The sequence below is a fragment of the Niveispirillum sp. FG156 genome (genome assembly GCF_057809555.1).
In genome coordinates this window covers 1-56355 of the sequence record NZ_JBMDKE010000030.1, presented here as the reverse complement: position 1 = coordinate 56355, position 56355 = coordinate 1, and the positions used below count along the sequence as shown (strand labels likewise).

General features: G+C 64.3%; 56 protein-coding genes, 1 pseudogene and 1 riboswitch (1 of these 58 only partly in view). Of the genes and pseudogenes, 25 read left to right on the top strand and 32 right to left on the bottom strand.

Translation table 11 applies throughout. The features are described 5' to 3' along the window. Positions 1-1569, top strand: the 3' portion of a protein-coding gene (locus ACODSP_RS19010; protein WP_488967125.1) for an HWE histidine kinase domain-containing protein. The gene continues 474 nt to the left of window position 1, outside the view; the window shows 1569 of its 2043 coding nt (coding positions 475-2043); its start codon lies off the left edge, out of view; the stop codon is at positions 1567-1569. A 151-nt stretch (positions 1570-1720) separates the two neighbouring features. On the opposite strand, the gene ACODSP_RS19005 is transcribed toward ACODSP_RS19010, so the two are convergent. Beyond that, entirely contained in the window at positions 1721-2521 is an 801-nt protein-coding gene (locus ACODSP_RS19005; protein WP_488967124.1) for a TrmH family RNA methyltransferase, read from the bottom strand. A 4-nt stretch (positions 2522-2525) separates the two neighbouring features. Next, positions 2526-3341, bottom strand: coding sequence for an undecaprenyl-diphosphate phosphatase (locus tag ACODSP_RS19000; RefSeq protein WP_488967123.1), 816 nt, complete (start codon positions 3339-3341; stop codon positions 2526-2528). 232 nt (positions 3342-3573) lie between these two features. Here ACODSP_RS19000 and clpS point away from each other — a divergent pair, with 232 nt between their 5' ends. Next, positions 3574-3900, top strand: coding sequence for an ATP-dependent Clp protease adapter ClpS (gene clpS / locus ACODSP_RS18995; protein ID WP_054165869.1), 327 nt, complete (start codon positions 3574-3576; stop codon positions 3898-3900). A gap of 6 nt (positions 3901-3906) precedes the next feature. Beyond that, on the top strand, positions 3907-6207 hold the full coding sequence (clpA, locus tag ACODSP_RS18990; protein WP_488967122.1) for an ATP-dependent Clp protease ATP-binding subunit ClpA: 2301 nt from the start codon (positions 3907-3909) through the stop codon (positions 6205-6207). Between the two features lie 168 nt (positions 6208-6375). Here the strand turns inward: clpA and ACODSP_RS18985 are convergent, their stop codons facing one another. Both ACODSP_RS18985 and ACODSP_RS18980 read right to left on the bottom strand, forming a co-directional pair. Continuing rightward, positions 6376-7587 carry a DUF418 domain-containing protein gene (locus tag ACODSP_RS18985; RefSeq protein WP_488967121.1) on the bottom strand — a complete coding sequence of 404 codons (1212 nt, stop codon included), beginning with the start codon at positions 7585-7587 and terminating at the stop codon, positions 6376-6378. Between the two features lie 132 nt (positions 7588-7719). Beyond that, positions 7720-8199 (bottom strand): DUF29 domain-containing protein, encoded by a 480-nt coding sequence (locus ACODSP_RS18980; RefSeq protein WP_488967120.1) that lies wholly within the window; start codon positions 8197-8199, stop codon positions 7720-7722. 139 nt (positions 8200-8338) lie between these two features. Between ACODSP_RS18980 and ACODSP_RS18975 the strand changes: the two genes are divergently transcribed. Beyond that, a complete protein-coding gene (locus tag ACODSP_RS18975) occupies positions 8339-8500 on the top strand; it encodes a hypothetical protein (RefSeq protein ID WP_488967119.1) in 162 nt (53 codons plus the stop codon). Positions 8501-8647: 147 nt separating this feature from the next. Here ACODSP_RS18975 and gatA read toward each other — a convergent pair whose 3' ends face one another. Both gatA and gatC read right to left on the bottom strand, forming a co-directional pair. Further along, a complete protein-coding gene (gene gatA / locus ACODSP_RS18970) occupies positions 8648-10129 on the bottom strand; it encodes an Asp-tRNA(Asn)/Glu-tRNA(Gln) amidotransferase subunit GatA (protein WP_488967118.1) in 1482 nt (493 codons plus the stop codon). After that, positions 10129-10431, bottom strand: a complete 303-nt coding sequence (gene gatC / locus ACODSP_RS18965) for an Asp-tRNA(Asn)/Glu-tRNA(Gln) amidotransferase subunit GatC (RefSeq protein WP_488967117.1) — start codon at positions 10429-10431, stop codon at positions 10129-10131. The genes gatA and gatC overlap by 1 nt, the downstream gene beginning before the upstream one ends. Before the next feature lie 97 nt (positions 10432-10528). On the opposite strand from gatC, the gene ruvX reads away from it, so the two are divergent. Continuing rightward, positions 10529-11041: a Holliday junction resolvase RuvX gene (gene ruvX, locus ACODSP_RS18960; protein WP_488967116.1), complete on the top strand. Its 513-nt coding sequence runs from the start codon at positions 10529-10531 to the stop codon at positions 11039-11041. A 180-nt stretch (positions 11042-11221) separates the two neighbouring features. Here ruvX and ACODSP_RS18955 read toward each other — a convergent pair whose 3' ends face one another. Continuing rightward, positions 11222-14827 (bottom strand): hydantoinase B/oxoprolinase family protein, encoded by a 3606-nt coding sequence (locus ACODSP_RS18955; protein WP_488967115.1) that lies wholly within the window; start codon positions 14825-14827, stop codon positions 11222-11224. A gap of 203 nt (positions 14828-15030) precedes the next feature. Here ACODSP_RS18955 and ACODSP_RS18950 point away from each other — a divergent pair, with 203 nt between their 5' ends. From ACODSP_RS18950 to ACODSP_RS18925, 6 genes are all read left to right on the top strand, one after another. Then, complete coding sequence (locus tag ACODSP_RS18950; protein WP_488967114.1) at positions 15031-15822, top strand: LytTR family DNA-binding domain-containing protein; 792 nt, start codon at positions 15031-15033, stop codon at positions 15820-15822. Positions 15823-15843: 21 nt separating this feature from the next. Beyond that, positions 15844-17271 (top strand): amidohydrolase family protein, encoded by a 1428-nt coding sequence (locus tag ACODSP_RS18945; protein ID WP_488967113.1) that lies wholly within the window; start codon positions 15844-15846, stop codon positions 17269-17271. Further along, positions 17264-18421 carry a dipeptidase gene (locus tag ACODSP_RS18940; RefSeq protein ID WP_488967112.1) on the top strand — a complete coding sequence of 386 codons (1158 nt, stop codon included), beginning with the start codon at positions 17264-17266 and terminating at the stop codon, positions 18419-18421. Before ACODSP_RS18945 ends, ACODSP_RS18940 begins: the two co-directional genes overlap by 8 nt. Before the next feature lie 12 nt (positions 18422-18433). Next, on the top strand, positions 18434-18868 hold the full coding sequence (locus tag ACODSP_RS18935) for a RidA family protein (RefSeq protein ID WP_488967111.1): 435 nt from the start codon (positions 18434-18436) through the stop codon (positions 18866-18868). Positions 18869-18936: 68 nt separating this feature from the next. Then, on the top strand, positions 18937-19209 hold the full coding sequence (locus ACODSP_RS18930) for a BrnT family toxin (RefSeq protein ID WP_488967110.1): 273 nt from the start codon (positions 18937-18939) through the stop codon (positions 19207-19209). Beyond that, positions 19190-19489 (top strand): BrnA antitoxin family protein, encoded by a 300-nt coding sequence (locus tag ACODSP_RS18925; RefSeq protein ID WP_488967109.1) that lies wholly within the window; start codon positions 19190-19192, stop codon positions 19487-19489. The genes ACODSP_RS18930 and ACODSP_RS18925 overlap by 20 nt, the downstream gene beginning before the upstream one ends. Here ACODSP_RS18925 and ACODSP_RS18920 read toward each other — a convergent pair whose 3' ends face one another. After that, positions 19490-19927 carry a flagellar FliJ family protein gene (locus ACODSP_RS18920; protein WP_488967108.1) on the bottom strand — a complete coding sequence of 146 codons (438 nt, stop codon included), beginning with the start codon at positions 19925-19927 and terminating at the stop codon, positions 19490-19492. It lies immediately after the preceding gene. Beyond that, the gene (gene fliI, locus ACODSP_RS18915) at positions 19924-21252 is read right to left on the bottom strand and encodes a flagellar protein export ATPase FliI (RefSeq protein WP_488967107.1); all 1329 of its coding nucleotides are present in this window, start codon (positions 21250-21252) and stop codon (positions 19924-19926) included. The genes ACODSP_RS18920 and fliI overlap by 4 nt, the downstream gene beginning before the upstream one ends. 169 nt (positions 21253-21421) lie before the next feature. Here fliI and ctrA point away from each other — a divergent pair, with 169 nt between their 5' ends. The 3 genes from ctrA (at position 21422) to ACODSP_RS18900 (ending at position 23837) form a co-directional block, all read left to right on the top strand. Further along, on the top strand, positions 21422-22132 hold the full coding sequence (gene ctrA, locus ACODSP_RS18910) for a response regulator transcription factor CtrA (RefSeq protein ID WP_488967106.1): 711 nt from the start codon (positions 21422-21424) through the stop codon (positions 22130-22132). Beyond that, positions 22129-23205: an NAD(P)/FAD-dependent oxidoreductase gene (locus tag ACODSP_RS18905; protein WP_488967105.1), complete on the top strand. Its 1077-nt coding sequence runs from the start codon at positions 22129-22131 to the stop codon at positions 23203-23205. The genes ctrA and ACODSP_RS18905 overlap by 4 nt, the downstream gene beginning before the upstream one ends. A 164-nt stretch (positions 23206-23369) precedes the next feature. Continuing rightward, positions 23370-23837: a DUF1203 domain-containing protein gene (locus ACODSP_RS18900; protein ID WP_488967104.1), complete on the top strand. Its 468-nt coding sequence runs from the start codon at positions 23370-23372 to the stop codon at positions 23835-23837. 156 nt (positions 23838-23993) lie between these two features. On the opposite strand, the gene amt is transcribed toward ACODSP_RS18900, so the two are convergent. Further along, entirely contained in the window at positions 23994-26126 is a 2133-nt protein-coding gene (gene amt, locus ACODSP_RS18895) for an ammonium transporter (RefSeq protein ID WP_488967103.1), read from the bottom strand. Between the two features lie 239 nt (positions 26127-26365). Here amt and ACODSP_RS18890 point away from each other — a divergent pair, with 239 nt between their 5' ends. Next, complete coding sequence (locus ACODSP_RS18890; protein WP_488967102.1) at positions 26366-26785, top strand: VOC family protein; 420 nt, start codon at positions 26366-26368, stop codon at positions 26783-26785. 169 nt (positions 26786-26954) lie between these two features. Here the strand turns inward: ACODSP_RS18890 and panC are convergent, their stop codons facing one another. From panC to ACODSP_RS18860, 6 genes are all read right to left on the bottom strand, one after another. Beyond that, positions 26955-27794, bottom strand: coding sequence for a pantoate--beta-alanine ligase (panC, locus tag ACODSP_RS18885; RefSeq protein WP_488967101.1), 840 nt, complete (start codon positions 27792-27794; stop codon positions 26955-26957). Between the two features lie 71 nt (positions 27795-27865). Next, a complete protein-coding gene (locus ACODSP_RS18880; RefSeq protein WP_488967100.1) occupies positions 27866-28315 on the bottom strand; it encodes a nuclear transport factor 2 family protein in 450 nt (149 codons plus the stop codon). A 45-nt stretch (positions 28316-28360) separates the two neighbouring features. Further along, positions 28361-29128, bottom strand: coding sequence for an SDR family NAD(P)-dependent oxidoreductase (locus ACODSP_RS18875; RefSeq protein WP_488967099.1), 768 nt, complete (start codon positions 29126-29128; stop codon positions 28361-28363). After that, positions 29125-30687: a cryptochrome/photolyase family protein gene (locus ACODSP_RS18870; protein WP_488967098.1), complete on the bottom strand. Its 1563-nt coding sequence runs from the start codon at positions 30685-30687 to the stop codon at positions 29125-29127. The genes ACODSP_RS18875 and ACODSP_RS18870 overlap by 4 nt, the downstream gene beginning before the upstream one ends. Continuing rightward, the gene (locus ACODSP_RS18865; RefSeq protein WP_488967097.1) at positions 30684-31409 is read right to left on the bottom strand and encodes a DUF6134 family protein; all 726 of its coding nucleotides are present in this window, start codon (positions 31407-31409) and stop codon (positions 30684-30686) included. Before ACODSP_RS18865 ends, ACODSP_RS18870 begins: the two co-directional genes overlap by 4 nt. A 9-nt stretch (positions 31410-31418) precedes the next feature. Further along, positions 31419-32147 (bottom strand): SDR family NAD(P)-dependent oxidoreductase, encoded by a 729-nt coding sequence (locus tag ACODSP_RS18860; protein WP_488967096.1) that lies wholly within the window; start codon positions 32145-32147, stop codon positions 31419-31421. A 156-nt stretch (positions 32148-32303) separates the two neighbouring features. Between ACODSP_RS18860 and ACODSP_RS18855 the strand changes: the two genes are divergently transcribed. Further along, on the top strand, positions 32304-32543 hold the full coding sequence (locus ACODSP_RS18855; RefSeq protein ID WP_488967095.1) for a hypothetical protein: 240 nt from the start codon (positions 32304-32306) through the stop codon (positions 32541-32543). Positions 32544-32643: 100 nt separating this feature from the next. On the opposite strand, the gene ACODSP_RS18850 is transcribed toward ACODSP_RS18855, so the two are convergent. Continuing rightward, on the bottom strand, positions 32644-33618 hold the full coding sequence (locus ACODSP_RS18850) for a DnaJ C-terminal domain-containing protein (RefSeq protein WP_488967094.1): 975 nt from the start codon (positions 33616-33618) through the stop codon (positions 32644-32646). Between the two features lie 167 nt (positions 33619-33785). After that, on the bottom strand, positions 33786-34256 hold the full coding sequence (locus ACODSP_RS18845) for an RT0821/Lpp0805 family surface protein (RefSeq protein ID WP_488967093.1): 471 nt from the start codon (positions 34254-34256) through the stop codon (positions 33786-33788). Positions 34257-34415: 159 nt separating this feature from the next. On the opposite strand from ACODSP_RS18845, the gene pdxH reads away from it, so the two are divergent. The 3 genes from pdxH (at position 34416) to ACODSP_RS18830 (ending at position 37113) form a co-directional block, all read left to right on the top strand. Beyond that, positions 34416-35009 (top strand): pyridoxamine 5'-phosphate oxidase, encoded by a 594-nt coding sequence (pdxH, locus tag ACODSP_RS18840; RefSeq protein WP_488967092.1) that lies wholly within the window; start codon positions 34416-34418, stop codon positions 35007-35009. 11 nt (positions 35010-35020) lie between these two features. Continuing rightward, entirely contained in the window at positions 35021-35938 is a 918-nt protein-coding gene (locus tag ACODSP_RS18835) for a cation diffusion facilitator family transporter (RefSeq protein ID WP_488967091.1), read from the top strand. A 314-nt stretch (positions 35939-36252) separates the two neighbouring features. Continuing rightward, entirely contained in the window at positions 36253-37113 is an 861-nt protein-coding gene (locus tag ACODSP_RS18830) for an MBL fold metallo-hydrolase (RefSeq protein ID WP_488967090.1), read from the top strand. 8 nt (positions 37114-37121) lie between these two features. Here the strand turns inward: ACODSP_RS18830 and ACODSP_RS18825 are convergent, their stop codons facing one another. Beyond that, a complete protein-coding gene (locus ACODSP_RS18825) occupies positions 37122-38039 on the bottom strand; it encodes an SRPBCC domain-containing protein (protein ID WP_488967089.1) in 918 nt (305 codons plus the stop codon). Then, a complete protein-coding gene (locus ACODSP_RS18820; protein ID WP_488967088.1) occupies positions 38017-38391 on the bottom strand; it encodes an ArsR/SmtB family transcription factor in 375 nt (124 codons plus the stop codon). The genes ACODSP_RS18825 and ACODSP_RS18820 overlap by 23 nt, the downstream gene beginning before the upstream one ends. Positions 38392-38535: 144 nt before the next feature. On the opposite strand from ACODSP_RS18820, the gene ACODSP_RS18815 reads away from it, so the two are divergent. Then, positions 38536-39765 carry an SLC13 family permease gene (locus ACODSP_RS18815; protein ID WP_488967087.1) on the top strand — a complete coding sequence of 410 codons (1230 nt, stop codon included), beginning with the start codon at positions 38536-38538 and terminating at the stop codon, positions 39763-39765. Positions 39766-39953: 188 nt separating this feature from the next. Here ACODSP_RS18815 and ACODSP_RS18810 read toward each other — a convergent pair whose 3' ends face one another. From ACODSP_RS18810 to ACODSP_RS18800, 3 genes are all read right to left on the bottom strand, one after another. Then, positions 39954-41192 carry a CobW family GTP-binding protein gene (locus ACODSP_RS18810; RefSeq protein ID WP_488967086.1) on the bottom strand — a complete coding sequence of 413 codons (1239 nt, stop codon included), beginning with the start codon at positions 41190-41192 and terminating at the stop codon, positions 39954-39956. Positions 41193-41261: 69 nt separating this feature from the next. After that, positions 41262-41753: a Fur family transcriptional regulator gene (locus ACODSP_RS18805; RefSeq protein WP_488967085.1), complete on the bottom strand. Its 492-nt coding sequence runs from the start codon at positions 41751-41753 to the stop codon at positions 41262-41264. A 66-nt stretch (positions 41754-41819) separates the two neighbouring features. Next, positions 41820-42449: a UbiX family flavin prenyltransferase gene (locus ACODSP_RS18800; protein WP_488967084.1), complete on the bottom strand. Its 630-nt coding sequence runs from the start codon at positions 42447-42449 to the stop codon at positions 41820-41822. Between the two features lie 215 nt (positions 42450-42664). Between ACODSP_RS18800 and ACODSP_RS18795 the strand changes: the two genes are divergently transcribed. Continuing rightward, positions 42665-42832, top strand: a complete 168-nt coding sequence (locus tag ACODSP_RS18795) for a YdcH family protein (RefSeq protein WP_082371911.1) — start codon at positions 42665-42667, stop codon at positions 42830-42832. A gap of 233 nt (positions 42833-43065) precedes the next feature. Here ACODSP_RS18795 and thiC read toward each other — a convergent pair whose 3' ends face one another. From thiC to hflK, 6 genes are all read right to left on the bottom strand, one after another. After that, positions 43066-44907 (bottom strand): phosphomethylpyrimidine synthase ThiC, encoded by a 1842-nt coding sequence (thiC, locus tag ACODSP_RS18790; RefSeq protein ID WP_488967083.1) that lies wholly within the window; start codon positions 44905-44907, stop codon positions 43066-43068. Between the two features lie 67 nt (positions 44908-44974). After that, positions 44975-45104, bottom strand: a riboswitch (TPP riboswitch). Between the two features lie 171 nt (positions 45105-45275). Continuing rightward, on the bottom strand, positions 45276-46820 hold the full coding sequence (locus ACODSP_RS18785; protein ID WP_488967082.1) for a DegQ family serine endoprotease: 1545 nt from the start codon (positions 46818-46820) through the stop codon (positions 45276-45278). Between the two features lie 321 nt (positions 46821-47141). Further along, on the bottom strand, positions 47142-47327 hold the full coding sequence (locus tag ACODSP_RS18780; protein WP_488967081.1) for a DUF2065 domain-containing protein: 186 nt from the start codon (positions 47325-47327) through the stop codon (positions 47142-47144). A 27-nt stretch (positions 47328-47354) separates the two neighbouring features. Then, complete coding sequence (locus ACODSP_RS18775) at positions 47355-48047, bottom strand: DUF3800 domain-containing protein (RefSeq protein WP_488967080.1); 693 nt, start codon at positions 48045-48047, stop codon at positions 47355-47357. Positions 48048-48248: 201 nt separating this feature from the next. Continuing rightward, positions 48249-49124 carry a protease modulator HflC gene (hflC, locus tag ACODSP_RS18770; protein ID WP_488967079.1) on the bottom strand — a complete coding sequence of 292 codons (876 nt, stop codon included), beginning with the start codon at positions 49122-49124 and terminating at the stop codon, positions 48249-48251. 12 nt (positions 49125-49136) lie between these two features. Continuing rightward, entirely contained in the window at positions 49137-50306 is a 1170-nt protein-coding gene (hflK, locus tag ACODSP_RS18765; protein ID WP_488967078.1) for an FtsH protease activity modulator HflK, read from the bottom strand. 175 nt (positions 50307-50481) lie between these two features. Between hflK and apbC the strand changes: the two genes are divergently transcribed. From apbC to ACODSP_RS18745, 4 genes are all read left to right on the top strand, one after another. Then, the gene (gene apbC, locus ACODSP_RS18760) at positions 50482-51651 is read left to right on the top strand and encodes an iron-sulfur cluster carrier protein ApbC (protein ID WP_488967077.1); all 1170 of its coding nucleotides are present in this window, start codon (positions 50482-50484) and stop codon (positions 51649-51651) included. 325 nt (positions 51652-51976) lie between these two features. Further along, positions 51977-52534 (top strand): hypothetical protein, encoded by a 558-nt coding sequence (locus ACODSP_RS18755; protein WP_488967076.1) that lies wholly within the window; start codon positions 51977-51979, stop codon positions 52532-52534. A 628-nt stretch (positions 52535-53162) separates the two neighbouring features. Continuing rightward, positions 53163-53420, top strand: coding sequence for an AbrB/MazE/SpoVT family DNA-binding domain-containing protein (locus tag ACODSP_RS18750; RefSeq protein WP_488967075.1), 258 nt, complete (start codon positions 53163-53165; stop codon positions 53418-53420). Next, positions 53420-53752, top strand: coding sequence for a type II toxin-antitoxin system PemK/MazF family toxin (locus ACODSP_RS18745; protein WP_488967074.1), 333 nt, complete (start codon positions 53420-53422; stop codon positions 53750-53752). The genes ACODSP_RS18750 and ACODSP_RS18745 overlap by 1 nt, the downstream gene beginning before the upstream one ends. A 3-nt stretch (positions 53753-53755) precedes the next feature. Here ACODSP_RS18745 and ACODSP_RS18740 read toward each other — a convergent pair. The 3 genes and pseudogenes from ACODSP_RS18740 to ACODSP_RS18730 form a co-directional block, all read right to left on the bottom strand. Continuing rightward, a pseudogene (locus tag ACODSP_RS18740) lies at positions 53756-54184 on the bottom strand (DUF29 domain-containing protein). Positions 54185-54270: 86 nt separating this feature from the next. Next, the gene (locus ACODSP_RS18735) at positions 54271-55434 is read right to left on the bottom strand and encodes a cystathionine gamma-synthase (RefSeq protein WP_488967073.1); all 1164 of its coding nucleotides are present in this window, start codon (positions 55432-55434) and stop codon (positions 54271-54273) included. Between the two features lie 37 nt (positions 55435-55471). Then, positions 55472-56095 carry a CatA-like O-acetyltransferase gene (locus tag ACODSP_RS18730; protein WP_488967072.1) on the bottom strand — a complete coding sequence of 208 codons (624 nt, stop codon included), beginning with the start codon at positions 56093-56095 and terminating at the stop codon, positions 55472-55474. Between the last annotated feature and the right edge of the window lie 260 nt (positions 56096-56355).

Sequence of the window (56355 nt, the reverse complement as noted above, 5' to 3'; positions counted from 1 at the left end):
GTCAGCACGCGCCTGGCAGGCCGTTTGAACCCGGAATTATTCTTCGCCCTGTCCCGCCGTGTGGAGGCGCATGACGGATCGTTCCTGGGCGTTGTCCAGGTATCGATGCGGCCTGCCTATTTCGAATCCTTCTATGCCAGCGTCGCGACCCGCCCGGATGTGGAGGTGATGCTGGTCCGCAATGACGGGGAGGTGCTGGTGCGCCACCCGGCCACGGCGGATGCGGGGCTGACGCTGGGCAATGTCGCCGATCTGGTGGCGCAGCGTGATCAGACCTCCGGCCTCGTCACCGCCCTGTCGCCCTTCGACGGGCAGGAGCGGCTCTATGCCGTGGCCGATGTCGACCGTGTGCCGGTGCGCGTGGTCTATGGCATCTCCACGGCGGGTCTGCGCTCCGACTGGGGCTGGTCGGCACTGGGCCATTTCAGCTTCGCCTTGCTGGCCACGCTGATGCTGTTGCCGCTGGCGGCCATCGCCCTGCGCCAGACGCGGCAGGCAGAGGTGGCGCAGGGCAAACTGCGCAGCTCCAACGTGGCGCTGGAGGCACGCGTACGCGAACGCACGGCCCATCTGGACATCGCGCTGGACGATCTGCGCCGCAGCGAGGAACGGTTGAGCCGGCTGGTCAGCACGGCCCCGGTCGCCATCATGGAGATCGGACCCGACGGGCGTTTCACTGATGTGAATGCCGCTGCCGAGCGTATTCTGGGTCTGTCACGACAGGCCATCATCGGCGTGCGCCATGACGCTGCCATCTGGCATGCGACGGCCCTGGATGGTCGCCCCATGGCCAGTGTGGATTTTCCTACTGCCCGCGCCCTGGCGGGGGAAGAGGTGCGTGACGGCGAATATGCCCTGCGCGACCCCAAGACGGGCGCGCGGCAGATCCTGTCCGTCAATGCCGTGCCCATCCGGGACGAGGATGGGCGCATCATCGGCTGTACCGCCACCGCCATGGATGTGACGGGCCGGTACGAGGCGGAAGACCGCCAGCGCCTGCTGATGCGCGAGGTCGATCACCGCGCCAAGAACGCACTGGCCGTGGCGCAGGCCGTGGTGAGGTTGAGCCGGGCCGACAGTATCGAGGCCTTCACCAGCGCCGTGGAAGGCCGCATCTCCTCCCTGGCGCGGTCGCACTCCCTGCTGGCCCAGGCCTCCTGGTCGGGTGCCGATCTGGAACGGTTGGTGGAGGATGAGGTGCAGGCCTTTGCGGCGGAACCGTCGCAACTGACCCTGCGCGGTCCGCGCGTCCGCCTGGGGGCGGACATGGTGCAATCGCTGGGCCTGGTGTTCCATGAACTGGCCACCAATGCGGCCAAGCATGGTGCGCTGTCCCGCCCCGACGGACAGGTGACAGTCGATTGGACGGTCCGCCGCAACGTTCTGGAACTGACCTGGACGGAAACCGGTGGCCCCGCGGTGACGGCACCGCCCACCCGCAAGGGCTTCGGCTCCACCCTGCTGGGTCAGGTGCTGCGCCATCAACTGGGCGGCAAGATCGACATGGATTGGGCCGCAACGGGGCTGAAATGCCACGTGACCTTGCCGCTGGGCACCGGCAACGGATGATTTCAGCCCAGCATTGGACGTAGCGCGGATTAGCGCCAGCGTAATCCGCGGGGCAACGGTGCCGGGGTTTCCGCGGATTACGGCTTTCGCCTAATCCGCGCTACACAAAGCCATTGCGAAGATCAGCGGTCACGATCTCACGCCGTGAGTATTAACCCTTCGTCATCAGGAATACCAGGATGGCCGTGGTCGCAGACACGTTCAGCGACTGCACCCAGCCGCTGCCGGCGATGGTGACAAGGTCGGTGCAGGCGGCCTGACTGTCGGGCGGCATGCCATGTTCCTCATTCCCCATGACCACGGCCACGGGCTTTCCGCCCGGTTGCCGCGACAGGTCGGACAGGGCCGGGAACGGTCCCAGGGCGGTACCGATAGTGCGATATAGGCCGCCCAGCGCCTTCAAGGTGGCGGCAAAGCCGGTGGCACGGTGCAGGTTCACATATTCGAACCCGCCTTCCGCCACGCGATAGGCCGCCTCCGACGGCAGGGCCTGTCCCGGATGATCGGAAATGAGGATACGGTCGACGCCAAAGAAGGCGGCGGTGCGCACGATGGCGCCCAGATTATGCGGGTTCGACACCCCATCCAGAATCAGCAGCGGCTGCCCCGCCACCGCCCAGCCCTGGGCCAGTTCCAGGGTGAAGGGCAGAACCGGCCGGGGTGATGCCTCCACCACGATGCCGCCATGCATGGCCGAACCGGCAATCTTTTCCAGCTCTTCGGATGGGACCAGCCGGAAGGGTTTGCGGGCCGCCGCCATGCGGGTGCAAAAGGGGGCCGCCGCATGTTTCAGCCGCTCGTCGAAAAACAGCTTCTCCGCCCGGTCGGGATCGCGGTCGAACAGGGCCGATACCGCCGGCAGGCCGCCGATGCGAAACGGCTTGCGCCGCGCCTTCACGGGGGCTTGGGGTGCGGGCTTCGGTTTCAGCGACAGGGTCGGGCGGTCAACCATGGGATCAGCCTGCGAAGAAGGTCAGCCAGGCCAGCATGATGCTGCCGATGATGATGCGGTACCAGGCGAACGGCGCGAAACCGTGCCTTCCCACAAAGGCCACCAGCCAGCGCACCACCAGCAGGGCCGACAGGAAAGCCACGATGAAGCCCACGGCAATCATGCCGACGCTGTCGATGGCCAGAACCTCCCGGTTCTTGTACAGGTCATAGGTGGCAGCCCCCAGCATGGTGGGAATGGCCACGAAGAAGCTGAACTCCGCGGCCGCCTTGCGTTCCACCCCCATCAGCAGCGCGCCGATGATGGTGGCGCCCGACCGCGACACGCCGGGGATCATGGCCAGACATTGGGCAAAGCCGATGGACAGCGACAGTTTGGGCGGGAACGCCTCCACCGCGAAATGTTGCGGCTTTGGCACCAGCCGTTCGGCCAGAAGGATGGCGATGCCGCCGGTAATCAGGGCGATCGACACCACGGTCGGGTTGAACAGCACGCTCTTGATATAGGAATGCGCGAAGACGCCGATCACGGCGGCGGGCAGGAAGGCCAACAGGATGGCGGCGGTGAACCGGTAGCTCTCGCCATTGCCCTGCGCCAGCCCGCGCACCACGCCCCAGAGCTTCTGGAAATAGACCAGCAGAATGGCAAGGATGGCGCCCAGCTGGATCACCACCTTGAACAGATCCTCCGCCTGGCCTTTGAAGCCCAGCATCTCTCCCAGCAGGATCAGATGCCCGGTGGAGGAGACGGGAATGAACTCCGTCAACCCTTCCAGCAGGCCCAGAAGGACGGCGTCGAGATATTGGGCGAGGTCGGTCAATTAGGGGGGCATCCCGGCTGGCATAGGTCCGCGCCTTATAGCAGCCGGTACCGGGGGCGGCGAGGGGCATGATTGTGGCCCGATGCCGCGCCGCACTGGCATCGCCCCCTTCCCTTTTCAAGTATCCGTCAAAACCTTTCGGGCAATGCAGATACGCCCTTCCAACCGGGCCCAATCATTTCATATGATCAGAGGGCGCAAGAGGGGACCCATCAATTGATCGTTAACTGCCATGGCTGAGGATGACAAGCACGGGAATGGGGGGACGTCGACAGGCGTGGTCGTGAAGGCCAAGCCCAAGACGAAGAAGCCCGCCATGTACAAGGTGCTGATGCTGAATGACGACTACACCCCCATGGAGTTCGTCGTGCATGTCCTTGAACGCTTCTTCAACAAGAACCGTGATGAAGCGACGCGGATCATGTTGCATGTCCATCGGCGTGGCGTCGGCGTCTGCGGCGTGTTCACCTATGAAGTGGCGGAAACGAAGGTGACCCAGGTCATGGACTTCGCCCGTCAGCACCAGCACCCGTTACAGTGCACCCTGGAAAAGGATTAGCGCATCATGCTGTCGCGGAATCTCGAACAGACCCTCCACCGGGCCCTGGCCAACGCCAACGAACGGCGTCACGAGTATGCGACGCTGGAACATCTGCTGCTGGCGCTGACGGAGGACCAGGACGCGCTGGCCGTGCTGCGGGCCTGCGGCGTGGATGTGGCGAAGCTGAAGGCAGAGCTGGTCGAATATCTGGACGGGGAACTGTCCAATCTGGTCACGACCCGCCAGGACGATGCCAAGCCCACCGCCGGGTTCCAGCGCGTGCTGCAACGCGCCGCCATCCATGTGCAAAGCTCCGGTCGGGAGGAAGTGACGGGCGCCAACGTCCTGGTCGCCTTGTTCTCTGAACGTGAAAGCCACGCCGTCTATTTCCTGCAGGAGCAGGAGATGACCCGTTTCGACGCCGTCAACTACATCTCCCACGGCATTGCCAAGGCGCCCGGTCGGGCAGAGCCGAAGCGCGTGTCGGGTGCCGATGAAGAGGCGCATGCCGAGAAGGTGGTGAAAAAGGGGACGGAGGCGCTGGAAGCCTATTGCGTCAACCTGAACAAGAAGGCCCTGTCCGGCAAGATCGACGCCCTGATCGGGCGTGAGCAGGAGGTGGAGCGCACTATCCAGATCCTGTGCCGCCGGTCGAAGAACAACCCACTCTATGTGGGCGATCCCGGCGTGGGCAAGACCGCCATCGCCGAGGGGCTGGCGCGCCGCATCGTGCAGGGTGAGGTGCCGGAGATTCTGCGCAAGGCCACCATCTACTCGCTCGACATGGGCTCGCTGCTAGCCGGCACACGTTACCGGGGTGATTTCGAGGAGCGGTTGAAGGCCGTGGTGTCGGAGCTGGAGGCGATGGAAGGCTCCATCCTGTTCATCGACGAGATCCACACCGTCATCGGCGCCGGCGCCACCAGCGGCGGGGCCATGGATGCGTCCAACCTGCTGAAGCCGGCCCTGGCGTCGGGTGCCCTGCGCTGCATCGGCAGCACGACCTATAAGGAATACCGGTCCTATTTTGAGAAGGATCGCGCCCTGGTGCGCCGGTTCCAGAAGATCGACGTCAATGAGCCGTCGATCGAGGATGCGATCAAGATCCTGGACGGCATCAAGGTCTATTACGAGACGCACCACAAGGTGCGCTACACCAAGGACGCCATCCGGTCGGCGGTGGAACTGTCGGCGCGCTATATCGGCGACCGCAAGCTGCCCGACAAGGCCATCGACGTGATCGATGAGGTCGGGGCGGCACAGACCATGCTGCCCGAAAATAAGCGCAAGAAGACCATCACCCAGAAGGATGTGGAGGCCGTGGTCGCCAAGATCGCGCGCATCCCGCCCAAGTCGGTCAGCCGCGACGACAAGGAAGTGCTGCTGAACCTGGAGCGCGACCTGAAGACCATGGTCTTCGGCCAGAACCCGGCCATCGAGGCGCTGGTGTCGGCCATCAAGCTGGCGCGCGCAGGTCTGCGCGAACCGGAAAAGCCCATTGGCAATTACCTGTTCTCCGGCCCCACCGGCGTCGGCAAGACGGAGGTGGCCAAGCAGCTTTCCCGCACGCTGGGGATCGAGCTGATCCGATTCGACATGTCCGAATATATGGAGCGCCACACGATCAGCCGCCTGATCGGCGCACCGCCGGGCTATGTCGGGTTCGACCAGGGCGGCATGCTGACCGATGCCATCGACCAGCATCCGCATTGCGTGCTGCTGCTGGACGAGATCGAGAAGGCGCATCCCGACATCTACAACATCCTGTTGCAGGTGATGGACCATGGCAAGCTGACGGACCATAACGGCAAGATCGTCGATTTCCGCAACGTCATCCTGATCCTGACCACCAATGCCGGCGCGTCCGACATGGCCAAGCATGCCATCGGTTTCGGCAGCGGTGTGCGCACCGGCGACGATCAGGAAGCCATCAACAAGACCTTCACGCCGGAATTCCGCAACCGTCTGGATGCCATCATCCCGTTCGGCAATCTGGGTCCCGATGTGGTGGCCCGTGTGGTGGACAAGTTCGTAATGGAGCTGGAGGCCCAGCTGACCGACCGGGGTGTGACCATCGAACTGACCGACGGGGCGCGTGCATGGCTGGCCAAGAAGGGCTACGACCCTGTCATGGGCGCCCGCCCGCTGGCCCGCACGATCCAGGAATATGTGAAGAAGCCGCTGGCCGAGGAGCTGCTGTTCGGCAAACTGTCGAAGGGCGGGGCCGTGCGCGTCATCCTGAACAAGGAAGGCGACGGCCTGGATTTCGACTATGCCGAGCCGAAAGGCCAAAAACGCGAGGAAAAGGTCGAAGAGTTGGCGTAAGGCCTCCCGCCGTAGGTCGCGGGTGAGCGTATGCGAACCCCGACATCTGGTCGCACCGTCGATTGTCGGGGTTCGCATACGCTCACCCGCGACCTGCGATTATCGAACGGGTGTCGGGTCCGTAAAGTTGTAAGGCGCCCGGCGGTCCCCACCGCCGGGCTTTTTCATTCAGGCCGGGGCCATCCGCCGGAACGGCACATCGAACCGGCGCAAGGTGGCGCAGCGCCAGAGCCATTCCACCGGGCCATAGGCATGGTGGCGCAGCCACCAGTCGGCAAAGCGCATCTGTGCCGCCATGAACAGCACGCCCACGCCCACCGACAGGGCAATGCCCCAATGCTGATAGAAGCCCAGCCCATAGCCATGGAAGAAGGGCACGAAGATGATGGAATGCATCAGGTAACAGGTCAGGCTCATCCGCCCGAATGCGGCCAACCGGCCTGTGAAGCCAAAGCCCGCGATACGGCGATAGATCAGGGCGAAACCTGAGGCCCAGAGAAGCATCTGCATCAGGTTGGCCCAGCCGCCCGTCATCATGCCCAGATGGTATTTCAGCAGGCCCTGCAGGGGCAGCCCCTGAACCCATAGCGACAGCGGGAACAGAAGGGCGAACCCGGCCAGGGCCAGCTGGAATGTCCGCGTCCAGATGCGGCGATTGTCGGGACTGTCCAGGTAAAGCTGTCGCCGACCGGCCATCATGCCCAGGATCAGCAGTCCCGCCATCTGCTGCCATCGCCCCGATTCGGCAAAGAACCAGAACCGCGCCGTCTGGCCCGTCGTCAGGTTGTTCACGAACACCGCCGACCAGCTATCCTGGGTGAACAGCGTGAAAATGCGGCCATAAAGGGCCCAATGCGACGGGTTGGACGGCGTGGTCTCCGGCGTGATCCACAGGCTGGCCACGGTCCACAGCGACACGGCCTGCCCCAGCAGCAGCACGACCAGCGGCCACAGAAGCCGATCGGGCACACGGTAAAGCAGGACCAGCGGCAGGCCGAACACCGCCAGGACCAGCAATATGTCGCCGATATAAAGCAGAGCATGGACATAGCCCATGGCCCCCAGCAACAGCAGCCGCCACAGGAACCGCAGCCTCGCCGTCGCGTCGCCCTCCTTCCTCGCCCAGCTTTGCAGGATCAGGGTGAAGCTGATCCCGAACATCATGGCGAAGATGGCGTAGGCCTTGCCCGCGAACAGGCCGAAGGTCAGCTGATGCACCCACTGGTTCAGGCTGTTCAGCCAGTCCGGCGCGTTGACCGGATAGCGCAGCAGTTCGAAATGTTCATCCATATGGACCAGGAACAGCCCGATCAGGGCCGTTCCGCGCAGCGCATCCACCATGTCGATGCGGCTGCCGTCCCGTGACACGACATTGCCCATTATCTACTCCCCTGCCCTGCCAGAACTCTCCTGGCGGGCCGCCCCGGTCTTGCCGCCGGTGGTCATTGGTCGGGCACCCCACTTCCGGGGCCGAAGGTGACATGGTGGGCGGGGATGGGCAAGCCGCAGGTATCAGCGGCGCATGTGATCGGGCAGGAATTCCTCTGGGAAATTCACTTCCATCACCTGCTCAAAGGTGAAGGGCGGTTCCGTGGGGAAGCGGTCTGGCGCGCATTCCGCCTCCGCCGCCGCATCGTCCCGCGCCTCGGCGTAAACGACCAGAAACTCTGATGTCAGCAAGGGCCGCAAGCTTGGACTTCTCTTCAGCCGCTTGGGGATCATCTTGCGCTGTTCACGGATGGTCAGCCACCATTGCCTTGCGTTGCGTTCGCGCAGTTCAGGACAATAGATCAGCTTCAACAGGTGGGTCAGCAGCAGGCCGAGACGGTTTTCGATCTCGTCCCACTTCACATCCCCCATATCCTCGATCTCCTCGGCCACCCGCTCCCAATCAATCGCGCTGTTATGACCGTGCTGGCCAGCCTCGCGCAGACGCATGGCCTGCTCGCGCGTCCAGGCGTAATAATCGCGGTCGTAAAGACTGTCGGGCATGGGCGTCCCCCATCGACGGATACCAAACGGATTGTGGGGTATTAGTATGGCTGCGACAAGGGGTTGGCTGGCGTCTGGTCGGCAACTGTTCTAGGGTCACCGCCATGTGCCCCTGCATGTGACACGCCGGAGGGCGGAAATGTTCAAGAATATACGGCTGATGCTGGTCCTGGCCGGTGCCCTGGCCCTGTCGGGCTGTGGTGTTGCCTCCACGGTGGGCACCGTGGTCGGAACCACAGTCGACGTCGCCACGACGGCTGTTTCTACCACGGTGGATGTGGTGACGGCACCGCTGCCGTGAGGTGGGGAACGCGGATTAGGCGCAAGCCGTAATCTGCGGGCTGGCGGCACCGGGGTTTTCGCGGATTACGGCTACGCCCAATCCGCGCTACGGAACGCAAAAGGCCCCGTCACCGCAGGGTGACGGGGCCTTTCGTTTCAGCCGTGATCAGCGGCAGTAGGGCGGCAGCGGCTGCGGGCCGGCGGCCTTTTCGATGATGTCGGCGACGCGCAGCAGCGTCTCCTCATCGAACGGACGGCCGATCAGCTGCAGACCCAGCGGCAGACCATCGGACGCCAGACCCGCCGGCACCGACATGCCCGGCAGACCGGCCAGGCTGGCCGGCACCGTGAACACGTCGTTCAGGTACATAGCGATCGGGTCGTCCTGCTTTTCCCCAATGGCAAACGCCGTGCTGGGGGCGGTCGGGGTCAGCAGGATGTCGCAACTCTCGAACGCCTTGGCAAAATCCTCGGCGATGCGGGCGCGCACCTTCTGGGCCTTCAGGTAGTAGGCATCGTAGTAGCCAGCCGACAGCACATAGGTGCCGATCAGGATACGGCGGCGCACTTCCTTGCCGAAGCCTTCACCGCGCGTATTCTCATACATCTCCGCCAGATCCTTGCCCTCAACCCGCAGGCCGAAGCGCACGCCGTCATAGCGGGCAAGGTTGGAGGAGCATTCGGCGGGCGCGACCACGTAATAGGTGGCCAGCGCGTACTTGGTGTGTGGCAGGCTGACCTCCACCGGGGTGGCTCCTGCGGCCTTCAGCCATTCGATACCCTGCTGCCAGACACGCTCAATCTCCGCCGGCATGCCATCGACGCGGTATTCCTTGGGAATACCGACGCGCAGGCCGCGGATATCGCCGGTCAGGGAGGCCAGCAGATCCGGCACCTTCATATCGACGGACGTGCTGTCCTTCGGGTCGAAGCCGGCCATGCTCTGTAGCATCAGGGCGGCGTCGCGCACGGTGCGGGTCATCGGGCCGGCCTGATCCAGCGAGCTGGCGAAGGCGATGGTGCCCCAGCGGGAGCAGCGGCCATAGGTGGGCTTGAGACCCACGATGCCGGTGAAGCTGGCCGGCTGGCGGATCGAACCGCCCGTGTCGGTGCCCGTGGCGGCAATGGCAAAACGACCGGACACGGAGGCCGCCGAACCGCCGGACGAGCCACCGGGCACCAGCTTGCGATCCGCACCCGCCGGGTTCTCACCCGTCCAGGGGTTCAGCACGGGGCCGTAATAGGAGGTGATGTTGGCCGAACCCATGGCGAATTCGTCCAGGTTCAGCTTGCCCAGCATGACCGCACCGTCACGGAACAGGTTTTCCGTGATCGTGCTTTCATATTCCGGCTTGAACCCGTCCAGGATATGGCTGGCGGCGGTGGTCAGCACGCCCTTGGTGCAGAACAGGTCCTTGATGCCCAGCGGCATGCCGTCCAGAGGCAGGTTCGTGCCGGCAGCATAGCGCGCGTCGGACGCCTTGGCCTGTTCGCGCGCAATCTCCGGCGTCTCCGTGATGAAGGCGTTCAGCGGGCGTGCCGCCTCAACAGCGGCGATATAGGCGTTGGTCAGTTCCAGCGCCGTGAAATCCTTGGCCTTCAGCCCGGCCAGGGCGTCGGACATGGAGAGGTGGGTCAGGTTGGTCATTATTCGACGACCTTGGGCACGGAGAAGAAATGTTCGGCGGCGTCGGTGGCATTCGACACAACCTTGTCGGGATAGCCACCATCGGTGACGGCATCCGCGCGGCGGCGCAGGGTCTGGGCCGCGACGGACGTCATCGGCTCCACCCCGTCAGTATCGACTTCGCCCAATTGCTCGACCCAGTCGAGAAGCTTGTTCAGCTCGCCCGCCAGATGCTCCTGCTCCTCGGCGGGAACCTTGATGCGGGCAAGATGGGCGATCTTCGCCACGGTCTTGGCGTCCAGGGTGGCCTTGTCCTGCGACATGGTGCTAAATCTCATCATTGCTGTGGGCTTGTCGTCCCAGCCGTCCGCCGAATGGAAGACGCGGGCGTTAAAGCGGTCAGGAAGCTAGCATCCCATCATGTCCATCCGCAACCTTGTGGAACTGAAAGCGGTCATGCCGCGCCACGCACGCCTTATCGGGCTCGATATTGGCGAAAAAACCATCGGCATGGCGGTCTGCGACCCCGGCTTTACCGTCGCCTCGCCCATCGGCACCATCCGGCGCACAAAGTTTACGCAGGATGCGCAGGAACTGGCCCGCGCCATGAAGGACCGCGACGTGCGCGGCCTGGTCATCGGCCTGCCCGTCAACATGGACGGGACGGAGGGCCCGCGCTGTGAGTCGGTGCGCGAATTCGCCCGCAACCTGCTGCTCCGGCCCGAGCTGTTTGGCAAGGTGGAACCGGAGATCGCGTTTTGGGACGAACGGCTTTCCACCAGCGCGGTCGATCGCATGATGATCGAATGGGACATGACCCGCAAACGCCGGGACGAGGTGGTGGACAAGATGGCCGCCGCCTACATCCTGCAGGGCGCGCTGGATTATCTGAAGAAGGCGGCGGAGGAGGATGAGGGTCAGGGTGAACCCTGACAGAGCTGACTTCTTTTGACTGGCAGCGCGTTTTCTTCGTCATCCCGGCATAAGCCGGGACCCAGCGTGAGGCGCGGTTAGCGCCGACATGACTCTTATCGCGGCAGACGCCGCTCAATGCTGGGTCCCGGCTTGCGCCGGGATGACGATAGGAGGGGCTTCCAGTCAACGTAACGCGATCTATACCATCCCATACCCCCCGCCACCCGGCGTCTCGATGACGAAGACGTCTTCGGCCCCCATCTCGGCCTTGGCGGTGGCTGAGAGCACCTCCAGGCGCCCATCGGCCCGTTCCACCCGTGCGCCGCCCGGCAGGGCATCGCCGCCACCCGCCAGCCCGTAGGGCCGGATGCGGCGGTTGTTGGACAGGATGGCGGCGGTCATCGGCTCCAGGAAGCGGATGCGGCGTTCCACGCCCTCCCCGCCCGTCCAGCGCCCCACCCCGCCGGAACCGCTGCGCAGGCGGAAACTGTCCAGCAGGACGGGGAAGCGCCACTCCAGCACCTCCGGATCGGTCAGGCGGCTGTTGGTCATGTGGGTATGGACCCCGTCGGTACCGTCAAAGCCGGGACCCGCACCCGATCCGCCACAGATCGTCTCGTAATACTGGTACGTCGCATTGCCGAAGGTGAAATTGTTCATGGTCCCCTGTGCGGCGGCCAGGACGCCCAGCGCGCCGTAGAGCGCATTGGTCACCGCCTGACTGACCTCCACATTTCCGGCCACCACGGCGGCGGGACAGCGTGGGTTCAGCATGCTGCCTTCGGGGATGATGATTTCCAGCGGCTGCAGGCAGCCATCATTCAGCGGGATGTCATCATCCACCAGGGTGCGGAAGACATAGAGCACGGCAGCGCGGACGATGGCCGAGGGCGCGTTGAAATTGCCCGGCTGCTGCGATGAAGTGCCGGTGAAGTCGATGCGCGCCGACCGGGCGGCACGGTCGATGGAGACGGCGACGCGCACATGCGCCCCGCTATCCATTTCGAGATCGAAATGACCGTCCTTCAGGACGCCGATCACCCGGCGCACCTGTTCCTCGGCATTGCGCTGAACATGCCCCATATAGGAGGTGACCGTTTCGATACCGAAAAGATCGACCATCTTCATCAGTTCATCCCGCCCGCGCGCATTGGCGGCGATCTGGGCGCGCAGGTCGCCCAAATTCTGTTCGATATTGCGGGCGGGATAGGGGCCGCTGGTCAGCAGTTCCACCACTTCGCGTTCCAGCAGGACGCCATCGCGGACCAGCAGGAAATTATCGATCAGGATGCCTTCCTGATCGATATGGGTGCTGTCGGGCGGCATGGAGCCAGGCGTGATACCGCCGATATCGGCCTGATGCCCCCGGCTGGCCACCCAGAACAGGATCTCCGTTCCGGCCTGATCAAAGACCGGCGTCACCACGGTCACGTCGGGCAGATGCGTACCGCCGCGATAGGGGTTGTTCAGCATCACCGCATCGCCGGGGCGCAGGCTGTCGCGCCGCGCAGTGATCACGGTGCGCACGCTGTCCCCCATTGACCCCAGATGGACCGGGATATGCGGGGCATTGGCGATCAGATTGCCGCCCGCATCGAACAGGGCGCAGGAAAAATCCAACCGTTCCTTGATATTCACGGAATGCGCCGTGTTCTCCAGCGCCAGACCCATCTGTTCGGCGATGGACATGAACAGATTGTTGAACACTTCCAGCATCACCGGATCGGCATCGGTGCCCACGGCAACGCGGGCCGGCAGCGGCACGACGCGACGCAGGATCAACCCGCCCCGCGCCGTCACCCGCGCCTGCCAGCCGGGCTCGACCAGCGTCGTCCCCGTCGCCTCCGTCAGGATGGCGGGACCGTCGATGGCGACACCGGGGGCCAGGGCGTCGCGGTCATGGACGGCCACCGCCCGCTCCACACCCTCCATCCAGACGGGCACGCTGGCACGCGGCGACGGGGCGGCCATAGTGTCGGGTTCGGCCATCGCCTCTTCCGACAATTGCTCCCCACTGGCCGCCACGGCTTCCGCCGACAGGCTTTCCACCACCAGCGGGCGGTGGGGCACGTCAAAGCCAAAACGCTGGCGATGTTCGGCGGCAAAGGCGGCGCGCATCGCCCCCTCGTCCCCGAACGGCACCTCCAGCGTCGCATCGGTGCCTGCCACCTTGATACGGGCCGTGTGGATCAGGCGGATACCGGCATCGCTTACCCCCTGTTCGCGCAGTTCCGCCGCCGCATCGGCACCCAGCATGTCCAGCACCGATGACAGTTCCGCCATCGCATCCGGCCCCAGGGTCAATTCCACCGACCGGTCGCGCAAGGCGCCCAGATCGGCCAGGCCCATGCCATAGGCCGACAGCACGCCCGCAAACGGGTGCAGATAGACGCTGGTCATGCCCAGCGCATCGGCCACCAGACAGGCATGCTGCCCGCCCGCCCCGCCGAAACAGTTCAGGGCATAGCGCGTGACATCGTAGCCGCGCTGAACCGAGATATGCTTGATGGCGTTCGCCATGTTCTCCACGGCGATCTTCAGGAAGCCCTCGGCCAGTGCCTGCGCACTCATGGGCCGGCTCGTGGCCGCCGCCACCTCTGCAGCCAGGGCCGTGAACTTGGCCCTCACCACATCGGCATCCAGTTTCTGATCGCCGTTCGGCCCAAAGACGGCGGGGAAGAAATCGGGATGCAGCTTGCCGACCATGACGTTGCAGTCGGTAACGGTCAGCGGCCCGCCCCGGCGATAGGCGGCGGGACCCGGATTGGAGCCCGCAGATTCCGGCCCCACGCGCAGCCGCGCCCCATCAAACCGGCAGATGGACCCGCCACCCGCCGCCACCGTATGGATACGCAGCATGGGCACGCGCAGGCGCACCCCCGCCACCATTGTTTCCAGGCTGCGTTCATAGGTGCCGGCATAGTGGGAGACATCGGTGCTGGTCCCGCCCATATCGAAGCCGATGATACGGTCCAGCCCTTCTGCGGCCGCCGTCCGCACCGCGCCGACGATCCCGCCGGCGGGACCCGACAGGATGGCGTCGCGGCCCTGAAAACGTGCGGCCTCCGTCAGGCCGCCATTGGACTGCATGAAATAGAGCGGAATGCCGGGCAGCGCATCGGCCACCTGCGCCACATGACGGCGCAGGATGGGCGACAGATAGGCATCGGCCACGGTCGTGTCGCCGCGCCCCACCATCTTCATCAGGGGGCTGACCTGATGGCTGGCCGACACTTGCGTGAACCCGATCTCCCGCGCCAGATCGGCCACGGCGGCCTCATGCGCGGGAAAGCGGTAGCCGTGCATGAAGATGATGGCGCAGGCGCGGTAACCCGCGTCGAACGCCGCCTGCAACCCCGCCCGCGCGACCTCCAGGTCCAGGGGACGGCGCACGGTGCCATCGGCCATCACCCGTTCCGGCACCTCCACCACGCTGGTGTAAAGCTGTTCGGGCAGTTCGATCCGGCGCGCGAAGATCTTGGGCCGCGCCTGATAGCCGATGCGCAACTGATCGCCCAGGCCGGCGGTGATGACCAGCAGCGTCTTCTCACCCTTGCGTTCCAGCAGGGCGTTGGTGGCGACCGTCGTGCCCATACGCACGGCCTCCACCGCGTCCGCCGGCACGGGTTGCCCCGGCGCCACGCCCAGCAGGTCGCGGATGCCCTGCACCGCCGCGTCAGGGTAGCGTTCGGGGTTTTCCGACAGAAGCTTATGGGTCAGCAGGCGGCCATCCGGGCGGCGGGCCACGATGTCGGTAAAGGTGCCGCCCCGGTCGATCCAGAATTGCCAACGCTCAGCCGTCATACCGCACCTTCCGCACCGTCAGAACCCAAACGGCGCGGAGTGTGCCGGGAACCGGGGGTGGGCGTAAACCCCTGTAACGGATTGGCACCGCGAAGGCACCCTTCAGGGTGGCACCCCTGCCGCCCTTCCACTATCCTGCCCTCACCATCACTGTTCCAAGCCGCCCCATGAAAAGCCCGCCCAGCGTCCTCGGCATGTTGTTGATGTGGTTGATCGTATCGGTCGCCCTCACCATCATGGGGCCGTTCGGAACGATCCGCATTCCGTTCCAGGAACGCCTGCCCTACTGGCTGGGGCTGATGGCGGTCAGTTGCCTGAAATGGTGGGTATGGTTCCGCCTCACCGGGCCGCTGGTTGGCTGGCGGGAACGCGACATGGCGCTGATGGGCGTTCTGTCGGTGTTCATTCTGCACCTGACCCTGCCGTTTGAGGTGCAGGTTGCCAACGGGTTTGTTGGCGGCCCAGCGCCAGCATATCTGCCGCTTTATGGCTCGGCGGTGGCCCTGGGCCTGATCATCTGTGCCGGGATCGAGGCGGCACGCTGGGGCATGCGCCGGCATCAGATGACCGGCACGCCGGAGATGACGGCGGCTGTGACCGCTGCCGCGGCAGACATGGCAGTGACAGCACCAGCCCTGCCCATCGATCCACCCAGCGGCGGCCTGCTGCTGCGGGCCGGCGTGTCGGACCCGGCACAGGTGATGGCGGTGGAGGCAGAGGATCATTATCTGCGCCTGCATCTGGCCGATGGGCGAAAGCCGCTGGTCCTGTACCGGCTGCGCGACGCGCTGGCCGAATTGTCGCCGCTGGATGGCGAACAGGTGCATCGCGGTTACTGGGTGGCGGGCCGGGCCGTGCGCGGCCTGGAACGGCGCGACGGGCGCAAATGGGCGCTGCGCCTGGAGGGCGGCCTGCTGGTCCCCGTCAGCGCCACCTTCATGCCGATGGTACGCAAACGCGGCTGGCCGGAATTGAGCCCGGCACTGGAACGCTGAACAGAGAGGGGAAACGGGGGCATGATGGGATTTCACGGAACCGTGCGGCCAGGAATGACCCGCACGGCCCTCGGCCTGCTGCTGGCGGCGTCACTTCTGTCTCCCGCCCTGGCCCATGCCCCGCCGGGCGCCATGGAGCGGCCCTTTGCCCCGGCGGAAAAGGGCGCGCGGGTAATCTATGCCGGCGTCACCCTGATCGACGGGCGCGGCGGGCCGGCACAGCCCGGCATGGCGGTGATCACGGAAGGGGAGCGGATCGCCAAGGTGCTGCCCCTGGCGCAGTTGGATGAGGCCAGCCGCACAGGCGCCACCCTGATCGATCTGACCGGCCAATATCTGATCCCCGGCCTGATCGACAGCCATCAGCATATGGCGACACCGCCCAACCGGGTGCAGGCGGAGGCACAGATGCGCCGCGATGTCTTTGGCGGCGTCACGGCGGTGCGCGACATGGCCGACGATCTGCGCGCCATCAATGAATATGCCCGCGCCACGCGCGTGGGCGAGGTGCCGGGGCCGGACATCTGGGCCGCCGCCCTGTTTGCGGGTCCCGATTTCTTCGATGATCCGCGCACAGCGGCAGCGGCGGAGGGGGTAAAGCCCGGCACCGTGCCCTGGATGCGCGCGGTGGATGACGCCACCAACCTGGCGGAAGCCGTGACCCTGGCGCGTGGCACCTCGGCCATCGCCGTCAAGCTGTATGACAATCTGCGGCCCCAGGATGTCCGGGCCATCACGGCAGAGGCGCACCGCCAGGGCCTGCGCGTCTGGGCCCATGGCATGGTGTTCCCCACCCCGCCCGCCGATGTGGTGGCCGCCGGCGTCGACAGCATTTCCCACACCTGCTACCTCGCCTACCACATCTCCAACCCCCGGCCCCTGACCTACAAGGACCGGCGTCTGGTGGAGATCGACCGGCTGAAGGGCGGCGACAATCCAGAGATGGCGGCCCTGTTCCGGGACATGGCCAAGCGCGGCATCATTCTGGACGCCACCCTGCGCGTCTATCAGGAATATGACAGGCGTCTGGCCGCCAAGCCCGACATGAAGCCACGGCCCCATTGCACCCTGGAGGTGGCGGCAGCCCTGACGGCGCAGGCGCGGCGCGAAGGCGTCACCATCGTCACCGGCACCGACGGCGTGCCCCCCGCCGCCCATCCCTGGCCCGCCCTGTATGATGAGCTTACCCTGCTGCACACAAAGGCGGGCATGGGCACGGCGGAGGTGATCCGCGCCGCCACGCTGGACGGTGCCCGCGTCCTGGGCCAGGAGGCAGAGATGGGCAGCGTGGAGGCCGGCAAGCTTGCCAATTTCGTGGTGCTGGCGAAGGACCCGCTGGCCGATCTGGCTAACCTGACCTCCATCCGTTTCACGGTGAAGCGCGGCACGCGCCTTGACCGCACCGCCTTTCGCCCCATCACCGCACAGGAGATGCCCCAGGATGACTGAGATTGCCCGACGCCATCTGCTGCTGACCGGGGCCGCAGCGGCCCTGCTGCCCGCCGCCGTACAGGCCGCCACCGCCATCCCCGGCCCGGCGGGTGCCAGCAGCATCCGCGACATGCTGGTCATCAATGCCCTGGGCGGGCTGGGCAATCCCAATGTGAAGCCGGGGGACGGCGCCTCACGGGCGGAAAAGCTGCGCATTGATCAGCGCGCGCTGGACGATGCCCGCCGGTCGGGCCTGCATGTGGTCAACAGCACCATCGGCTGGGTCGCGGGTCCGGGGGAGCCGTTTGAATTCAGCGTGCGGGAGACGGCCTCCACCCTGCTGCAAATCCGCAACCAGCCGCGTGATCTGTCCTTGATCCTGACCGCGGGCGAAATTGAGCGCGCGCGGGCCGAGGGCAAGATCGGCATCATCATGGGGTTCCAGAACGCCACCATGTTCGGCAAGGACGCGAGCCGCGTCGATATCTTCGCCGATATGGGCGTGCGGGTCATGCAGCTGACCTACAATGTCCAGAACGATCTGGGTTCCGGCAGCCTGATGCCCGAGGATCAGGGACTGACCGATTTCGGGCGGGAGGTGATGGCCCGGATCGAGGCGAACAGGGTCATGGTCGACCTGTCCCATTCCAACCGCCAGACCTGCCTGGACGCGATCAAGGCGGCGACGCAGCCCTTGTCGGTCAACCATACCGGCTGCCGCGCCATCACCGATCTGGGGCGCAACAAGACGGACGCCGAAATGCGCGGCATCGCCGACAAGGGCGGCTTTGTCGGCATCTATTTCATGCCCTTCCTGGCCAAGGGCCGCATCGCCACCGCCGATGATGTCGCCAGCCATATCCTGCATGCCGTGAAGGTGGCGGGGGAGGATCATGTCGGCATCGGCACCGACGGCTACGTCACCTCCTATGACGATATGGACGCCTATATGGAGGAGCTGCGGAAGGAGAATGAGCAGCGGGTGAAGCTGGGCATTGCGGCGGCGGGCGAAAGTGCGACCACCACCCCCTTCATCATGGATTTGCGCGGGCCGGGACAGTTCCAGAAACTGGCCGATCTGCTGCTGACCAAGGGGCTGAAAACCGGACAGGTGGAAAAGATCCTGGGCCGTAATTTCCTGCGCTTTGCGCGCGATGTCTGGGGTTGAAGGGGAACCGCGATGATGAAGCATGCACTTGCCGTCGGCCTGCTGCTGGCCGGGATTTCCACAGGCCCGGCCCTGGCCGATGACATGGTCTTCCATAAATCCTTCCCCGGTGCCCCCTTCTCCGAATCGGTGGAGGTGGATGGGGTGCTTTACCTGTCGGGACAGCTGGGCACCGATGCCAACCTGAAACTGCCCGATGGCATGGCGGCGCAGGGCCGGCAGGTGATGGAGAATATCAAGGCCGCCGTGGAAAAACGCGGCCTGACCATGGACCATGTCTTCAAATGCACCGTCATGATGGCGGACATGAAGCAATGGGGCGACTTCAACAAGATCTACGTCACCTATTTCAAGCCCGACCGCCTCCCCGCCCGCTCCGCCTTCGGCACCAACGGCCTGGCGCTCGGCGCGCTGCTGGAGGTGGAGTGCCTGGCGAAGATGCGGTGAACGACCGCATCTTAATTTGTAGATACAATCTGTCTTGTCCGGCCCTCTTTTTGTAGATACGATCTGCCATGGAGATCGAATTTGACCCGGCCAAGGATCAAAGGAACATCGCCGAACGCGGCATTTCCTTTGCCCTAGCCGCAGACTTTGACTTCGCTACGGCATTGACCGCCGCCGATGACCGACGGGAATATGGGGAACCGCGTTTCCAGGCCCTGGGATTTATTGGTGACCGGCTGCATGTGCTTGTTTTCACCATGCGGGGGCGGATGCTGCGCGTCATCAGCCTTCGCCGCGCCAATGAGCGGGAGTGTGCTCGCTATGCCGAAACCCAACCCTGAACTGACGGACGAGATATCGCCTGAGTTGGATGAGGATTTCTTTGCCCGCGCCAGACCGGGGGCCGAAGTGCTTCCCCGTCTGCTGGGGGAAGAGGTGGCAGGCCAGCTATTGCGGCGGCGGGGACCGCAGAAGGCGCCGACCAAGGCGCTGGTATCACTCCGCCTGGACCAGGATGTGATCGATCATTTCCGGTCGAGTGGCGATGGGTGGCAGTCCCGGATGAATGCAGCCTTGCGTGAGGCCGCAAGGCTGGCGCCTATCAAAACGCCCGCCCGCTGATCACCCCTCGCCCTCGCCCTCTGCCCCCTGCTGCCGGGAAAAGCGGATGGAGGCGACCTCGTCGAACATCTGGGTTTCGCGGTAGCGGCGGGCTTCCTTGGCGGCAAGGTCGCGCTGTTCTTGCACCTGCTCGAACTTCTTCTGTTCGCGGAACGCCTCGGCCAGGGCTTCCTCCGCCCGCTCCAGTTCCAGGCGCAAGGTGGCGGCCCGGCGTTCATACTCATCGCGCAGCATCTCCACCCGCCTTGCAAAGGCCGGGTAGGATTTGGCCAGCATCAGGTCGGTGGCGGCCAGATCGCGCTCCACGATCACCTGTTGTTCGAACTGCTCCCGCTCCGCCACCAGCCGGTCCTGGCTTTCCTGTAGCTGGACCAGCACGCGGCGGCGCTGGTCCACCTCGCGCTGGTTCAGGCGGATCAGGGGTTTGAGGTCCTTCATCCGCTGGCCCCGCCAAGGATGGCCGCCAGTTCGGCATAGCCCTGGTCAAGGGTGCTGCGGTCCCCCTTGTTCTGGCGTAGAAAGGCCTCGATGGCGGGATTGTAATGGATGGCCTCATCCACCTGCGCGTCGCTGCCCTTGCGATAGGCGCCCAGGCGGATCATCTCCTCCATGTCGGAATAGGCCGACATCAGGCGCCGCGCCTTGCCGACCAGGGCGTTCTGTTCGGGCGTGTTGCAGCCCGGCATGGTACGGCTGACCGAACGCAGGATATTGATGGCGGGATAGCGCCCACGCTCGCCAATCTTTCGTTCCATCACGATATGGCCGTCCAGAATACCGCGCACCGCGTCGGCGATGGGTTCTTCCATGTCGCCGCCTTCGACCAGCACCGTGAACAGGCCGCTGATCGTGCCCACGCCTGTGCCCGGCCCGGCGCGTTCCAGCAGGCGCGGCAGTTCGGCGAACACGGTGGGGGGATAGCCCTTGGTGGTTGGCGGCTCACCGGCGGACAGGCCGATCTCACGCTGGGCCATGGCGAATCGGGTCACGCTGTCCATCAGGCACAGCACATCCTGTTCCTGATCGCGGAAAAACTCCGACACGGCGAAGGTCAGATAGGCGGCCTGACGGCGCATCAAAGGCGGCTCGTCCGACGTCGCCACGACGACGACGGAGCGGGCGATACCTTCGGGCCCCAGATCATGTTCCAGGAATTCCTGCACCTCGCGCCCGCGCTCACCGATTAGGCCGATGACGCTGACATTGGCCTCCGTGTACTTGGCCAGCATGGACATCAGCACGGACTTGCCCACGCCCGACCCGGCGAAGATGCCCATACGCTGCCCCCGGCAGCAGGACAGGAAGGTATTGATGGATTTCACGCCCAGATCCATCTTCCCCCCCACCCGCTTTCGGGTGTGAGCGGGGGGTGGACCCGCCTTGATCAGATAGGGCACCTCCCCGGTGGGCAGGGGGCCCTTGCCGTCGATGGGCTGTCCCAGGGCGTTGATGACCCGGCCCAGCCAGGCCTGCGTCGGATAGATGGAGGCCTGTCCCTCCGCCACCTCCGCCCGGCAGCCCAGGCCAATATCGTCCAGCGTGCCGAACGGCATCAGCAATGCGCGTCCTCCGCGAAAGCCCACCACCTCGCACGGGACAGGTTTACCCCCGCGCGTGATGACGCGGCAGCGACCGCCGATGGACAGGCGCCGTTCCACGCCCCCGACCTCGACCATCATGCCAAGCACCGAGGTGACGCGGCCAAAAACGGCATAGGTCGGCAAGGCGTTGATCTCTTGCACCAACTGATCGTGATCAAGCATGGAACGCCCCTGGTCTTTGGCAAACCCGCAACGACATGGAAGGACACATACGAATGAACAGCCTATGACCCCTGGCAAAACCATTGGTCGGATAGCATATCCGTAGAGGCTCTGTTAACCTATCTGCCGTAGATGGGTTATACCCACTCTTGCCCCCGAGGAAACCATCATGCGCGTCCTGCTGGTTGAAGACGATGCCGCGATGCAGAAAAGCATCCAGCTGATGCTGTCCGCCGAAGGCGGGTACATCGTGGACGCCACCAGCCTGGGTGAGGACGGGCTGGAGATCGGTAAACTCTACGACTACGATATCATCATCCTGGATCTGATGCTGCCCGACATGGACGGGTACGAGGTGCTGCGCCGCCTGCGCGCCTCGCGGGTCAACACCCCCATCCTGATCCTGTCGGGCCTGTCCGACCTGGACAACAAGATCAAGGGCCTGGGCTTCGGCGCCGATGATTACCTGACCAAACCGTTCGACAAGCGCGAGCTGATCGCGCGTGTACAGGCCATCATCCGCCGGTCCAAGGGCCATTCGGAAAGCATCATCCGCACCGGCAAGCTGACCGTGAACCTGGATGCCAAGACGGCCACGGTGGAGGGGGCGCCCCTGCACCTGACCGGCAAGGAATATGGCATTCTGGAGCTGCTGTCCCTGCGCAAGGGCACGACCCTGACCAAGGAGATGTTCTTGAACCATCTCTATGGCGGCATGGATGAACCGGAGCTGAAGATCATCGACGTCTTCGTCTGCAAGCTGCGCAAGAAGCTGACCAATGCCACAGAGGGCGACAATTATATCGAAACGGTGTGGGGCCGCGGCTATGTGCTGCGCGACCCGGCCGAGGGTGCCGTGGCCACAAAGGCCGCCGGTTGAGCAGGCCACAGCGTATCCTGCTTCTGGGCGGCGGTCATGCACGCCCGCCTTTGCTGAAACGCCTGTCCGCTCTGGGCCGGGCTGGGCATAAGACCACGCTGCTGTCCCCTGCGCCGCAGGTTTGGGCAGAGGCCGTGCCGGCCCTGCTGGCCGGGCGGATCGATCCCGCAACCGCCCGCCTGGATGCCGGCGCCCTAGCGCGGGATGCGGGTATCGGTTTCATCGATGATGCCGTTCTGGGCCTGGACCTGAAGGCCGGGCTGGTGCATCGGCATGAGGGGGAACCTGTTCCCTTCGACCTGCTTTCCATCGCGCCCGATGCGGGCACCCGGCCCCTGCCCGGTAGCCAAGGCCATGCCCGCTGCTTCGCCACCCGCCCCCTGTCACGCCTGCTGGACCTGCGTTCGGCCCTGGAGGCGCGGTTTGAGCAGCATCCGGGCCGCGTCGTCGCCCTGACCATTGCCGGCGGCGGGGTAGAGGCGGTGCGCATCGCCCTGTCGATCATCAATCTTGCCGCCATGCTGGGCGGGCATGTGGCCGTCACCCTGCTGATGCGCGGCCTGATCCTGACGGGATTACCGGGACCGGCGGGCGTGAAACTGGCCGAAATCCTGTCGGCCCATGGCGCCATCCTGATTGAAAAGGCACCCGTGGCGCAGGTGGAGGGGAATGAGGCGGTGCTGGTCAATGGTGACCGTATCGCCTTCGACCTGTTCCTCAATGCCACGGGCGGGGCCGGGCCGGCCTGGCTGAAAACCAGCGGGCTGGATGTCGATGCCGATGAGCGTCTGCGCTGTGATGCCAAGCTGTTTGTCGGCGGGCTGGAACATGTGCTGGCGGGTGGAGAGGCGGTCAGCGCAGATGGCGGGCGCCATCCGGGCTGGGGCACGCTGACCGATAATCTGACGGCCATCGCCGCCGATCTGGTGCCGCGCCGGGCGTCGGCGCGCAAACCGCCCCTGTTCTTCGACCTGGGCAATGGTGAGGCGCTGGCCGCCTGGGGCCGACGCTGGATGCTGGGCCGCACCGCGCTGTGGGCCCTGCGCTGGGCCGAGGGGCGCTGGCTGCTGTGAGGCGTAGAGCGGATTAGACGTAGCCGTAATCCGCGGGATTTTCCGTCAACGTGGCTCCGCGGATTAGGGCTGCGCCTAATCCGCGCTACATCGCAAGAACCGGGTCGCCGCTGCGGTCCTGGCCTGCCATCGTCGCGTCATCCCGACACGATGGAGCGTCCCCCATGTCCTATATTGTCAGCGGCCTGCAATCCGCGTCCTTTGCCCCCCTGTTCGGTTTGGACGATCAGGCGCTGGCCCAACGCGGCATCCGGCGCATGACGGCGCCGCAGGATGGGCTGTACCCCTGCCGCGTCACGCTGGCCGATGTGCCGGCGGGCACCGATGTCCTGCTGCTGTCCTATCAGCATCAACCGGCCCACACCCCCTACCGCGCCAAGGGGCCGATCTTCGTCACCGAAGGCCATGCCGACACGGCGGTGGCGAAGGGTGAAGTGCCGTTGATGATGGCCAAGCGCATCCTGTCCATCCGCGCCTATGACGGTGATGACATGATCGTCGATGCCGATGTGGTCGATGGCAAGGACGCCGATGCCTTGTTCCGTCAGTATCTGGCCCGCCCGGAGGTGGCGTATCTGCATGTGCATCTGGCCCGGCGCGGATGCTATGCGGCGCGAGTGGACCGGGGATAAGCACTTAACATCGTCATCCCGACGCAAGTCGGGACCCAGCGTGAGGCGCGGTCAGCGCCGATATAGCTCAACTCGCGGCAGACGCCGCTTTACGCTTGCTCCCGGCTTGCGCCGGGATGACGATGGGTGGAGCGGCGTATTTCCTGCTGCCTGACCCTACCCCGTCCGCCGGTCCTTCTCCGCCGCCCGTTCAATGGTGCGGGCGATGGGGAAGCGGATATGGACGCTGGTGCCCTTGGCCGGTGCCGTCTGGATGACCAGCGTCCCGTCGTGCAGACGCACCAGGGCATTGACCAGCGACAGGCCAAGGCCCGACCCGCCATGGCCCTTGGCCAGCCCGCCTTCAAGCTGTGTGAAGGGTTCCAGCGCCTTGGAGACCATGGACGGGTCCATGCCGATCCCCGTATCCGATACCGTCAGGCAGAGGCGGCGGTCGGGTTCGAAACTGGCCGACAGCTTCACCTTGCCGCCCGCCGGCGTGAACTTGACCGCATTGCCGACCAGATTGATCAGGATCTGCCGGATGGCACGTTCATCGGCCTGCAAGGCCGGCAGGTCGGGGGAGACATCCAGGATCAGGCCCATGCTGCCGCTTTCGGCCAAGGGCTGCATCAGGCGATGGACGCCGCGCAGGACGCGGGCCAGATCCAGCGGCTGTTCATTCAACTGGAACTTGCCGGCCTCCAGCCGCGAGAAATCCAGCACATCATTGACCAGCGCCAGCAGATGCTTGCCGCCATCATGGATGTCGCGGGCATGTTCCACATAATGTTGATCGATGGCGCCATAGGCCTGATCGGCGATCAGCTGTGAAAAGCCGATGACGGCGTTCAGCGGCGTGCGCAACTCATGGCTCATGGTGGCCAGGAACTGCGATTTGGCGAGGTTGGAATTCTCCGCCTCCACCTTGGCCTTGCCCAGTTCCTCCAGCAGCAGGGAATGGCGCTGGATCTCCGACGTCACCCGGTCGATGACGCGGTTATACTGGGCGGCGATCAGTTCCACATCCGATTGCGGTTCCACATGCACGGGCCGGTCGAACTTGCCCTCCTGGCGGTGGCGCTCCATCTCGGCGGCCAGATCCAGCATGGGGGATGTGGCGCCATGTTCGGCCACGTTCAGGCCCAGACGTTCCGCCTCCACATCAATGCGCAGCGGGAAGATGCGGTTGATGACCCGCAGCAGGATATAACCGCTGCCAAAGGTGAAGACGCCGCAGGCCGCCACACCCGTCAACTGCACGCCCAGCTGCTGCCACCGCGACAGGCCCGTGCCGAACAGGGCGACATCCCCGAACAGGGCCACGCACAAGGTGCCCCAGATGCCGGCGAACAGATGCACCGGCACGGCCCCCACGGCATCATCGATCTTCAACCGGTCCAGCAGCACGCCGCCGGCAATGACGATGACCCCGGCCACGGCCCCGATGATGGCCGCCGACCCGGTCCCCACCACCAGCGCACAGGCCGTGATGCCGACCAGTCCGCCCAGAATGCCGTTGAGGAAATGTTCGACGCGCGGTTTCGGCTCCATCAGCACGGAGACGAAATGCCCCGTCAGGCCACCGGCACAGCCCGCGACCACGGTGTTCAGCAGAACCCCCGGCGCCTTGTCCAGATCGCCCAGCACCGAACCGCCATTGAAGCCCAGCCAGCCAAACCACAGGACCAGCACGCCCGACGCCGCCATGGTCAGGTTGTTGCTGCCCAGCGCGCGCACGCCGGGATCAAACCGCCCCGTGCGCGGCCCGATGACCAGCACGGCGGCCAGCGACAGCCAGCCCCCCACCGAATGCACCACGGTGGAACCGGCGAAATCGATGAAGCCCAAGGCCGACAGCCAGCCCTGGCTTTCCGGTCCCGCCATGCCGCCCCAGGCCCAATGCCCGAAAATCGGGTAGATCAGGGCCGATAGCAGGGCCGAGACGACGATATAGCTGCCATAGCCCATGCGTTCGGCGACCGCGCCCGAGACGATGGTGGTGGCCGTGCCGCAGAACATGATCTGAAACAGGATGAACACAAGCGGGCTGGCGGCATCCAGATGGTCGGGCATGAAGCCGCCCGTACCAATGACGCCCAGCCAGCTGGGTCCGAACATGATGGCATAGCCGAACAGCCAGAACAGGAAGCCGGCAATGCAGAAATCCATCACATTCTTGATGGCGACATTGATGGAGTTCTTGGCCCGGACGAACCCGACCTCCAGCAGGCAGAATCCCAACTGCATCGCGAAGACCAGGGCCGTCGCGGTCAGGACCCACAGATGAACGACCGGATCATTCGTCATCCATATCCCCACCGGCACCGTCCCCCCTCCCGTCGGGGGTGGACCGGAAATATTGGTGAAGTTTATTGCGTGACACCGCTAACATCCATGCCAACACGGATCATGCTGCATTGCAATCGAACTTTCATGGCGATTATGCGGGGGCGCTGGGGAACAATTGCATGCCGGGGCTGTGATATTGCCCGCCGATGCCCCATGTTAGGGGGATCGGATTTCTGCCAACCCCTGGATAAAAAACGATGAAATACCTGCATACCATGGTCCGTGTGACCGACCTGGAGCAGTCGCTGGATTTCTACTGCAACAAGCTGGGCCTGAAGGAACTGCGTCGCATGGAAAACCAGGCGGGCCGCTTCACCCTGATCTTCCTGGCCGCCGATGAGACGCCGGATGCGCAGGTGGAGCTGACCTATAACTGGGACCCGGAGGTCTATACGGGCGGGCGCAATTTCGGCCATCTGGCGTTTGAGGTGGATGACATCTACGCCACCTGCCAGTCGCTGATGGACAAGGGTGTGACCATCAACCGCCCACCGCGCGATGGCCGCATGGCCTTCGTCCGCTCGCCCGACAATATCTCGATCGAGCTGTTGCAGAAGGGCGGCTCCCTGCCCCCGGCAGAACCCTGGACCAGCATGCCGAACATTGGCGTGTGGTAAGGAATAGAGGTGATCAGGCGGCACGCAATCGCGACCGCTGATGTGATCCGTAGCGCGGATTAGCGAAGCGTAATCCGCGGGCCGACGCCGGGGTTACCCGCGGATTACGGCTTGCGCCTAATCCGCGCTACGATCACAGCCATCCCAGCCCCTATCAGACTGCAAAGCCTCACACCGCCATATTGTCCAGCAGCCGCACCCCGCCCAGCCGGGCGGTGCAGATCAGGCGGCCAGGGGCGGGCGCCAGCAGAGGCTCCAGGGTCAGGGCGTCGACCAAGGCAAGGTAATCGACCGCCGTGAAGCCGGCATCCAGCAGGGACTGTGTGCCCGCCGACAGGACGGGTTCCACCGCCTCACCGGCATGCAGCCGGGCGATGGCGTGGCGCATCACGCGGTTCAACTGTCCCGCCACCTGCCTCTGTTCGGGCGACAGATAGGCGTTGCGCGATGACAGGGCCAGTCCATCCGCCTCCCGCACCGTCGGCACGCCCTCAATCTGCACCGGGATATCAAGGTCGCGGGCCAGCTGGCGGATGGTGCAGAGCTGCTGGTAATCCTTTTCCCCGAAACAGGCGACATCGGCCCCGGCCTGCAACAGCAGCTTGGTCACGACCGTCGCCACACCCTGGAAATGGCCGGGGCGGAAGGCCCCTTCCCAACGGCTGGTGACGGGGCCGACATCGATGCTGGTGCTAAAACCCGCCGGATACATCACATCGACCGTGGGCGCGAAAAGCAGGTCGCAGCCGGCACCGGCCAGCTTAGCGGCGTCGCCGGCCTCATCACGCGGATAGCGGCTGAAATCCTCATTCGGGCCGAACTGCGTGGGGTTCACGAACACCGTCGCCACCACCCGATCGGCCAGTTCGCGCCCGCGTCGCACCAGGGTCAGGTGCCCGTCATGCAGGGCGCCCATGGTGGGGACTAGGGCGGTGCGTAGGCCGGCCTGCCGCCATGCGGACACCTGGGCACGCAGACCGGCGACGGTGCGGACGATGGGGAGGCTCATGGCGGCGGCTCGGGGGCAGTTTCGCGGGTGCGGCATAGGGAGGTATGCCGTCGCCCGTCCCGGGACAAGCGCTAATGCGCCATATAGGCCTTGATCTTGCGCAGCACCCAGCCCAGCACGGGCAGCTTTTCATAAAACTGCTCGGCGGCATCCCAATGGTCGATATGGCTGGTCACCTGTCCCGCCAGATCGAACCGCACCTCCGACATGCCCTCAATCGTGCTGGGGCGCGGCTGCCCCTTGCGGCGGAAGACGAATCCCCAGCGCAGGTAAGCCGTCTGTTCCGACACGGCATGGTCGCGCACGATGAAACGCGGCTGTTCCAGCACATCGAACATGGCCGTGAACACGGCCTTCATCCGGTCGCGCGACCGGAAATCATTGAACGGGTCCTTGAAATGCACGTCCGGCACGGCCAGCCGGTCCAGCCGCGCCAGATTGTCGGGCCGCAGTTCCTGATAAAAGCGGATATAGGCGGCCAGCGCCTGATCCACCGGAACCTGTCCATTCACCGATCCCATGCCAACCCTGATCCAAGCCGTTTCCTGAGGGTCCATTCCCGGCGCTTATTTCGGCACGGTTCCACGGACCATCATGAAATACAGCGCATCGGGAAAACGGCGCAACAGCAGAAGCGGCCACGTAAAGCGACGCGGGAACGTTATCTGGAACCCGTTGCCTTTAAGCCCCGCCACCAACCGCGCCGCCGCCTTCTCCACCGGCATCAGGAAGGGCATGGGAAAGTCGTTCTTGTCGGTGAGCGGCGTTTTGATGAAGCCGGGGCAGACCAGTTGCACCTTGATGCCGTACCGCTCCACATCCAGCTTCAGGCTTTCCGCCATATTGTTCAACGCCGCCTTGGACGCACCATAGGCCAGGGACCGCGGCAGGCCGCGATAACCCGCCACAGAGGACACCACCGCCACCTGCCCCCGCCCCCGGTCGATCATGTCGGGCAGGATGGCAGCCAGACAGTTCACGGTACCGATCAGGTTGACATCAATGGTGCGGGCAAAGGTGGCGGGGTCCAGGTCCTTGGCCGCATCCGGCTGATACGTCCCGGCATTCAGCACGGCCAGCGCGATAGGCCCATGCGCCGCCAGCGCCGCCTTCACCCCATCGACATCCGTGATATCCAGCGGTACCGGCACAATCCGCCCCGGCCCCACCGCCCGCGCCGCCAGCTCCACCAACGGCTCCACGCGCCGCGCACTGGCAAGCACGGTCCAGCCTTCCGCCGCCAGCGCCAGCGCCACATGCTCCCCAATGCCCGAAGACGCACCGGTAACCCAGGCAAAACCATCGGCTTGGGTGGGGGTTTGCAGACTGGTCATGATCTCTCCGTTCCTGTGGCCGGATATGCTGGCACCAGCCCCGCGATGAACCGCCCGGCCTGATCCCGGATGGCATCGCGCTTGGCCGGTTCCATCGCGTCCAGGCCCTTATAGACCAGCCCCATCCTGGGATTGCCGCGCAGCTTGCCCTCATTCTCCATCAGGAAGTTCCAATAGAGCGCGTTGAAGGGGCAGGCGGTGGGGCCAATGGTTTCCTTCACATCATAGCGGCATCGGGTGCAGTAATCCGACATGCGTTGGATATATTTGCCGCTGGCGGCATAGGGTTTGCTGCCCAGATAGCCGCCATCGGCATGCATCACCATGCCATGCACATTGGGCAGTTCCACCCAATCATAGGCATCGGCATAGACAGCCAGATACCATTCCTCAATCTGCGCCGGTTCCACGCCCAGCAACAGGGCGAAATTGCCGGTCACCATCAGGCGCTGGATATGGTGGGCATAGGCCAGCCGCTCTGTCTGCCCGATCACCTGCGCCAGACAATTCATGTCGGTGCGCCCGGTCCAATAGAAATCGGGCAGCGGTCGATGGGCGTTGAGCGCGTTGGTGTCGGCATATCCCGGCATTTTCAGCCAGTAGATACCGCGTACATATTCGCGCCAGCCCAGGATCTGCCGGATAAACCCCTCTACCGCGTTCAACGGCGCCCGCCCCTGCCGCCACGCGGCCTCGGCGGCATCCACCACGCGGCGCGGGTCCAGAAGGCCGGCATTGATGTAGGGCGACAGGATGGAATGGAACAGGGTCTCCTGCCCCATCGCCATTGCATCCTGATAATCCCCGAACAAAGGCAGGCAATGGCGGATGAAATGGTCCAGCGCCCGTTCCGCCCCCGCCGCCGTGACGGCATAGAAGAACCCGTCCAGCCTGCCGAAATGGCCGGCGAAGCGGTCCGCCACCAGGGCCAGCACCTCCGCCGTTATGGCATCGGGTTCTTCGCGATAGGGGGGCGGGATTTTCACGCCCTTGGGCAGGGATTTGCGGTTTTCCGCATCGAAATTCCACTGCCCGCCTTCCGGTTGCCCATCCGGCGTCAGCAGGATTTTGTAATCCCGCCGCATCTCCCGGTAAAAGAACTCCATGCGCAATTGCTTGCGCCCATCGGCCCAGGATCGGAACCGCGCGATGGGGCAGAAGAAACGGTCATCCTCCTTCACCTCCACCGGGACGCTGAAATCCTGCTGCCATTGCCGCATCTGTTTCCAGACGCGCCATTCACCGGGAAAGGTGACAATGGCGCGGGCGGCCCCATGCCGGGCAATGGCGCGCGACAGTTCACCGCCCAGGGTGCCGCTATTGTCCGAATCATCCAGGCGGATGTAATCGACCAGGATGCCGTCCGCCCGCAACTCCTCGGCGAAGTGGCGCATGGCGCTGAACAGAAAGGCAATCTTCTGCGGGTGATGGGGAACATAGGTGGCCTCCGCCATCACCTCTGCCAACAGAACAACATCTTGGGCCTTATCCAACCCGCGCAAGGACGCCAGATTGCGCGACAGCTGATCGCCCAGCACCAGACGGACAGCACCGCTCATGGGGCAGAGGCCGATTGCGGGGCGGGCTGCGGCGGCACGGGAACGCTATCCAGGATGTAGGTGATTTTCTGTCCCTTCGCCTCAAACGCCAGCCCCACCCATTGGCCGGTTTCGTCGTACCAAAGGTCGATCTGGTTGGTCTTGCCGGGCGGGTTGGTCAGGATGTTGATGGTATGGTGGCGGGCCTGCATCGGCCCGGACTGGGTGGTCAAGGTCTCCTGTCCCTTATCCTCCATCCGCACATCCATGATCAGACCGCGTTGGGTGTCCAGAAGCTGGGTCGCGCTGGTGATGGCGTTGTTCCAATAGCTGGTGGGGATGATGTCGGCGGGGGCCAGATAGGACCCACCGCTGCCTTCCACCATCAATCCGTCCGGCCCGGCCTTGGCGCGCAGCCAGTAATCGTCGCCATCATCATCGGTGCGGGTCTCAATCTCGATCAGCCGCCCCGCCTCCCAGACCTCCCGGTTGCGGTGGCGGTAGCGATAGGCGGTGACGAAGGCCAGCGACACCTCCAGGCTGATCTCCTTTTCCATGATCAGCCGGTCACCATCGCGCGTGAAGCGCATCCGGTGATAGCCCATGGGGCTGTCATTCTTGCGAAACACGGAAAAGGAGATGGCGTCCGTTTCCGGCAGGATGAACGCCGCCGACCGGCGCGGCAGGAGCAGCCCAAGGCCCAGCGCCAGCGGGGCGGAAAGGATCAGGTGGCGGCGATGCATGTTCGTCTCCTATCCCTTGGTGCGGAGTGTACTACGTCCCCCATCAACGGCCAGAACCTGCCCCGTGATCCATCCGGCATCCGGCGACAGCAGAAAATCCGCCATGGCGGCCAGATCATCGGCCTCCCCCAACCTTGCCAGCGGGTGCATGGCGGCAATCCCCTGCGCCATCTGTTCGGAGGACAGCAGCGGTGCCGCCAGCGGCGTGCGGGTCAGGGACGGGGCGATGACGTTGACGCGCACATGCGGCGCCCATTCCGCCGCCATGGCCCGGCCTAGCCCCGCCACCGCGCCCTTGGCCGCCGCGATGACGGCATGGTTGGTAAAGCCCTGTTCAACCGCCACGGTGGAGAACAGAACGACCGAGCCCTTGGCCGCCTTCAGCCCCTTCTCCGCCGCGCGCAGGGCCGTGGCCGCACCCAGCAGGTTCAGGTTGAAGGCCGTCAGGAAATCGGCACTGCGCGTCGCCTTCAAGGGCTTGATCACGATGGACCCGACGCAATAGGCCAGCCCCGCGATGCCGTCGCCCTGGTCGCCCAGCGCCACGGCATCGGCCAGCGCATCTTCTGCCGTCACATCGGCGACGGCATGGCTGGCACCCAGATTCTGGGCCAGATCCTCCACCCGCACGGCATCGCGCGCCACCAGATGCAGGGCATGGCCCTTGGCCGCCAGCCGCCGGGCCAGGGCCTGACCAGTGCCGCCGGTAGCACCAATAATGATGATGGGGGATGCCATGCCGCTGTTCCGTCCTATCTTTCACGGGCAACAGGAGCTAGATCGCGGACGGCCATCGCCAAGGGGGTCTGGAACCTTCCGCCCCCTTCGGGTGTTCTATCGCCGAAGGCCACCCATCAGGGGTGGTCGAAAGACGCAAATGGATGGAGAGAAATCATGGGGATGAACCTTCTGCGCCACGGTACCCTGGCCGCCTTGCTGCTGGCCGCCCCGCTGGCCCTGACGGCCTGCGACAATAAGGGCCCGGCGGAACGCGCAGGCGAGAAGATCGATGATGCCGCCGAAAAGGCCGCCGACAAGCTGGAAGATGCCCGCGACAAGGCCAGCGACGCCGTGGACGACCTGCGCGACAAGGCCGATGCCGCCGTGGAAAAGGCCAAGGAAGACAATAAGTAAGGTCGTGGACGGTTCGTAGCGCGGATTAGCGAAGCGTAATCCGCGGGGACACAGGCACCGTCAGCCCGCGGATTACGCTTCGCTAATCCGCGCTACGCCGTCACACACCCAGCTTGCGCCGCACGTCATAATCCTTGCCCTTGGACCAGCGCTCGATGAAGCTGGACAGCTCGGCATCCGGCTTTTCCGGCAGCATCACCATCAGCTTCACATAAAGATCGCCCGTCACCTTGCGGTCGGCATTGGGGATGCCCTTACCCTTCAGACGCAGGATGGTGCCGCTATTGGCGCCGGCGGGCACCTTCACGGCCACCTGCCCGTCCAGGGTCGGCACCTTGATGGCCGCCCCCAGGACCGCTTCCTGCAATGTCACCGGCACATCCAGATGGATGTCGTCATCCTTGCGGGTGAAGAGCGGGTGGGGGTCCACCAGTACCTCGACAATCGCGTCGCCCGCACCGGCACCGCCCAGCCCCGCCAGACCCTGCCCCTTCAGGCGCAGCTTGGTCTGATCGCGCGTGCCGGGGGGGATGTTGACATCAATGGTCTTGCCCGTGGACAGGGTCAGGCGACGCTTGGACCCCAGGCAGGCATCGGCAAAGCTGACGCTGACCGAATAATTGACGTCGCTGCCCTTGGCCTTGACGCCCGCACCGGGCCCGGCGGAGTAACGCCGCTTGGTCGCCCCGAAAATATCGTTGAAGAAATCATCGGCAAAGGGATCGTCGCCCGCATCGGCACCACCGGCACCCGGCTTGGCCCCGCCGCCGGGACCGCGTGCCCCGAATCCGGCCCCGCGTCCGGCACCCGGCCCAGCACCCCAGGCGCGGCGGAAGGTCCGGTCGGGCCGTTCGGCGCCGTTGGCATCGATCTCGCCCTTGTCGAACCGCACCCGCTTGTCCGGGTCGGACAGCAGGGAGTATGCGGCGTTGACCTCTTTGAACTTCTGCTCAATGTCGGGACGGCCAGGGTTCAGGTCGGGATGGTACTGCTTGGCCAGCCCGCGAAAGGCCTGCTTGATGTCATCGGCAGAGGCACTCCGCGTCAGGCCGAGGACAAGGTAGGGATCGCGCATGGTCACCAGCAGGCAGAAAAAGTGAAAACCTGCCGCATCCTACGCCCCATCAGCCCCCGGTCAAGCATGGCCGACAGGAAGCAGCCAGCGCATGCGTATAAAAAACCCCGCGCCAGGGGGTAAACCCTGACACGGGGGTGATCATCTGTCCTGCCGGCAAGCAAGCGTCAGCTGACGATCTTCCAGGAACCGTCCGGCTGCTGGCAGGCGCGGCCATAGGCCTGCTCGCTGCGGCCGCCGACGATGATCGTCTGCTGGTATTCGCGGCAATAGGCGTTGGTGCCGGCCTGACGGCCCTCATTGGTGGGCGTCACGATGACGCGGTTGCTGTTATTGGGGTTATCCCAGACGATGGGCTGATTCATCGGTGCGTTGAAGGACGCGTAGGTGTTGCGTTCCAGGGCGGCGCGGTCAGCCTTGTCCAGCGAGGCGCCCACTTCCGAACCGATCAGCGCACCCAGCACCGCACCGGCGCCGGTCGCCCACAGCTTGCCCGAACCGCCACCGATCTGGCTGCCGGCCAGACCGCCCATCAGGCCGCCGATCACGGCGCCACCGGTCTGCTTGTTGCCGCCCGTGGTCTGACACCCGGCCAGCAGGGCCACCAGGGCGGTGGCGACAACGATCTTGCGAATCATTTTTCAGAACCTTTCTCGGATCATGCTTTGCCCCCGAACCATTCGCCGTCGGGCGTTTCCGCCTGCGGACGGGTGCCATGCGGGGGACGGCATGGACAAACAACCCATGCTCCTTATCTTCGTGATGAATTCGGGCGCAACTATGACGAAGATCAAGCCATGACGCTGGAAAACGCCACCGATCCTATCGCGCAGTTCCGGGCGTGGTTCGCCGAGGCCGAGACGGCGGAGATCAATGATCCCAACGCCATGTCAGTGGCCACCGTCGGCGCCAATGGCCGCCCGTCGGTGCGCATCCTGCTGCTGAAGGGCCTGGATGACCGGGGTTTCACCTTCTACACCAACACACAGAGCCGTAAGGGCGACCAGCTGGACGCCACCCATTTCGCCGCCCTGACCTTCCATTGGAAATCGCTGCGCCGTCAGGTGCGGATCGAAGGGCCGGTGGAGCGGGTGACGGACGCAGAGGCCGATGCCTATTTCGCCAGCCGCCCGCGCGGCAGCCGCATCGGCGCCTGGGCCAGCCAGCAGTCGCGCCCGCTGGACAGCCGCGCCACCCTGGAACAGGCCGTGGCCGATACCGAGGCGCGGTTCGATGGCGGCGAAGTGCCGCGCCCCCCGCACTGGACCGGCTTCCGCGTCGTTCCCGACCGCATCGAATTCTGGCAGGATCGCGAATACCGGCTTCACGACCGTATCCTGTTCACCCGCGAGGGTGAGGGGGAATGGGAAAAGGGCCGGCTTTATCCCTGATGTGAAGGTGCATGGTGGCGGATACGGCTGACGCGACGGACAAGTATCGGCGGTGGGCAACCTATGCCAGCGTGACCGTCGCCCTGATCCTGATTATGGCCAAGCTGGCCTCCTACATGGCAACGGGTGCCGTCGCCATCCTGTCCTCCCTGATGGACAGCTCGGTCGATCTGCTGGCCTCCATCGTCACGCTGCTGGGCGTGGCGCAGGCACTGCGCGCGCCCGACACGACCCACCGTTTCGGCCATGGCAAGGCCGAACCGCTGGCGGCCCTGGCCCAGGCGGCGTTCGTGGCCGGGTCGGGCGTGTTCCTGGGCTATGAAGGTGTGGGCCGGCTGGCGGAGCCGCGCCCGGTGGAGAATGCCGAACTGGGCATCGCCACCATGGTTTTCGCCATCGTGATGACGGGCCTGCTGCTGCTGGTGCAGCGCTGGGTGATCCGGCGCACGAAATCCATGGCGATTGCCGCCGACAGCATGCATTACAGCGGCGATCTGCTGATGAATTCCGCCGTCATCGCGGCCCTGGGCCTGACGGCCTGGACCGGCTGGCCCTATTGGGATCCGATCTTCGCGCTGGGCATCGCCGCCTTCCTGGTCTGGGGCGCCAGCCGCATCGTGCGCGACGCGCTGGGCGTGCTGATGGACCGTGAATTGCCCGATGGCGACCGGGCGCGCGTGAAGGAAGTGGTCCGCGCCCACGGCCAGACTCGCGGCATCCACGATCTGCGCACCCGGTCCACCGGCATCGGCCAGCATATCGAATTCCACCTGGAACTGGACCCGCATTTGACGCTGGCCCAAGCGCACGACATCACCGACGAGATCGAGCGGGAGCTGCGCGCCGCCTTCCCCAGTGCCGAATTCGCCATCCATCAGGAACCGGCCGGCCTGGAGGATGAGCGTCTGGACCATCGTATCCGGCGATAGCACCTTTTTCAGTTCCTCAAGCGCCGGCGCCGCATCCGCGGCTTGGCTTTACGCGGCACTTGCCGCGCGGCGGCAGTCGCCGCCGAGGCGTTTCCGTCAGCACGGGAAACACCCTGAACATTGCCACGGCGCTTTCCAACCTATCCCGATGCACGCCCGCCATGACAGAATCGTGACTGCGCCTGTGTGCCTCGTCACAGGAACATCGGCACGGTCGCATTTATTTTTGTGGAACCTTCGGGGCGTCTGGCGGAATGTGTCCGCTGGTAACCGGGGGCAATCGGCCGGGCATCGCCCGGCCCCAGGGGCGTGTCATGGAGTTCAAGGTTAAGTTCTGGGGCGTGCGCGGGACCTTTCCCTGTGCCTTCGCCTCGCATCTGACCTATGGCGGCAATACCAGCTGCATCGAGGTCACCGTGGGTGGCCGCACGCTGGTGCTGGATGCCGGTACGGGCCTGCGCCCGATGGGCAAGCATTTCCTGCGCGACAATATCCGCAACGCCACCCTGCTGCTCAGCCACGCCCATTGGGACCATATCAACGGCTTCCCCTTCTTCGAACCGGGATATTGCCCGGATTTCAGCCTGGATATCTTTGCCCGCGACCTGTCGGGCTGTTCCTGCATCGGGGAGGTGCTGACCACCTGCATGGAAAAGCCGCTGTTCCCGGTGCCGCTGACCACCATGCGCGCCAAGATCGGCTTTCAGAACCTGCATGCCGGTGACCAGCTGGACCTCGCCCCCGGTCTGGTGGTGAAGACAGGTGAGCTGAACCATCCCGGCGGGGCCGTCGGCTACCGTATCGAATATGCGGGCAAGTCCTTCTGCTATGTCACCGACACCGAACATGTGCCGGGGCAACTGGACCAGAATATCCTGCGCCTGATCGAGGGTGCGGACGTCGTCGTCTATGACACGACCTACACGGAGGCGGAATACGCCACCCGTGTCGGCTGGGGCCATTCGACCTGGAATGAGGGCGTGAAGCTGATGGAGGCGGCGGGTGCCAAGCGCCTGTGCCTGTTCCACCACGACCCCGACCATGATGACGCCGCCATGGCCGCTATCGAGCGGGAGGCCGCCCAGCGTTTCCCCGGCGCCTTTGCCGCGCGCGAGGGAGTGACGCTGGACATGCTGAACCTGCCGGCGGTCGATGGGATCGTGGTGGCGGCTTAACCTCCGCCTTACGCCTTCCAGCCCTTCGCCGCCTCCACAAGCTGATCCACCACGGTCGACCAGCCATCATAGAAGCCCATCTCGGCGTGGCTGGCCGCACCTTCGGGCGTCTGGTGCATGGCGCGCGCGGTGTAGCGTGTGCCACCGAGATGATCCTCAAAACGGATATCGGCGGTGAAGGCGACGAAGCCCGGCGTCACGGGCCGGAATTCCGGCGCCATCATGTTGGTGAAGACCAGACGCTTGCCCTCTTCGATCAGCAGGAAGATGCCGGGATTGTCCGACACGCCGCCATCCGGCCCCTCCATGCGGGTATAGAATTCCCCGCCGGGCCGTAGGTCCATGCGAACCTCCACCGTCTGCCAGGGGCGCGGGCACCACCATTGCTTCAGATGTTCCGGGCTGGTCCAGGCCTTCCAGACCAGATCGCGCGGCACGTCCAGGATGCGCGTGATGCCCAGATCGCGGTCGGCGACCAGCACCTGGCGTTCCAGACGTTCCAGCGTCTGATGGCCGCCGGCCTCCGCCCCGAACTTGCGCTTTTCCTCCAGCGACTCCACGGTGGGGCAGACCATGGTCAGGGTCACTCTGGTCTTGTCCGCCCCCACCTCCTCCAGCCGGATGGAGGCATCGAACAGGCAATGGTCGGGATCGTCGCCGCCATGCTCGTACTCCAGCAGGGCCGGCGCCTCGACCTTGCGATAGCGAATCCAGTTCTCGAAATCCTGACCCCATCCATGCATCGTGTAGCGCCAGGTACCGCCCGGCCGCACATCCATCTCGTGCACCGTGGTGGAAAAGCCGTTGGGGCCCCAAAACAGGGGGATATGCTTCGGGTCGGTCAGCACCTTCCACACCATCGGGCGCGGTGCGTTCAGCGTGCGGGTGATCACCATGCTGCGGTCAACGGGCGGTGGGGTCGTCATGGGTTGCTTCCTCCTGTTGTTTCAATATCTGCAGATAGGCGTCCAGCCGGTCGAACCGGGCCTCCCAGACGGCCCGCTGCCGCGCGATCCATTCGCCTGCTGCGTCCATCGCGTGGGGTTGCAGCCGGCAGGTGCGTACACGCCCCACCTTTTCCGTCTGGATCAGGCCGCAATCCTCCAGCAGCCGCAGATGCTGCATCAGGCTGGGCAGGGCCATGGGCAGCGGCTTTGCCAACTCCCCCACACTGGCCGGCCCCTCGGCCAGCCGTTCCAGCACCGCGCGGCGCGACGGATCAGCCAGGGCGTGGAACATCCGGTCAAGCTGTATCGGGTCGGTTTGAATGTTAGGCATGAACCTAACTATCAGGGCGCAGACATGACCACAAGGGAATAGTTTGGAAAGTACCTAACTATTTTCCCAACCGAAATTCCCATGGCCCCGCCGGTCCCGGCGTTGTACGCCAAGGGGACCGTCCCCCCATCCCCACCGGCGCCCATGACCATCCTGATCCTCACCATCTTCGTGCTGGTCTATCTGGGCATGGCCGTGGGCCGGTTCCCCGGATTGCAGATCGACCGGACCGGCATCGCCCTGCTGGGCGCCGTCATTCTGGCGCTGGCCGGTGCCATGCCGGGGGATGCGCTGGGTGCCGCCATCGATTACCCGACCCTGTTCATTCTGCTGGGCCTGATGATCCTGTCGGCACAGTTCGAACTGGCGGGTTTCTATGGCTGGTGCGCCGTCCGGCTGGCGCAGGCGGCGTACAGCCCCGTGGCGCTGCTGGCCCTGGTGGTGACGGTTGGTGGCGGCTTGTCGGCGGTGCTGGCCAATGATGTGGTGGTCTTTGCCATGACGCCGCTGCTCTGCGCGGGGCTGCTGGCGCGGGGGCTGGATGCGCGGCCCTACCTGATCGCGCTGGCCGGCGCCGCCAATGCCGGATCGGCGGCCACCATCATCGGCAATCCGCAGAACATCCTGATCGGACAGCTGGGCCATCTGGATTTCTGGCCCTTCCTGGCGGCCTGCTTCGTGCCGGCCCTGCTGGGCATGGGCTGCGTCTTCGCCACCGTCGCCCTTGTCTGGCGCGGGCGGCTGGAAATGCCCGATGCCAGCCCCCTGCCGCTGGCCCCGCCCGACCTGGACCTGTGGCATCTGAAGAAGGCGCTGCTGGCCACCCTGGCGCTGCTGATCTTCTTCGCGACTCCACTACCACAGGAAGAAGGGGTTCTGGCCGTGGCCGCCGCCATGCTGATCAGCCGCCGGTTCGCCAGCCGGCGCATGCTGGGGCTGGTCGACTGGCACCTGCTGGTGCTGTTCGCGGCCCTGTTCGTGGTCACGGCGGCCCTGGCCCGCACCGGCCTGCCGGGGGAGATGGTGGCGGCGCTGGCCAACAGCGGCTGGCCCATCGACCGGCTGTCGGTGCTGGCACCCCTGTCGCTGGCGGCCAGCAATACCATCGGCAATGTGCCGGCGGTGCTGCTGCTGATGCAGGTCTGGCCCAGCCCGCCGGAAGGCGCGCTGTACGCGCTCGCCGTCCTATCCACCCTGTCGGGCAACCTGCTGCTGCTGGGCAGCCTCGCCAACCTGATCGTGGTGGAACGCGCGGCGGCCAGCGGCGTGACCCTGGGCTTCTGGGAACACGCACGGTGTGGGGTGCCGATGACGCTGGTGTCGCTGCTGCTGGCCGTCGGGTGGCTCTGGGCGATGGGGTATGTGGGATGGTGACGGCGTACCCTCACCCTCCCAAGCCCTGACAGGCTTGGACCCCTCCCTCTCCCGCAAGCGGGCGAGGGGCGAAGTTTTGCTCAACGCCAAAGTCCCGCCCCTCGCCCACGAACGTGGGAGAGGGAGGGGCCCATTGGCGCCAGCCAATGGGAGGGTGAGGGGTACCACGCTTTAACGAAAACCTACACTCACGCCGCCTTGGCGTTCACCACACTGTCGAACAGTTCCTGCACCGTCTCGCGCTTCAAATCCTTGACGATGAAGACGATGCGGGTGCTCTGGTCGGCGGTCGGCCAGGCGTCAAGCTGGACCGGCGGGTGGAACAGGTGCTGCACACCATGGATGACGATGGGGCGCTCCGCCTCCTCGACATTCAGCAGGCCCTTCACGCGCAGGATATTGTCGCCCTGCGCCTTGGCCACCGTCTCGAAGAAGGTCACCAGACCGTCCCAGGGCAGCGGCTTTTCCGACCGGATCACGAAGGACGAGATCTTGTCATTGTGACGGTTGACGTCATGGTGGTGATGGTCGTGGCCATGCCCATGGTCGTGATCGCAATGGCCGTGATCATGGTCGCAATGGCTATGGTCATGATCATGATGGTCGTGCCCATGGTCATGGGCGTGATGCTCATGGCCGTGCCCGTGATCATGATGATCATGGGTGCAATGGCCATGGTCGTGGTCGCAATGGCCGTGGTCATGATCATGGTGATCATCATGACCGCCCTCATACGCCTCCGCCTTCAGCCAGCGCTGCACATCCAGCGACTTGGTGTTGGGATTGTACAGGCCCGCATCGAACAGCAGGACCGGCAAGCCCTGATCCTTCTGCGCGTCGACATGCACCGCGCCGGGGTTCAGGTCATGCAGGCGGCGGCGCAGGGCCTCCACCGTGGCCGGCTCGGCCAGATCGGTCTTGGTCAGGACCACACGGTCGGCCACAGCCGCCTGCTTCAGGCTTTCCTCATGCTCGTCCAACTGGCCCATGCCATGGACGCTGTCGATGGTGGTGACCACCCCGTCCAGACGGAAGCGGGACGCGATCAGCGGATCGGTCATCAGCGTGTGCAGGATGGGGGCGGGATCGGCCAGCCCCGTCGTCTCGATCACCACGCGGTCGAATTCCGGAATCTCGCCGCGCATGCGCTTCATATAGAGGTCGCGCAGGGTCTCGGCCAGATCGGAACGGATGGTGCAGCACAGGCAGCCGCTATCCATCAGCACCATATTCTCGTCCGACTGTTCCACCAGCAGATGGTCCAGCCCGACCTCACCAAATTCATTGATGACGACGGCGGTGCGCACCATGGCCGGGTCGCGGATCAGGCGCGACAGCAGCGTGGTCTTGCCGCTGCCCAAAAACCCGGTCAGGACGGAAATGGGCAGGCGGGGCGGCGGGCTGGGCGGGGTCTGTTGCGTGGACAAGGGAGGATTCCTCGGGCAGAGAAAGGTCGGTTACTTAAACGGACATGTGGGGGACCAACACCCCAATCGTCAATGGTCGCGGCAGTCGGGGCAGATGCCCGTTACTTCAACGGTCTGCCGCTGTACCGTGAAACCCTGTGCCGCCGCACTGTCGGCGATGGCAGCCGCGATGCCGCGGTCGGTCAGTTCGGTGGCATTGCCGCAGCAGGAGCAGACCAGGAACTGCCCCGTATGCGCCGTGCCCGGATCGGGACAGCCGACAAAGGCATTCTGGCTTTCGATACGGTGGATCAGCCCCTGTTCCAGCAGGAAATCCAGGGCGCGATAGACGGTCAGCGGCGCCACCCGCTTTCCGTCCGCCGACAGGTCTTCCAGGATGGCATAGGCGCCGCGCGGCTTGTGGCTGGACCAGACCAGTTCCAGAACCCGCGCCCGCTGCGCCGTCAGGCGCACGCCGCGTTCGGTACAGAGCGCATCGGCCCGCGCCAGCGCATCCTTGACGCACGAGCCGTGGTCATGGCGGACGGCATGGTCATGATGGTGATGGGCGTGGCTGGACATGGAAAGGCCTTCACGGAGGACAATGCCAATGTAGGCAGGAGGACAGCGGAAGTGAAGGGTGGGTGGTCAGCCCCCCTCCCCCCAGCGCCGCACCCGGCCCGTGTCGATATCGAACAGGTCGAGCACGCGCCCGATGGTATGGTCGACCATGTCATCCAGGCTTTGCGGATTGGCATAGAAGGCGGGGACGGGCGGATAGACGATGGCCCCCATCTCCGTCACCGCCGCCATGGAGCGGATATGGCCCAGATGCAGCGGCGTCTCGCGCAGCATCAGCACCAGCCGCCGGCGCTCCTTCAGCACGACATCGGCGGCACGCGTCAGCAGCGAACTGGTGACCCCCGACGCAATCTCCGACAGGGACCGCACCGAACAAGGTGCCACGATCATACCCATGGTGCGGAAGCTGCCCGACGATATGGCGGCCCCGATATCGGTGATGGAATAGCTGACATCGGCCAGCGCGCGAATGTCGGCAACTTTCAGCCCCGACTCGTGTGCAGAGGTCACCTCGGCAGACCTGCTCATTACGAGGTGGGATTCGATGCCCACCCGGCGTAACGTTTCAAGCAGGCGTATGCCGTAAACAATGCCCGACGCCCCGCTGATCCCGACAATCATGCGTCGGGGCGGCGTGGATGCCGGGTACTGGTCAGGACCGGAAGAACCGGCCGGCTGTGGGAGGATATCTGCCATGGAGGTGATGTAGCGCCCCCGATGGTTTTCGTCCAGGGTGGCTAATCCGCCCCTCGAAAAACCCCGACACCCTATCCATATGCATAGAGCCGCAGGTTACGATTCCATGTCAGGATCGTGACCCATGTTTTGTCCCTCAGGAAAGGTCAAGCCGCGTTTCAGGTCCCAACAACCAGACAGGTCCGTTGTTCCATCGTTCAAGAAGGAGAGGCCGTATGTTGTTCCCCGAGCGTGTTGAATCGCTGCGTACGAAGCACGAGAACCTGGATCGGGAGGTGCGCATGGAAGCGCGCCGTCCCATGCCCGACACAACGACCCTGACCCGCCTGAAAATGGAGAAATTGCGCGTGAAGGAGGAAATGGACCGCCTGGCCCGCGCCTGACGGCATTTCCGGCCCCGAACGGCCAGAGGAAAGGCCCCCGTTCGCGATGCGGACGGGGGCTTTTTGCATGACGGGCGTTACACCCTCACCCTCCCAAGCCCTAACAGGCTTGGGCCCCTCCCTCTCCCGCAAGCGGGCGAGGGGCTGAAATAGGTTCCGCCCCTCGCCCACGAAGGTGGGAGAGGGAGGGGCCCGGCGGCGTCAGCCGACGGGAGGGTGAGGGCAACACGTCCTCAGTGATGATCCTCCGGCACCGGCCTGTCTGACAGGTACACCTGCCCGCCCTTCTCCTTGAAGGTTGCCGACATGGCCGCCATCCCCTCCTGCGCCGCCGCGTAATCGCGTACTTCCTGCGTGATCTTCATGGAGCAGAATTTCGGCCCGCACATGGAGCAGAAATGCGCCAGCTTGGCCCCTTCGGCGGGCAGGGTCTGGTCGTGATATTTCTCCGCCGTCTCCGGGTCCAGCGACAGGTTAAACTGGTCGCGCCAGCGGAACTCGAACCGCGCCCGGCTTAACGCGTCATCGCGTTCCTGTGCGCCTGGATGGCCCTTGGCCAGATCGGCGGCGTGGGCGGCCAGCTTGTAGGTGATCACGCCCACCTTCACATCGTCGCGGTCAGGCAGACCCAGATGTTCCTTGGGCGTGACGTAGCAGAGCATGGAGGTGCCGAACCAGCCGATCATGGCCGCACCAATGCCGCTGGTGATGTGGTCGTATCCCGGTGCGATATCGGTGGTCAGCGGCCCCAGCGTGTAGAATGGCGCCTCGCCACAGACCTTCAGCTGCTTGTCCATATTGGCCTTGATCTTGTGCATGGGCACATGGCCCGGCCCCTCGATCATCACCTGCACATCATGTTTCCAGGCGATCTGGGTTAGCTCGCCCAGCGTGTCCATCTCCGCGAACTGCGCCGCGTCATTGGCATCGGCAATGCTGCCGGGGCGCAGACCGTCGCCCAGGGAGAAGGCGATATCGTATGCCTTCATGATCTCGCAGATCTCATTGAAATGCGTGTAGAGGAAGTTTTCCTTGTGATGGGCCAGGCACCATTTCGCCATGATGGAGCCGCCGCGGCTGACGATCCCCGTCACCCGTTTGGCCGTCAGCGGGATATGGGCCAGCCGCACGCCCGCATGGATGGTGAAATAATCCACCCCCTGTTCGGCCTGTTCGATCAGCGTGTCCCGGAACAGTTCCCAGGTCAGGTCCTCCGCCTTGCCCCCCACCTTTTCCAGCGCCTGATAGATGGGCACGGTGCCGATGGGGACCGGCGAATTGCGGATGATCCATTCGCGGATCGTGTGGATATTGCGGCCCGTGGACAGGTCCATCACCGTATCGGCACCCCAGCGGATGGCCCAGACCAGCTTATCCACCTCATCCGCGACGGACGAGGTCACCGCCGAATTGCCGATATTGGCGTTGATCTTCACCAGGAAGTTCCGGCCGATGATCATCGGCTCCGTCTCCGGGTGGTTGATATTGTTGGGGATGATGGCCCGTCCCCGCGCAATCTCATCCCGCACAAATTCCGGCGTCACATGATCGGGGATCGACGCCCCGAAATCCTCGCCATCGCGCGCGGCCCGTTCGGCCAGCTTCGCCCGGCCCAGATTCTCGCGGATGGCGACATATTCCATTTCCGGCGTGATGATGCCTTTGCGGGCATAGTGAAGCTGGCTGACATTGGCACCGGCCTTGGCGCGCAACGGCGTGCGGGATGCCCGGTCAAACAGCGGCACGGGGCTTTCCTGCCCCTCGCGCAGACCATTATCTTCCGGCTTCACGTCGCGGCCCGCATAGGCCTCCACATCACCGCGCGCGGTCACCCAGGTGCGGCGCAGTTCGGGCAGGCCCAAACGGATATCGGTGCGAATGGCGGGGTCGGTATAGGGACCGGACGGATCATAGACCCGCACCGGCGGCTCATTGGCACTGGGCGACAGGTCGATCTCGCGCATGGCCACGCGAATGTCGGGAAAACGCTCCCCCGCGACATGCACCTTGCGACTGGCCGGCAGCGGGCCGGTGGTCACGCGGAATTCGGGATCGGTAATGTTGGTATCTGGCATCTGGACCTCCCTGTTCGTGGAGATCCGGGTTTGCGCACGGGGTGCGGCGGCACGGTTGGGGCAAACGGGGCCCCTATGCTTCCATCCCTACGCCGGTACGACCCGGATCAGGTTCGAAGGGTTCCCGCGCCGGTGCCGCCATCCTGGCGGTCCATGCGGTGTCTCAGCCCCTTGCCGGGGTTCCCCTTGGACGGGAGGGAAGGTGCGGGATGATGGGGTTGGGTGTCAAGGGCGGGTGTTCCATCAGCGGAACCGATGAAACACCCACACGCTAAGACGCCGTAGGTCAGGTCAAGCCGCAGGCGCGCCCTGACAGCAAAAGCTTTCAATCCTTATCTGTCAGGGCGGGGCTTACGCCCCGACCTGACCTACTGCCCGCCTTCCAGCGACAGGGCCAGGAAGGTCTGTTCGCCGCGGCGTTCGACCAGCAGCAGCACGGCCTTCTGGCCAGCGGTCTTGGCCTTGGCCACGCGGTCCTGCACCTCGGCGGGGGTGGTTACCGGCTGCTGGCTAACTTCCAGCACCACGTCGCCGGGGCGCAGCTGGCGCGACTGCGGCGGGGCGTTGGGGTTCACCTTGGTGATGACCACGCCCTTGGTCCCCTCGGCCAACTCAAACTGCTTGCGCAGTTCCGGCGTGATGGAGGAGACGGTGAGGCCCAGCGCATCCACCTGCTGCTGAACGGCACCATTGCCGGGGGGCTGTTCCTCCGCCGCACCTTCTTCCTCGGCGGCGGTGGGTTCCTCGGGGAACTCGGCCAGGGCAACGGTCACATTCACCGGCGTGCCCTTGCGGGAAATGCCGACATTGACCTTGGTGCCCACCGGCGTGCCGGCCACCATGCGCGGCAGGGTGCGGTTATTGGCCACTTCCTTGCCGTCAAAGGTCAGGATGACGTCGCCCGGCTTCAACCCGGCGGCGGCGGCGGGGCTGCCCTCCGTCACGGTGCCGACCAGGGCGCCCTTGTGATGGGCCAGACCCATGCTTTCGGCGATTTCCGGGGTCACCGACTGGATCTGCACACCCAGCCAGCCACGGCGCACCTTGCCGGCCTTGCGGATTTCCTCAATCACGGTCCGGGCCATGCTGGACGGGATGGCAAAGCCGATACCGACCGACCCGCCCGTGCGGCTGTAGATGGCCGAATTGATGCCGACCACGTCGCCGGCCAGATTGACCAGCGGACCGCCGGAATTGCCCTGGTTGATGGCGGCGTCGGTCTGGATGAAATCGTCAAAGCGACCGGCGCCGATATCGCGGGCGCGGGCCGACACGATGCCGGCGGTGACGGTACCACCCAGGCCGAACGGATTGCCGATGGCCACCACCCAGTCACCAACCTTCAGCACATCGCTGTCGCCCCATTTCAGGGCCGTCAGCTTCTGCTTGGTCTCAACCTTCAGCAGGGCCAGATCGGTCTCCTTGTCGGTGCCGATCAGCTTGGCCTTCAGTTCAGTCTGGTCGGCATCCTGGAAGATGACGGTGATCTCGTCGGCACCCTCAATCACGTGGTTGTTGGTGACGATGTAACCCGAGGCGTCGATGATGAAGCCCGACCCCAGCGACTGTGCCTTGCGCGGTGCCCCTTGCTGGCCCTGCTGCTGGCGTTCCAGGAAGTCGCGGAAGAATTCTTCCATGGGCGAGCCGGGGGGAAAGTCGGGCAGGGGCACCGCACCGCGGCCACCCTGCTTGTTCTGGATCGTCTGGCTGGTCGAGATATTGACCACCGACGGCAGTGTCTTTTCGGCCAGCGGCGCGAAACTGTCGGGCGCGCCGCGCTGGGCCAGGGCCGGCGGGGTGAAGATCAGGGCGGCGGTCACCGCCAGCAACGACAAGAGGCCGGCCACGCGGCCTTCCCGGACGGCGGCCCCGGCAGTGGCGCGGGCGGAACGGGAACGGAAGGCGTCGATCACGTCAATCTCCAGGGGCCGGTCATCCGCGCCCACACCCCGGGGCACGCATCGGCACGCCGGCCCGAAAGGGGCGCACCGACAGCCAACGAATATAGCGTGAAAGACCGCCTTGCGAAGCATTCCTTCGTAACAGGCGGATGGTAGGGGGTGCGAAAAGCGGCACCAAGGGGCCTTGGAACGGGTTTGTGCCGCAGAATGCCGTAGGTCAGGTCGAGCGCGATGCGCGAGCCCTGACAGAACAGGCCTTCGATCCTTCGCTGTCAGGGCGAGGCTTCAGCCTCGACCTGACCTACGGGCACAAACCCAACCGCTTGGCCTTAATTATCCCCGGATCGCTGCCAAGGCCACGACACCCAGGATGGCGGCACCCAGGCCGATCCGGCGCAGCAGGACGGGTTCCATGCCGGTAATGCGCTGGGCCATGTCCCGCATGGAATTGGGCGCAACGGCATAGAGCAGCCCCTCGATCACAAAGACCAGGGCCAGTGCGGTCAGAAAATCGGTCAAGACTGTACCCTCAATTCAGGCAGAAGACTATTCCATGACATAAAGTCCATGTTGGACACCGCCCTCTGAATCGAAGCAGTCCTTGATGACATCGTAGAATGTGGAATCGCCATATTCATGATATCTGAAAATAGCATAGGCGACCAAATCAGCCAGCTGCACTAAACGTGATGCTTTGGAATCAAGAAACACCGGGACTTCCGCATAGTTTCGGGTAGCCCCCCATTTATGACCACCATACTTAAATTCTCTTGCTAGGGTCTGAATTCGTCGTTCCGTAGAGGACTTGTCAAACAACATGATACCGCGTTGCGTATCATTGTGCTTGTTGTGACGGCGCATCAGAAATAGGTCGAACCTGCTGGCAAGTTGCTCAAACGCATGTTCAACAGGATCTTCACCGCTCAAGGCCTGCTTACGGACCACCGCAGCGAACAGACGGACGCCACCAGGATGGTGATCGACCACACCCAGCTTGAGTGCATCACGGATCGCATTGAGCCGATCCTCAAGTCGGAAGGCCTTCCAGCCCTCACGCCCTGATCGCATTGGCGAGCCATGTAACTCAATGTCATAAGGATTCTCAGTAGAGAATCTGGATGCCACTTCGTTCAGCTTCTGCTCAACCCAATGGGTTTTCCGCTCAAATACAGCGACACCCGTAAGGACGAAATGTGTTTGCTGCGCATCAGTGACAGAACCAGACTCATCGACATACAATAAATGCATCCGGTGTGGCCCTTGGAAAAAATTAGGCCGCCCAAAGGCGGCCTAATTCAATAAGGTAGCCAGGATGGATAGACTCCAACGCGCCGCATATTGGTCAGCGCTTCCCAGCTAATGGTGAATATAGGCGCGCAACCTCTTTCCAACAAGCTGAAAAGGCGTGAAGTCGTTGCCTCACGCCCTCACCAGATCACATCACCGCCTGGTCACGCCGCCCGTGCTGTTGAAGTAGCGGAAGAACTCGCTGTCCGGTGACAGGACCATCTGCGTGTTATCGCCCTTCATGGAAGCCTTATAGGCGTCCAGCGAACGGTAGAAGGAATAGAAATCCGGGTTCTTGTTCGCGGATTCGGCCAGGATGCGGATGGCCTGGTTGTCGCCCTCACCGCGCAGGACCTGGCTGTCGCGCTGGGCTTCGGCCAGGATGACGGTGCGTTCGCGTTCGGCCCGGCTGCGGATCTGCTGGGCCTGTTCGTTACCCTGGGCGCGGGCCTCGCGGGCTTCACGCTCACGTTCCGACCGCATACGCTCATACACGGCCTGCGAGGTAGCTTCCGGCAGGTCGGCGCGGCGGATGCGGACATCCACGATCTCCACACCGAACTGGGCGGCTTCCTGGTTCACCTGTGCCTTGATGTCCGTCATCACCTTGGCGCGTTCCTTGGACAGAACGGCCAGCAGGGTGGAATTACCCAGCACGCGGCGCAGGGCGGAATTGACGGTGGCGGCCAGACGCTGCTCCGCCACATTCTCATTGCCGACCGAGGTATAGAACTTCAGCGGCTCGGTAATGCGGTAGCGGGCGAACGCGTCCACTTGCAGGCGCTTCTGGTCGGCCAGAATCACCTGTTCGACGGGCGGATCGACATCCATAACGCGGGAATCGATCAGAACCACATTCTGCACGAACGGTATCTTGGCATGCAGGCCCGGCTCCTGAATGGTGCGCTTCCATTCACCCAATTGCAGAACCAGGGCCTGCTGCGTCTGGTTCACGGTGAACAGGGAGGCCGAGGCCAGGATGGCCGATGCGGCGGCGACAATGCCGAGAGCGACAAGTTTGGTGCTCATGGTCCGTCCCCCTTACTGGCGCGGTGCGGCCGATGCGGCCGGCGTCTGTTGGCGGATCTGGTTCGTCAACTCGTTCAGCGGCAGGAACGGCACGACACCACTGCCCTTGCCCTGATCGATGATGATCTTGTTGGTGCCGCTCAGCACCTCCTGCATCGTTTCCAGATACATGCGCCGCGCCGTGATTTCCGGCGCCTGGGTATAGGCGGACAGAACCTGCGCAAACCGCTGCGCATCACCCTGCGCCAGGCTGACCACCTGTTCACGATAGGCAGACGCCTGCTGGATCAGCTGTTCGGCCTCACCACGGGCGCGGGGGATGATGTCGTTACGGTAAGCCTCAGCCTCGTTGCGCAGACGCTCGCGGTCCTGGCGGGCGCGCTGCACATCGTTGAAGGCATCGACCACGGGGGCCGGTGGGTCCACCTTCTGCAACTGCACCTGCGTGATCTCGATACCGGACTGATATTCATCCAGCATGGTCTGCAACAGGGCCTTGGTCTGCTGTTCGATATCCTGGCGAGCCTCGGTCAGGGCGGGCTGGATATCGGTGCGGCCGATCACCTCGCGCATGGCGCTTTCGGCGGCCATCTTAACGGTGTTGGCCGGGTCGCGGATCTTGAACAGGTAATTGCCGGCATCCTTGATCACCCACAGGACCGTGAAGTCGATGTCGATGATATTTTCGTCGCCCGTCAGCATCAGGCTTTCGTCAAGAATGTCGCCGCCGCCGGGACGCCGGCTGTCGGTGCCGGAGCGGTAGCCAACCTCCAGCCGGTTGACCAGCGTCACCTTCGGCGTGTCCACCATCTCGATGGGGGACGGCAGGTGATAACGCAGGCCCGGCTGTTCGGTGCGGACATATTCACCGAATCGGCGAACCACGCCCTGCTCGTCCGGCTGCACGCGGTAGATGCCCGACAGGCCCCACAGTAAACCCAGCGCGACCAGCCCGAGCGCGATGCCCTTGCCGCCGCCCAGGCCGCCGGGCGTCAGGTTCTTGAACCGCTCCTGCCCCTTGCGCAGCAGTTCCTCCAGGTCGGGGCCGCCGGGCGGTTGCCCGCCGCCGCCACCGCCGGGCGGACGGCCCCACGGATTGTTACCGCCGCCATTGCCGCCACCACCCGGGGGAGAACCCCAGGGGCCACCGCCATTGCCGCCACCTTGATTGTTCCAGGGCATATTGCCGACCCTTTGGTGATTGGACCCACGTAACTGCCAAACCGACAGGCCTGCCCCCAGGGACAGGACGCTTTCTCTCTGTGATACGCCACCCTATATATCGCGGCGCACCGGAGACAAGGCCCTTGGGCCATCGGTCACCGCAGATATTGGGAAAAGAACGGGGTTTTCAACCATGGCCGTGGTCAGCGAGGAACAGGTTCTGAAGGCACTCGGCACCGTGAAGGACCCCGACCGGGGTGCGGACATCGTGTCACTGGGCATGATTTCCGGCCTGACGGTGAAGGGCGGCAATGTTGCCTTCGCGCTGGAGGTGGACCCAAGCCGCGGGGCGGCATTGGAACCCTTGCGTCAGGCGGCGGAAAAGGCCGTGGACGCCCTGCCCGGCGTTACCTCCGTCACCGCCATGCTGACGGCCCATCGCGCCCCGCCCAAGCTGGGGGGCGGCCACGATCATAAAGGCCATGACCATAAGGGTCATGATCACAAAGGCCACAGCCATGGCCCCGCCCCCGCTGCCGCCCCACCGCCCAAGCCCGCCAAGATCGGCGTGCCTGGCGTGCGCGCCATCATCGCGGTGGCGTCGGGCAAGGGCGGGGTCGGCAAATCCACGACCTCGGTCAATCTGGCGCTGGGCATGGCGGCCAATGGGTTGCGCGTCGGGCTGCTGGATGCCGATATCTATGGCCCGTCCCTGCCCCGCATGATGGGCCTGTCGGGCAAGCCGGAAACAGTGGATGGCAAGGTGCTGCGCCCCCTGGTCCGCCATGGGGTGAAGGTCATGTCCATGGGCTTCCTGGTGGCCGAAGAAACCCCGATGATCTGGCGCGGCCCCATGGTGATGGGCGCCATTCAGCAGATGCTGCGCGATGTCGCCTGGGGCGAACTGGACGTCCTAGTAGTGGACATGCCGCCAGGTACGGGCGACGCGCAGCTGTCCTTGTCGCAGAATGTGCCGCTGGCCGGCGCCGTCATCGTCTCCACACCCCAGGACATTGCCCTGCTGGATGCGCGCAAGGGGCTGAACATGTTCCGCCGCGTCGATGTGCCCGTCCTGGGCATCGTGGAGAACATGTCCTATTTCTGCTGTCCCAATTGCGGCCACCGCAGCGATATTTTCAGCCATGGCGGTGCCAGGGCGGAAGCCGACAAGCTGGGGATCGATTTCCTGGGCGAGGTGCCGCTGGATATCGCCATCCGCGAAACCAGCGACGGCGGCGACCCCATCGTTGTCTCCCAGCCCGACAGCGAGCATGCCAAGGTCTACCGTTCCATCGCTGCCCGTGTCTGGGACAAGATCAGCATCGGCAGCGGGCGGGCCGCACCCCGTATCGTCATAGATTGAGACTGAAATCAGGGATATGCTTCTGGGGTTGCCAAGCCGGCAACCCCACTGCGGTGACGCAACCATGGCCAACCCGCCCAAGCGTTTTGCCCCGCCCCTAACGCGAAATGGCCAGATACCCGGCACCTTGCCGGTCGCGCCCACGGTGCAGCCACGCGCTAAGCAGGCCACACCCCCACCCCCGCCCACCCGGTTTGGCGCCGCCGTTGCGCCCGTCCGGGTCGGTCAGGCCAAATCGGCAGGCGCCGCTGCTGGCCTGAACAGGGCAGCCCCGCCGCCTTCCGCCCCCCACTTCCCGCCTGCCCCCGGACAAACCATTCAGCGAATGGGCCTGCTTCGGGGCGTTTACAACGGTGTCAGCGCGGGCCTCGGCTGGGTGGGGAACCGTATCGGCGACTACATGTTCGGCGATCTCGGTCGGGCGGCGGCTGAAGGTATGGCGGAAGGGGCCGAATCTCTGGACGAGTATCTCTACAGCCGGGAAGGCGATTATCATAACCATGGAGCGCCCCGGTACGCACAGGAACTGCGCAATTGGGACGTTTTGAGGGCGGACGCGGGCGAAGATCCGATTATCTGCTATCAGGATGATCCGCAGTTGTTCACCCGGCGGGTCAAATCAGGCAACCGCTTCATCTGGGTGGCGACCATTGACGGTCGTCTCGTGGTCGGCAACATGGCCGGCGGTCTGGTGCACGCCCTTCTTGCCCGCGGCGTGAATGTCCATGGCGCCGGTGAAGGTCAGTTGCGCAGCGGCACCACGGTCGTTCTGGATTTCGAAAGCGGTCATTATCAACCCAAAAGCGGGTGGCGCCCCTCAATGAACGCCTGGAGCAGCGCCGGCTTCTTCGCCGTGGTCGACCGCAACGCGCGCAATCACTAAAACGAACGTTCGTGGAAATTCAGTTGCGCGGACAGCCCGCAAAAAGACGGATTGCTGCACTGCGTATCGTGCAATGGATTTTTCCTTTCCGTCCAGGCCGGCATTTGGTACATAAACTTCGTACTCCGCTGGAGGACGGACAGGATGTATCAAGACGAACCGATCCGAGTTGCATATGCGTTTCGCGATGGCGCCCACTCTTTCCGGGCTGCCGACCCTCGCACGGGCGACATTCAGGTTGCACACGGCCTACCCGAAGTCGCCTATGAGGAAGTAACGCGCACGCTAAGCGAACGGGTCGCTGATCGTCTGGGTGCATACGCACAGGCCCGGCCCCAGCTGGCGTTCAAGGAATTCTGGACGTGGCTGCAGATGAACCCTATCGCCGCCATGCCGAACACCCCTTGCCATGTCGAGTTCGCTTGGGAAGTCCGACCCTGAACCCGGTATGGTGAGTCGCCATGTAGGCGGTATGTGTATGGATTGCTGAACAACTGGCGCCCGGCCCCAATCCGGGCGCCATTTTTTTGTTCTGCTCCACCCCGGCCTTGCACATGGCCGTGTGGGTTCGCTTGCCGACCCCCAGCGCTTCCAGTTATACTAAAATATAACCTGCTGGAGCGACGTGATGCATTCAACAAGCCTGCGCAAGGTGGGGGGGTCCGTGATGCTGGCGGTGCCGCCGGCCCTGCTGGATATGCTGCATTTGTCGGCGGGGGCACGGGTCGGACTGGCTGTGGATAATGGCCGGCTGGTGGTCGAACCACAGACCCGTCCACGTTACACCCTGGATGAACTGCTGGCGCAATGTGACGAGGGTGCTGCCGCCGACACGGGCGAGCGGGAATGGCTGGATGCCGCACCTGTCGGGGAAGAACTGCCCTGATGGAACGGGGCGATATCTTCCTGGTTTCACTGGACCCAACCGCCGGGCATGAACAACAGGGGACGCGACCGGTCCTGATCATCTCCCCTGGCGCCTTCAACCGTCTGACCCGAACGCCGATTGTCCTGCCCATCACCAATGGCGGAAACTTCACCCGCATCGCGGGGTTCGCCGTATCGCTGGCCGGTGCCGGAACGCGGACCACGGGCATTATCCGCTGTGATCAACCGCGCGCCCTGGATATCGGTGCCAGACATGGGAAAAAGCTGGAAAGCGTGCCACCGGAGGTGATGGATGAGGTGCTGGCGCGTTTGGCCACCCTGATCGGGTGAGTATCACTCCGGCCAGAACCCGTCATCGACCATCTGGTCATAGGTGAAGGGGCAAGTGGCGGGAAAAATGGATTCGGGCAGGCCGACATCACGCTCGACCCAAAGCGTTGCGATCTCATAAGCATGATCAATTATATCGGACATGACAGCGGTCAGAGACGGGCTTTCGTCCAGAAAATTCCTGAATTTCAGACGGAGAAGAGTGATTTCAAGCGCCTTAGAATGCCCCCGATTTTCCGGCAGGTGCTGCCATTCTAATAAAGAAGCCACCAGAGGCTTCAACAACTCAGTCAGCAGCCGCTTTTCGCCTCGCGCCAGAGTTTCAAGCTATTCGACAATATTGTTAACATCTGCCTCAAGCCACCGATTTTTCTTCAGCAAGGCTGCCTGCTGGTTGGCCCAGGCGTAGAAATCCTTCTCATAGAGGCTCATGACACCCTCCCTGGCGACATCCCAGATTTGGGCAATCACCGGCGGCGGGGCAAGCGGAAATCCGCCCGCCCCGCCTTTATCCCCGTTTACCGCAACGCCTGTTCCAGATCGGCCAGCAGGTCGTTCACATCCTCCACCCCCACCGACAGGCGGACCAGACCGTCATCAATGCCAATGGCGGCGCGCTGTTCGGCTGGGATGCTGGCATGGGTCATGATGGCCGGATGTTCGATCAGGCTTTCCACCCCGCCCAGGCTTTCGGCCAAGCTGAACAGCTCCGTCCGCTCCAGCATGCGGCGCGCGGGTTCCAGCCCACCTTTCAGGTGGATGGTCACCATGCCGCCGCCGGCCCGCATCTGCCGCCGGGCCAGATCATGCTGGGCATGGCTGGGCAGGAACGGGTAGCGCACCTTGGCCACCGACGGATGCTTTTCCAGCCATTCGGCGATAATGCCGGCATTCTGGCAATGGCGCTCCATGCGCAGCGCCAGGGTCTTCAGGCTGCGCATCACCAGGAAACTGTCGAACGGCCCCTGGATGGCGCCCACGGCATTGTGCAGGAAGGCCATGCGGTCGGCGATCTCACCGGCTTCGCGCACCACGGCCACGCCGCCCACCATGTCGGAATGGCCGTTCAGGTACTTGGTGGCCGAGTGGACGACAATGTCGAAACCCTGCTCCAGCGGTCGCTGTATCCACGGGCTGGCAAAGGTATTGTCGGCCACGGAAATCAGGTTATGCGTCTTGGCCAGTTGCGCCAGCGCCTCCAGATCCGCCAGCTTCAGCAGCGGGTTGGTCGGCGTCTCCACCCAGATCATACGGGTTTCCGGGCGGATGGCGGCCTTCACCGCGTCCAGGTCGGACAGGTCGACCGTGGTCACCGACAGGTTGGCGGTACGCGACCGCACACGGTGCAGCAGGCGATAGGTGCCGCCATAAAGATCATCCGACGCGATGACATGCGCGCCGGCATCCAACAGTTCCAGGATGGTGGCTTCCGCCGCCAGACCGGAGGCAAAGGCGTAGCCGCGATATCCTGATTCCAGATCGGCGATGCAGGCCTCGTACGCCATGCGCGTCGGGTTCTGGCTGCGGGCATATTCATAGCCCTTATGAACGCCGGGGCTTTCCTGCACAAACGTGCTGGTGGCATAGATCGGCACCATGATGGCGCCGGTCGTGGGGTCGGGCTGCTGGCCGGCATGGATGGCGCGGGTCGCGAATCCCTGGCGGTTGGGGCGGTCCTTCATGCTGAACATCCTCTATTGTAAGCGCCCAACCTCGTGTTTATCGGGTCGGGTCGTTGACGGCCTCGGCCAGCACTTCCTCCAGCCGGGCGATGAACTGGGCGATATGCAACCCGTCGATCAGGCCGTGATGGGCCTGCACCGCGACGGGAAAATCCACGCGGCCATGGCTGTGGCCGAACTTGCCGATGGCGATATTGGGGATGGAGCAATCGCCAAACCGGGCCATCGGATGCTGGATCGACGTGAAGCGCAGCCAGGGCAGGCAGGTGGTGAAGATGTAATCCCGGCTGGTCAGCGGCGTCAGCCGCAACTCCACGGCATTGCGGGCAATCTCCCGGTCGGCCAGATAGGCCGTCAGGAACGCCTGAAAGTCCGGCGTATACGGAATGGTGGAGAAGTTCAGGTTCTGATCCCGCCCGATCACCGTATAGGACATGGTCAGGTTCTTCACCTCACTGACCCGCTTTTCCAGCAGGCGCAGGCGCATATGCGGGATATCCATGCTGGCCCGCCCGATGGCGTGCAGCACGCGGGCAAAGGGCGGGACGCCCGCCTGCTTGGCCGGCGTTACAAAATCCGGGCAGTCGGCCACCGCCGCGATATTCACGGCGGGCTGGTCATAGCGGTCGAACAAGGCAATCTGGCGGCTGCGGTCGATCAATTCAGTGCTCCCATGACGGGTTCCCGACCCGATCCGGGGCACTTAGTTTACGGGGTGCAAGGCACCCGCCGGCTCCGCCAGAGCGTGTTTTGGATAACCGTGATGGGGTTTCCGGTCAAGCCGTAGCACAGATGAGCGAAGCGTAATCCGCGGAACCCCCGGTAAGCCTGCGGATTGCGCTTCGCTAGGCTGTTGAGATTTACTGGAGCTTGAGAAAATCTGCCTCCCCGGCGAAGGCCGGGGCCCAGGGGTCACAGGCT

Coding starts and splice junctions, on each gene's coding strand:
- ctrA (WP_488967106.1), top strand. CDS start 21,422: ATGCGCGTCCTGCTGGTTGAAGACGATGCCGCGATGCAGAAAAGCATC.
- ACODSP_RS18980 (WP_488967120.1), bottom strand. CDS start 8,199: ATGCCCGACAGTCTTTACGACCGCGATTATTACGCCTGGACGCGCGAG.
- ruvX (WP_488967116.1), top strand. CDS start 10,529: ATGTCCATCCGCAACCTTGTGGAACTGAAAGCGGTCATGCCGCGCCAC.
- ACODSP_RS18870 (WP_488967098.1), bottom strand. CDS start 30,687: ATGAGCGGTGCTGTCCGTCTGGTGCTGGGCGATCAGCTGTCGCGCAAT.
- ACODSP_RS18850 (WP_488967094.1), bottom strand. CDS start 33,618: ATGCGCGATCCCTACCTTGTCCTCGGCCTGACGCGGAGTGCCTCTGCC.
- ACODSP_RS18935 (WP_488967111.1), top strand. CDS start 18,434: ATGATGAAGCATGCACTTGCCGTCGGCCTGCTGCTGGCCGGGATTTCC.
- ACODSP_RS19005 (WP_488967124.1), bottom strand. CDS start 2,521: ATGGTTGACCGCCCGACCCTGTCGCTGAAACCGAAGCCCGCACCCCAA.
- ACODSP_RS18805 (WP_488967085.1), bottom strand. CDS start 41,753: ATGTCCAGCCACGCCCATCACCATCATGACCATGCCGTCCGCCATGAC.
- ACODSP_RS18975 (WP_488967119.1), top strand. CDS start 8,339: ATGTTCAAGAATATACGGCTGATGCTGGTCCTGGCCGGTGCCCTGGCC.
- ACODSP_RS18930 (WP_488967110.1), top strand. CDS start 18,937: ATGGAGATCGAATTTGACCCGGCCAAGGATCAAAGGAACATCGCCGAA.
- ACODSP_RS18955 (WP_488967115.1), bottom strand. CDS start 14,827: ATGACGGCTGAGCGTTGGCAATTCTGGATCGACCGGGGCGGCACCTTT.
- ACODSP_RS18825 (WP_488967089.1), bottom strand. CDS start 38,039: ATGACGACCCCACCGCCCGTTGACCGCAGCATGGTGATCACCCGCACG.
- ACODSP_RS18815 (WP_488967087.1), top strand. CDS start 38,536: ATGACCATCCTGATCCTCACCATCTTCGTGCTGGTCTATCTGGGCATG.
- gatC (WP_488967117.1), bottom strand. CDS start 10,431: ATGTCGCAGGACAAGGCCACCCTGGACGCCAAGACCGTGGCGAAGATC.
- ACODSP_RS18735 (WP_488967073.1), bottom strand. CDS start 55,434: ATGAAGGACCGCCCCAACCGCCAGGGATTCGCGACCCGCGCCATCCAT.
- hflC (WP_488967079.1), bottom strand. CDS start 49,124: ATGAGCACCAAACTTGTCGCTCTCGGCATTGTCGCCGCCGCATCGGCC.
- ACODSP_RS18945 (WP_488967113.1), top strand. CDS start 15,844: ATGATGGGATTTCACGGAACCGTGCGGCCAGGAATGACCCGCACGGCC.
- ACODSP_RS18985 (WP_488967121.1), bottom strand. CDS start 7,587: ATGGGCAATGTCGTGTCACGGGACGGCAGCCGCATCGACATGGTGGAT.
- ACODSP_RS18890 (WP_488967102.1), top strand. CDS start 26,366: ATGAAATACCTGCATACCATGGTCCGTGTGACCGACCTGGAGCAGTCG.
- ACODSP_RS18755 (WP_488967076.1), top strand. CDS start 51,977: ATGGGCCTGCTTCGGGGCGTTTACAACGGTGTCAGCGCGGGCCTCGGC.
- ACODSP_RS18860 (WP_488967096.1), bottom strand. CDS start 32,147: ATGGCATCCCCCATCATCATTATTGGTGCTACCGGCGGCACTGGTCAG.
- ACODSP_RS18920 (WP_488967108.1), bottom strand. CDS start 19,927: ATGAAGGACCTCAAACCCCTGATCCGCCTGAACCAGCGCGAGGTGGAC.
- panC (WP_488967101.1), bottom strand. CDS start 27,794: ATGAGCCTCCCCATCGTCCGCACCGTCGCCGGTCTGCGTGCCCAGGTG.
- ACODSP_RS18830 (WP_488967090.1), top strand. CDS start 36,253: ATGGAGTTCAAGGTTAAGTTCTGGGGCGTGCGCGGGACCTTTCCCTGT.
- ACODSP_RS18875 (WP_488967099.1), bottom strand. CDS start 29,128: ATGACCAGTCTGCAAACCCCCACCCAAGCCGATGGTTTTGCCTGGGTT.
- ACODSP_RS18925 (WP_488967109.1), top strand. CDS start 19,190: ATGCCGAAACCCAACCCTGAACTGACGGACGAGATATCGCCTGAGTTG.
- clpA (WP_488967122.1), top strand. CDS start 3,907: ATGCTGTCGCGGAATCTCGAACAGACCCTCCACCGGGCCCTGGCCAAC.
- ACODSP_RS18950 (WP_488967114.1), top strand. CDS start 15,031: ATGTGGTTGATCGTATCGGTCGCCCTCACCATCATGGGGCCGTTCGGA.
- gatA (WP_488967118.1), bottom strand. CDS start 10,129: ATGACCAACCTGACCCACCTCTCCATGTCCGACGCCCTGGCCGGGCTG.
- clpS (WP_054165869.1), top strand. CDS start 3,574: ATGGCTGAGGATGACAAGCACGGGAATGGGGGGACGTCGACAGGCGTG.
- ACODSP_RS18820 (WP_488967088.1), bottom strand. CDS start 38,391: ATGCCTAACATTCAAACCGACCCGATACAGCTTGACCGGATGTTCCAC.
- hflK (WP_488967078.1), bottom strand. CDS start 50,306: ATGCCCTGGAACAATCAAGGTGGCGGCAATGGCGGTGGCCCCTGGGGT.
- ACODSP_RS18880 (WP_488967100.1), bottom strand. CDS start 28,315: ATGGGATCGGTGAATGGACAGGTTCCGGTGGATCAGGCGCTGGCCGCC.
- ACODSP_RS18800 (WP_488967084.1), bottom strand. CDS start 42,449: ATGGCAGATATCCTCCCACAGCCGGCCGGTTCTTCCGGTCCTGACCAG.
- ACODSP_RS18845 (WP_488967093.1), bottom strand. CDS start 34,256: ATGATTCGCAAGATCGTTGTCGCCACCGCCCTGGTGGCCCTGCTGGCC.
- ACODSP_RS18795 (WP_082371911.1), top strand. CDS start 42,665: ATGTTGTTCCCCGAGCGTGTTGAATCGCTGCGTACGAAGCACGAGAAC.
- apbC (WP_488967077.1), top strand. CDS start 50,482: ATGGCCGTGGTCAGCGAGGAACAGGTTCTGAAGGCACTCGGCACCGTG.
- amt (WP_488967103.1), bottom strand. CDS start 26,126: ATGACGAATGATCCGGTCGTTCATCTGTGGGTCCTGACCGCGACGGCC.
- fliI (WP_488967107.1), bottom strand. CDS start 21,252: ATGCTTGATCACGATCAGTTGGTGCAAGAGATCAACGCCTTGCCGACC.
- pdxH (WP_488967092.1), top strand. CDS start 34,416: ATGACGCTGGAAAACGCCACCGATCCTATCGCGCAGTTCCGGGCGTGG.
- ACODSP_RS18750 (WP_488967075.1), top strand. CDS start 53,163: ATGCATTCAACAAGCCTGCGCAAGGTGGGGGGGTCCGTGATGCTGGCG.
- ACODSP_RS18855 (WP_488967095.1), top strand. CDS start 32,304: ATGGGGATGAACCTTCTGCGCCACGGTACCCTGGCCGCCTTGCTGCTG.
- ACODSP_RS18900 (WP_488967104.1), top strand. CDS start 23,370: ATGTCCTATATTGTCAGCGGCCTGCAATCCGCGTCCTTTGCCCCCCTG.
- ACODSP_RS18745 (WP_488967074.1), top strand. CDS start 53,420: ATGGAACGGGGCGATATCTTCCTGGTTTCACTGGACCCAACCGCCGGG.
- ACODSP_RS18865 (WP_488967097.1), bottom strand. CDS start 31,409: ATGCATCGCCGCCACCTGATCCTTTCCGCCCCGCTGGCGCTGGGCCTT.
- ACODSP_RS18940 (WP_488967112.1), top strand. CDS start 17,264: ATGACTGAGATTGCCCGACGCCATCTGCTGCTGACCGGGGCCGCAGCG.
- ACODSP_RS18835 (WP_488967091.1), top strand. CDS start 35,021: ATGGTGGCGGATACGGCTGACGCGACGGACAAGTATCGGCGGTGGGCA.
- thiC (WP_488967083.1), bottom strand. CDS start 44,907: ATGCCAGATACCAACATTACCGATCCCGAATTCCGCGTGACCACCGGC.